The organism is Pseudomonas sp. GM50, assembly GCF_000282375.1.
Lineage (GTDB): Bacteria > Pseudomonadota > Gammaproteobacteria > Pseudomonadales > Pseudomonadaceae > Aquipseudomonas.
Genome location: NZ_AKJK01000075.1, coordinates 1 through 54,248 on the forward strand (window position 1 = coordinate 1; position 54,248 = coordinate 54,248).

The 54,248-nt window shown below is 58.6% G+C and carries 49 protein-coding genes; 30 read left to right on the forward strand and 19 right to left on the reverse strand.

Going from position 1 to position 54,248, the window contains the following annotated elements; all coding sequences use genetic code 11:
• Window positions 1–233 precede the first annotated feature (233 nt).
• From PMI30_RS11520 to PMI30_RS30700, 3 genes are all read left to right on the forward strand, one after another.
• Window positions 234–773: a hypothetical protein gene (locus PMI30_RS11520; protein ID WP_008011056.1), complete on the forward strand. Its 540-nt coding sequence runs from the start codon at window positions 234–236 to the stop codon at window positions 771–773.
• Window positions 774–835: 62 nt separating this feature from the next.
• Window positions 836–1,408 carry a hypothetical protein gene (locus tag PMI30_RS11515; RefSeq protein WP_008011058.1) on the forward strand — a complete coding sequence of 191 codons (573 nt, stop codon included), beginning with the start codon at window positions 836–838 and terminating at the stop codon, window positions 1,406–1,408.
• 124 nt (window positions 1,409–1,532) lie between these two features.
• A complete protein-coding gene (locus tag PMI30_RS30700) occupies window positions 1,533–1,925 on the forward strand; it encodes a GFA family protein (protein WP_008011059.1) in 393 nt (130 codons plus the stop codon).
• Between the two features lie 104 nt (window positions 1,926–2,029).
• Here PMI30_RS30700 and PMI30_RS11510 read toward each other — a convergent pair whose 3' ends face one another.
• On the reverse strand, window positions 2,030–3,043 hold the full coding sequence (locus PMI30_RS11510) for a zinc-dependent alcohol dehydrogenase family protein (protein ID WP_008011061.1): 1,014 nt from the start codon (window positions 3,041–3,043) through the stop codon (window positions 2,030–2,032).
• A 180-nt stretch (window positions 3,044–3,223) separates the two neighbouring features.
• Between PMI30_RS11510 and PMI30_RS11505 the strand changes: the two genes are divergently transcribed.
• Window positions 3,224–4,138: a LysR family transcriptional regulator gene (locus PMI30_RS11505; RefSeq protein WP_008011063.1), complete on the forward strand. Its 915-nt coding sequence runs from the start codon at window positions 3,224–3,226 to the stop codon at window positions 4,136–4,138.
• A gap of 116 nt (window positions 4,139–4,254) precedes the next feature.
• Here PMI30_RS11505 and PMI30_RS11500 read toward each other — a convergent pair whose 3' ends face one another.
• From PMI30_RS11500 to PMI30_RS11490, 3 genes are all read right to left on the reverse strand, one after another.
• Window positions 4,255–5,181 (reverse strand): sugar ABC transporter substrate-binding protein, encoded by a 927-nt coding sequence (locus PMI30_RS11500; protein ID WP_008011064.1) that lies wholly within the window; start codon window positions 5,179–5,181, stop codon window positions 4,255–4,257.
• Window positions 5,182–5,278: 97 nt separating this feature from the next.
• Window positions 5,279–6,067: a TIM barrel protein gene (locus PMI30_RS11495; RefSeq protein ID WP_008011066.1), complete on the reverse strand. Its 789-nt coding sequence runs from the start codon at window positions 6,065–6,067 to the stop codon at window positions 5,279–5,281.
• On the reverse strand, window positions 6,064–7,086 hold the full coding sequence (locus tag PMI30_RS11490) for a Gfo/Idh/MocA family oxidoreductase (protein ID WP_008011068.1): 1,023 nt from the start codon (window positions 7,084–7,086) through the stop codon (window positions 6,064–6,066). Before PMI30_RS11490 ends, PMI30_RS11495 begins: the two co-directional genes overlap by 4 nt.
• A 200-nt stretch (window positions 7,087–7,286) precedes the next feature.
• Between PMI30_RS11490 and PMI30_RS11485 the strand changes: the two genes are divergently transcribed.
• Window positions 7,287–9,332, forward strand: coding sequence for a sigma-54 interaction domain-containing protein (locus PMI30_RS11485; RefSeq protein ID WP_032835678.1), 2,046 nt, complete (start codon window positions 7,287–7,289; stop codon window positions 9,330–9,332).
• On the opposite strand, the gene PMI30_RS11480 is transcribed toward PMI30_RS11485, so the two are convergent.
• On the reverse strand, window positions 9,312–10,361 hold the full coding sequence (locus PMI30_RS11480) for a LacI family DNA-binding transcriptional regulator (protein ID WP_008011072.1): 1,050 nt from the start codon (window positions 10,359–10,361) through the stop codon (window positions 9,312–9,314). The genes PMI30_RS11485 and PMI30_RS11480 overlap by 21 nt on opposite strands.
• Before the next feature lie 180 nt (window positions 10,362–10,541).
• Here PMI30_RS11480 and PMI30_RS11475 point away from each other — a divergent pair, with 180 nt between their 5' ends.
• From PMI30_RS11475 to PMI30_RS11460, 4 genes are all read left to right on the forward strand, one after another.
• Entirely contained in the window at window positions 10,542–11,654 is a 1,113-nt protein-coding gene (locus tag PMI30_RS11475; RefSeq protein WP_008011074.1) for a fatty acid desaturase family protein, read from the forward strand.
• Window positions 11,655–11,803: 149 nt separating this feature from the next.
• Window positions 11,804–12,124 carry a MocE family 2Fe-2S type ferredoxin gene (locus tag PMI30_RS11470; RefSeq protein ID WP_007904516.1) on the forward strand — a complete coding sequence of 107 codons (321 nt, stop codon included), beginning with the start codon at window positions 11,804–11,806 and terminating at the stop codon, window positions 12,122–12,124.
• Window positions 12,125–12,142: 18 nt separating this feature from the next.
• Window positions 12,143–13,384 carry an NAD(P)/FAD-dependent oxidoreductase gene (locus PMI30_RS11465; RefSeq protein WP_008011076.1) on the forward strand — a complete coding sequence of 414 codons (1,242 nt, stop codon included), beginning with the start codon at window positions 12,143–12,145 and terminating at the stop codon, window positions 13,382–13,384.
• 1 nt (window position 13,385) lies between these two features.
• A complete protein-coding gene (locus PMI30_RS11460; RefSeq protein ID WP_008011078.1) occupies window positions 13,386–14,234 on the forward strand; it encodes a sugar phosphate isomerase/epimerase family protein in 849 nt (282 codons plus the stop codon).
• Window positions 14,235–14,364: 130 nt separating this feature from the next.
• Here PMI30_RS11460 and PMI30_RS11455 read toward each other — a convergent pair whose 3' ends face one another.
• The 5 genes from PMI30_RS11455 to PMI30_RS11435 form a co-directional block, all read right to left on the reverse strand.
• The gene (locus PMI30_RS11455; RefSeq protein ID WP_008011080.1) at window positions 14,365–15,798 is read right to left on the reverse strand and encodes a hypothetical protein; all 1,434 of its coding nucleotides are present in this window, start codon (window positions 15,796–15,798) and stop codon (window positions 14,365–14,367) included.
• Between the two features lie 308 nt (window positions 15,799–16,106).
• On the reverse strand, window positions 16,107–16,937 hold the full coding sequence (locus tag PMI30_RS11450) for an alpha/beta fold hydrolase (RefSeq protein WP_008011081.1): 831 nt from the start codon (window positions 16,935–16,937) through the stop codon (window positions 16,107–16,109).
• Window positions 16,938–17,185: 248 nt separating this feature from the next.
• On the reverse strand, window positions 17,186–18,154 hold the full coding sequence (locus PMI30_RS11445; RefSeq protein WP_008011083.1) for an MBL fold metallo-hydrolase: 969 nt from the start codon (window positions 18,152–18,154) through the stop codon (window positions 17,186–17,188).
• A gap of 51 nt (window positions 18,155–18,205) precedes the next feature.
• Window positions 18,206–19,408 carry an NAD(P)/FAD-dependent oxidoreductase gene (locus PMI30_RS11440; RefSeq protein ID WP_008011084.1) on the reverse strand — a complete coding sequence of 401 codons (1,203 nt, stop codon included), beginning with the start codon at window positions 19,406–19,408 and terminating at the stop codon, window positions 18,206–18,208.
• Between the two features lie 245 nt (window positions 19,409–19,653).
• Entirely contained in the window at window positions 19,654–20,046 is a 393-nt protein-coding gene (locus tag PMI30_RS11435; RefSeq protein ID WP_008011086.1) for a response regulator transcription factor, read from the reverse strand.
• Window positions 20,047–20,341: 295 nt separating this feature from the next.
• Between PMI30_RS11435 and PMI30_RS11430 the strand changes: the two genes are divergently transcribed.
• From PMI30_RS11430 to PMI30_RS11420, 4 genes are all read left to right on the forward strand, one after another.
• The gene (locus PMI30_RS11430; protein ID WP_032835682.1) at window positions 20,342–21,277 is read left to right on the forward strand and encodes a LysR family transcriptional regulator; all 936 of its coding nucleotides are present in this window, start codon (window positions 20,342–20,344) and stop codon (window positions 21,275–21,277) included.
• A 217-nt stretch (window positions 21,278–21,494) separates the two neighbouring features.
• Window positions 21,495–26,966 (forward strand): trifunctional serine/threonine-protein kinase/ATP-binding protein/sensor histidine kinase, encoded by a 5,472-nt coding sequence (locus tag PMI30_RS11425; RefSeq protein ID WP_008011090.1) that lies wholly within the window; start codon window positions 21,495–21,497, stop codon window positions 26,964–26,966.
• Between the two features lie 156 nt (window positions 26,967–27,122).
• Window positions 27,123–27,731 carry a lecithin retinol acyltransferase family protein gene (locus tag PMI30_RS30705; protein WP_008011093.1) on the forward strand — a complete coding sequence of 203 codons (609 nt, stop codon included), beginning with the start codon at window positions 27,123–27,125 and terminating at the stop codon, window positions 27,729–27,731.
• A 106-nt stretch (window positions 27,732–27,837) separates the two neighbouring features.
• Window positions 27,838–28,488, forward strand: coding sequence for a response regulator transcription factor (locus PMI30_RS11420; RefSeq protein ID WP_008011095.1), 651 nt, complete (start codon window positions 27,838–27,840; stop codon window positions 28,486–28,488).
• Window positions 28,489–28,586: 98 nt separating this feature from the next.
• Here PMI30_RS11420 and PMI30_RS11415 read toward each other — a convergent pair whose 3' ends face one another.
• A complete protein-coding gene (locus PMI30_RS11415) occupies window positions 28,587–29,639 on the reverse strand; it encodes a YopT-type cysteine protease domain-containing protein (RefSeq protein WP_008011097.1) in 1,053 nt (350 codons plus the stop codon).
• Between the two features lie 9 nt (window positions 29,640–29,648).
• A complete protein-coding gene (locus tag PMI30_RS11410; RefSeq protein ID WP_008011099.1) occupies window positions 29,649–30,140 on the reverse strand; it encodes a CesT family type III secretion system chaperone in 492 nt (163 codons plus the stop codon).
• A gap of 198 nt (window positions 30,141–30,338) precedes the next feature.
• Here PMI30_RS11410 and PMI30_RS11405 point away from each other — a divergent pair, with 198 nt between their 5' ends.
• The 3 genes from PMI30_RS11405 to PMI30_RS30710 all read left to right on the forward strand — a co-directional run bounded on the left by PMI30_RS11405 (window position 30,339) and on the right by PMI30_RS30710 (window position 32,610).
• Window positions 30,339–30,737 (forward strand): DUF1801 domain-containing protein, encoded by a 399-nt coding sequence (locus PMI30_RS11405; protein ID WP_008011101.1) that lies wholly within the window; start codon window positions 30,339–30,341, stop codon window positions 30,735–30,737.
• A 162-nt stretch (window positions 30,738–30,899) separates the two neighbouring features.
• On the forward strand, window positions 30,900–31,811 hold the full coding sequence (locus PMI30_RS11400) for a bifunctional helix-turn-helix transcriptional regulator/GNAT family N-acetyltransferase (protein WP_050562563.1): 912 nt from the start codon (window positions 30,900–30,902) through the stop codon (window positions 31,809–31,811).
• Window positions 31,812–32,097: 286 nt separating this feature from the next.
• Window positions 32,098–32,610 carry a hypothetical protein gene (locus tag PMI30_RS30710; protein ID WP_080772173.1) on the forward strand — a complete coding sequence of 171 codons (513 nt, stop codon included), beginning with the start codon at window positions 32,098–32,100 and terminating at the stop codon, window positions 32,608–32,610.
• A 329-nt stretch (window positions 32,611–32,939) separates the two neighbouring features.
• Here the strand turns inward: PMI30_RS30710 and PMI30_RS11390 are convergent, their stop codons facing one another.
• Both PMI30_RS11390 and PMI30_RS31535 read right to left on the reverse strand, forming a co-directional pair.
• A complete protein-coding gene (locus PMI30_RS11390) occupies window positions 32,940–33,587 on the reverse strand; it encodes a helix-turn-helix domain-containing protein (RefSeq protein WP_008011106.1) in 648 nt (215 codons plus the stop codon).
• Entirely contained in the window at window positions 33,584–33,745 is a 162-nt protein-coding gene (locus tag PMI30_RS31535; RefSeq protein ID WP_008011108.1) for a hypothetical protein, read from the reverse strand. The genes PMI30_RS11390 and PMI30_RS31535 overlap by 4 nt, the downstream gene beginning before the upstream one ends.
• 232 nt (window positions 33,746–33,977) lie before the next feature.
• Between PMI30_RS31535 and PMI30_RS11385 the strand changes: the two genes are divergently transcribed.
• A complete protein-coding gene (locus PMI30_RS11385) occupies window positions 33,978–34,193 on the forward strand; it encodes a TOBE domain-containing protein (protein WP_007904463.1) in 216 nt (71 codons plus the stop codon).
• A 153-nt stretch (window positions 34,194–34,346) separates the two neighbouring features.
• A complete protein-coding gene (locus PMI30_RS11380) occupies window positions 34,347–35,366 on the forward strand; it encodes an ABC transporter substrate-binding protein (RefSeq protein WP_008011111.1) in 1,020 nt (339 codons plus the stop codon).
• A gap of 5 nt (window positions 35,367–35,371) precedes the next feature.
• Here PMI30_RS11380 and PMI30_RS11375 read toward each other — a convergent pair whose 3' ends face one another.
• Complete coding sequence (locus PMI30_RS11375) at window positions 35,372–36,232, reverse strand: LysR substrate-binding domain-containing protein (protein ID WP_008011114.1); 861 nt, start codon at window positions 36,230–36,232, stop codon at window positions 35,372–35,374.
• A 253-nt stretch (window positions 36,233–36,485) separates the two neighbouring features.
• On the opposite strand from PMI30_RS11375, the gene PMI30_RS11370 reads away from it, so the two are divergent.
• From PMI30_RS11370 to metC, 9 genes are all read left to right on the forward strand, one after another.
• Window positions 36,486–37,328 carry a transporter substrate-binding domain-containing protein gene (locus PMI30_RS11370; RefSeq protein WP_008011115.1) on the forward strand — a complete coding sequence of 281 codons (843 nt, stop codon included), beginning with the start codon at window positions 36,486–36,488 and terminating at the stop codon, window positions 37,326–37,328.
• 64 nt (window positions 37,329–37,392) lie between these two features.
• Entirely contained in the window at window positions 37,393–38,244 is an 852-nt protein-coding gene (locus PMI30_RS11365; RefSeq protein WP_008011117.1) for a transporter substrate-binding domain-containing protein, read from the forward strand.
• Window positions 38,241–39,665, forward strand: coding sequence for an FAD-binding oxidoreductase (locus PMI30_RS11360; RefSeq protein ID WP_008011120.1), 1,425 nt, complete (start codon window positions 38,241–38,243; stop codon window positions 39,663–39,665). The genes PMI30_RS11365 and PMI30_RS11360 overlap by 4 nt, the downstream gene beginning before the upstream one ends.
• Window positions 39,662–40,873, forward strand: a complete 1,212-nt coding sequence (locus tag PMI30_RS11355) for an aminotransferase class I/II-fold pyridoxal phosphate-dependent enzyme (protein ID WP_008011122.1) — start codon at window positions 39,662–39,664, stop codon at window positions 40,871–40,873. The genes PMI30_RS11360 and PMI30_RS11355 overlap by 4 nt, the downstream gene beginning before the upstream one ends.
• Window positions 40,870–41,604: an amino acid ABC transporter permease gene (locus PMI30_RS11350; protein WP_008011123.1), complete on the forward strand. Its 735-nt coding sequence runs from the start codon at window positions 40,870–40,872 to the stop codon at window positions 41,602–41,604. Before PMI30_RS11355 ends, PMI30_RS11350 begins: the two co-directional genes overlap by 4 nt.
• On the forward strand, window positions 41,594–42,382 hold the full coding sequence (locus tag PMI30_RS11345; RefSeq protein ID WP_008011126.1) for an amino acid ABC transporter permease: 789 nt from the start codon (window positions 41,594–41,596) through the stop codon (window positions 42,380–42,382). The genes PMI30_RS11350 and PMI30_RS11345 overlap by 11 nt, the downstream gene beginning before the upstream one ends.
• Window positions 42,369–43,205, forward strand: coding sequence for an amino acid ABC transporter ATP-binding protein (locus tag PMI30_RS11340; RefSeq protein ID WP_008011128.1), 837 nt, complete (start codon window positions 42,369–42,371; stop codon window positions 43,203–43,205). Before PMI30_RS11345 ends, PMI30_RS11340 begins: the two co-directional genes overlap by 14 nt.
• A gap of 17 nt (window positions 43,206–43,222) precedes the next feature.
• On the forward strand, window positions 43,223–43,819 hold the full coding sequence (locus PMI30_RS11335) for a hypothetical protein (RefSeq protein ID WP_008011131.1): 597 nt from the start codon (window positions 43,223–43,225) through the stop codon (window positions 43,817–43,819).
• Between the two features lie 279 nt (window positions 43,820–44,098).
• Window positions 44,099–46,858, forward strand: a complete 2,760-nt coding sequence (metC, locus tag PMI30_RS11330; protein WP_008011133.1) for a cystathionine beta-lyase — start codon at window positions 44,099–44,101, stop codon at window positions 46,856–46,858.
• Here the strand turns inward: metC and PMI30_RS11325 are convergent.
• The 4 genes from PMI30_RS11325 to PMI30_RS11310 all read right to left on the reverse strand — a co-directional run bounded on the left by PMI30_RS11325 (window position 46,855) and on the right by PMI30_RS11310 (window position 50,222).
• The gene (locus PMI30_RS11325; protein ID WP_008011135.1) at window positions 46,855–48,042 is read right to left on the reverse strand and encodes an MFS transporter; all 1,188 of its coding nucleotides are present in this window, start codon (window positions 48,040–48,042) and stop codon (window positions 46,855–46,857) included. The two genes, metC and PMI30_RS11325, sit on opposite strands and share 4 nt — an antisense overlap.
• A gap of 61 nt (window positions 48,043–48,103) precedes the next feature.
• On the reverse strand, window positions 48,104–48,802 hold the full coding sequence (locus PMI30_RS11320; RefSeq protein ID WP_008011136.1) for a dienelactone hydrolase family protein: 699 nt from the start codon (window positions 48,800–48,802) through the stop codon (window positions 48,104–48,106).
• Between the two features lie 50 nt (window positions 48,803–48,852).
• Entirely contained in the window at window positions 48,853–49,368 is a 516-nt protein-coding gene (locus tag PMI30_RS11315; protein ID WP_008011138.1) for an HvfX family Cu-binding RiPP maturation protein, read from the reverse strand.
• A 224-nt stretch (window positions 49,369–49,592) separates the two neighbouring features.
• Entirely contained in the window at window positions 49,593–50,222 is a 630-nt protein-coding gene (locus tag PMI30_RS11310) for a ferric reductase-like transmembrane domain-containing protein (RefSeq protein ID WP_008011141.1), read from the reverse strand.
• Window positions 50,223–50,453: 231 nt separating this feature from the next.
• On the opposite strand from PMI30_RS11310, the gene glsB reads away from it, so the two are divergent.
• The 3 genes from glsB to PMI30_RS11295 all read left to right on the forward strand — a co-directional run bounded on the left by glsB (window position 50,454) and on the right by PMI30_RS11295 (window position 54,142).
• On the forward strand, window positions 50,454–51,362 hold the full coding sequence (gene glsB, locus PMI30_RS11305; RefSeq protein ID WP_008011142.1) for a glutaminase B: 909 nt from the start codon (window positions 50,454–50,456) through the stop codon (window positions 51,360–51,362).
• 75 nt (window positions 51,363–51,437) lie between these two features.
• Window positions 51,438–52,556, forward strand: coding sequence for a DUF3616 domain-containing protein (locus tag PMI30_RS11300; RefSeq protein ID WP_008011144.1), 1,119 nt, complete (start codon window positions 51,438–51,440; stop codon window positions 52,554–52,556).
• Window positions 52,557–52,639: 83 nt separating this feature from the next.
• The gene (locus PMI30_RS11295; RefSeq protein ID WP_008011146.1) at window positions 52,640–54,142 is read left to right on the forward strand and encodes an aldehyde dehydrogenase family protein; all 1,503 of its coding nucleotides are present in this window, start codon (window positions 52,640–52,642) and stop codon (window positions 54,140–54,142) included.
• Window positions 54,143–54,248 lie beyond the last annotated feature (106 nt).

Sequence of the window (54,248 nt, forward strand, 5' to 3'; positions counted from 1 at the left end):
AGGCAGGCCGATAGCTGCCTGTCGTGAGGGGGCGCTATCGACGGTGGATTCAACCCATGGCGGTCAGTTCAGACAGGCAGAAAACGGCCATGGTTGCTGTCGTAAGATGCGATGGCAAATTCATGGCTATGCTTGGTCTGGAGGGAGCACTGTCCAGCAGGCTCGTGAAAGTGTGATCACCTCGCTTCAGACCTCATCACAATGTGCTCTTGTGCCATGGAGTCCTCACTAATATGAACAAAAAAGAAGCTAAAGCCAAAATAAAAGACCTGCTCTCGTCCGGAGTACCCAAGTCGGAAGTATTCACTCAGCTCTCAGGTCAAGGGGTCAAGGACAGTCTGCTTGCTAATTTAATTGCTTCAACGGCTGACCCCTATCTCTGCCTTGCGCATGACCGTAAGGTTAATGTCATTATCACACTAATGTTTATCCAGGCCGCATTCGCTCTTCTAATAGGCTTTAGTATGGGCTCAGCTATTGGGCCTAACGCCAGATGGGTAGTTGGCGGTCTGGGAGCACTTATCCCGCTCTTGTTTGCCTGGGGGTTCTACAATCATCTGGCAGGCGCTTACAACGCATACATTGTTCTATCTATAGTTCCTGCAGTGAGGCAGTTGGAAGGGTTGACTTCAGGCTCTATTTCAACGCTTATCGGCTCGGCTATCGGTATTGGTATGCTTGTTTTTGTATGCTACGTTCGCCAGAAGTTGTTTCCAGACTTGGTTTTATTTACACCCAAAAAGATCAAGGGCCGATATGTGTTTTCTAGCTGAAGAAGCGGTTAAGTTAGATCGGCGGCTGTGGCGTTGATTGTTAAAGATCGACGGAGGACGCAATGAGCCAATTGTCCTGGGTGTCCATAATACAATGGACAAGTATGGCTCTTCTGATCCCGATTACTCTTCGGTGGCTCGCGAAAGGGCGGATGAGGGAGCGGACTGCTGAGGAATCCAAACTCTTGAGGTTACCGAAAGCAGTCCTTGTTGTTGGTCTTGTTTGCTTTTTGGGGTTTACCGCTCTGGCAGTTGTCTCAAACATTTTCAGTAATCAAACGACTACTTGGCGGACTACGGTCGGTTTTCTCAGTTTTGCGCTACTGGGGCTCTATCTGGTTGCCGGTTATTTTCTCGAACGGCACGAAATGTCGGAACATGGACTTACATTCCGTCGTGTGTTTCGAAAGCAAGGGCATTTAAATTGGGTCGAGGTTTGTAGTGTTCGGTATTCCAGGAACATGAATTACTTTCGGTTGGAAACGCACATGGGCAGTGTCGCGCGGATATCGATTCTCTTCATGGGACTTCCCGAATTTGCGAAGTTGGTTCTCGCTAGCGTACCCCATGAAATGATAGAACCCGGCACCGTGCCGGTTTTGGAAGCAGTCGCAAACTGCAGCCCTGCTCAGTAGGGGACGCTAAACTATGCCATTCAATGCCCTCTATGCATTTATGCAGGCAGACAAAAATGGGCATTATGGCCAGGGCGTCACGCAATGACGCCGTCGTACCGCTTGATTTTAAAGGAGGCGCAGCATGGATCGATTCACTGGCGGTTGCCTGTGCGGCAACGTCCGAATTGAGGCGTCGGGACTCCCATACCGGGTCGGCCTTTGTCATTGTCTTGACTGTCGCAAGCATCATGGGGCTCTTTTTCACGCCTCTGCGGTGTTCCCTCGGGATGCGGTGACGATCGATGGCGAAACACGCGATTACGCCGGGCGGTTTTTCTGTCCCCGCTGCGGCTCGTCCGTTTTCGCCCGCACCTTTGATGAAATCGAAGTGAACCTGGGATCCCTGGATGCCCCGGACCAACTGAAGCCAACCTACGAAAGCTGGATCATCCGTCGCGAATCCTGGTTGCCACCGTTTCCGCTCACGCGACGATACGAGCGCGATCGTGACGCCACGGGTCGCTTTGAGGAGTAGGTCGCTAAGCGCAAATCGGACCTGTAGGAGCCAGGCTTGCCGGCGAAGGCGTCCATAAGAGCGCTTTCGCCGGCAAGCCTGGCTCCTACGAAAAGCTCGCCAAATTATCGAGCGATCTTGATAACCACTTTACCCAATGCACCCCTGGCGAGATGTTCGTAGGCTTCACGTGCCTGTTCAAACGGATAGACCTGATCGATGACAGGTCGGATCTTGTGTTCGTTCAAGAATGAATTCATTCGGTCAAACGACGAGCGCGGCGCTACGGCGATACCGCGAATGGTTGTCTGTCGAAAGATGAGTGGCATCAATTCAAGCTGTACGGTTTGACCCGTCAAAAAACCAATCTGCGCAATACGACCGGCTGCCTTGGTGGCCGCCACTGACTGGTTGATGCCGCTGCCGCCTGCCACATCGAGCAGCAGGTCGACGCCTTTGCCACCGGTGAGTTTGAGCACTTCATCCTCCCATTTCGGCGTGCTTCGGTAGTTGATACCCGCTACCGCTCCCAGACTCATCACAGTTTGCAGATTCTGGTCGTTACTGGAGGTTGCGATGACCTTCGCGCCAAGCGCCGTAGCGATCTGCACCGCGAAAATGGACACGCCGCCAGTTCCCTGGACCAGCACGGTTTGTCCTGGCTGAATCTGCCCGAAATCGACGAGCGAATACCAGGCTGTGAGTGCAGCAATGGGCAATGTAGCCGCCTCCTCGTCGCTCATGTTGTCAGGCGCACGCACTGCGCTGTCCTCGTGGATGATCATGTATTCAGCCAATCCGCCGGGCAGCGGAGACCCGAAGCAGTAATCGGGTTCATGCGGCCCTGGCTCACCGTCCAGCCATCGGGAATACAAGTGCGAATTGACCCGATCACCCACTTTGAAGCGCGTAACGCCATCGCCCACCGCAACCACAGTGCCGGCTGCGTCGCTGACAGGGATCAGGGATTTCGGAACCTTGTGAGGCTCATAAATGCCATCGACGATCGCCTTGTCGCGAAAGTTGAGCGAGACGGCGCCGACTTTTACCAGCAGCTCGCCTGCCTTTGGATCAGGGGTCGACACTTCTCCCTGCTCCAGATTGTCGAGCCCGAAATCTTTCAGTAACCAAGCCTTCATTGCGATCTCCAAAAACGTAGTGAGTGGCGGCACGACTTGAACCCCGTTGTGCCCTGTGCTCATGGTTCGCTTTTACCGGAACGCAATAAATGCGCAAAAAATGACATATTTGTTGTATCTACAGGCAGCAATCTTATTGTTCGGATGAGATAAAACAGCGAAGGGTTCAGAGGAAACGTCATGGAACTGCTTCAGTCGATGCAACTGTTCGCCCGGCTCGCCGAACTCGGAAGCTTCACCAAAGCCGCTGAGTCGCTGGACATCGGGCGTCCGCAAGTCACCCGGTACATCCAGGAGCTGGAGACGTCATTGGGTGTGCGCTTGTTCCAGCGCACCACACGAAAGGTGACGCTCACAGAGGAAGGCGAGCGTTTTTACGAGCGAGTGCAGGACATTCTCGGAAGCGTCTCTGCCGCGACCTCAATGTTTGACCGATCCAGAGCCACCCTTGGGGGGCGGCTTCGTATCGATATCCCGACCGCTTTTGCCCAGGTTGAATTCATGGACAGCTTGAAAGCGTTCACCACAGCCTTCCCGGGAATTAACGTGGTACTTGGCGTGACTGACAGGACAGTCGACCTGGTGGGTGAAGGTATTGATTGCGCACTGCGCATCGGCGAGCTGCCGGACTCAACCTTGATCGCACGCCCTATTGGAATGGCGACCATGGTGACGTGCGCCGCCCCCAAGTATCTGGATGAGCACGGCGAACCCGAAACACTGGACGATCTGAAGTCACATCAAGGCGTCAACTTCCTGTCTGGACAAAGTAACAGGACACTGCCGTGGCACTTCTCGGTTGTGGGCGAGGACAGGGCTTACATCAGCAACGCAGGAATCACCGTTACGGAGTCAAATGCGTATGTCCAATGTGGTGTGGCAGGCTTCGGAATCATCCAGGCACCGGGCATCGCGGTAGGCCAATACCTGAGCAGCGGCGCCCTGGTGGAGATTCTAAGGTCCCATCGTCCTGCCCCTCGGCCTGTGACGGTGTTGTACCCAAGCCGGACGCACCTGGCGCCGCAGGTGCAGGTTTTTATTGAATGGTTGCAGGAGCGTTTTCCGCAGCTCCACTCGAACTGGCTGGAACAATAGGCGATTAAAAAATCGGTGCAGGCGATGGCTGCAATGGGGCGGTTCCTGCTGTGGTGACAGACAGGAACCGACATCACTCAATGAACAAACCCGACTAACCACGCAGCCGTTTGACCCTATTTATAATGCTGCTCAAACATCGCTACCTGCTCCGGTGTGATCAGCTGAAAGGGCACCCAGACATCCGTCTCGACCGGCTCCCCTTTGATCATCTTGATGGCCGCTTGCAGCGCGCTGGTCGCTTGCGCTTTGGGGTCTTGAAATACCGAGGCTACGAGCATTCCGCGCTTGATGGCCGCCAGGCCGTCAGGCAGGCCGTCGATGCCGACAATTGCAATCTCGCCCTTGGCTTTGCCGGCTTGCTGCAGTGCCATGGCGGCGCCGATGGCCATCTCGTCGTTGTTGGCCACGATGGCATCGAAACCGGTGCCGGCCAGGAGCCAGTTGCTGGTCAAGTCCATCCCTTTGTTGCGCTGCCACTCGGCACTTTGTTGTTCGACGATCTTGATCCCGGGATAGTCCTTGAGCACTTGTTTGACGCCTTCGGTGCGGTCGTGCGTGGAGTTTTGCGCGAGGTCGCCCATGATGATCGCGATGTTGCCTTTGCCTGCCATCTTGTCAGCCAGGTAGCGCATTTGCAGTTGCCCGGCCTCAACGTCGTTGGAGGCCACTGTGACCACGCCTTTGGGCAGGACGCGTTCGTCTGGATGGCGGTTGACGTAGACCAGCGGTATTTTCGCTTCGACGGCGGCGCGAGTCATGTTGGCGGTGGCGGCGGTGTCCACGGGCAGGACGATGACGGCATCCACTTTCTGGCCGAGAAAGCCCTGGATCTGATTGAGCTGGCGAACCACATCGCCCTGGGCATCCTCGAACTGGATCTGGATGTTCTCCTTCCTGGCGGCATCTTCCAGGCCGCTGCGCACATAGGTCATGAAGTTGTCGTCAACCCTGGCAATGCTGACGCCGATGCGATAGCTGGCGGCGGCCCATTGGCTGAAGAGGAATAACAGCGTGGCAAAAAGAAGTGTGCAGCGACGCATGATGGTTTTTCCTTTTTTGTTATGAGTTGAAATTCATCAAGATCAAACGTGAGGGATGGCGCTCTCTGAATCAAACCCGTCGAGAGCGCCAGCGTCCTCAATCCAGCGTGAAGGCTTGCCGAAAGCGTTCAAGTGCCGCTTCGCTGTCGCCGCTGGCCCAGCCCTCGAGCCCGACGACACCGGTGTATCCCATACGGAACAAGGCTTTGGCAATGGCCGGATAATGGATTTCGCCGGTGCCGGGCTCCATGCGGCCGGGGACATCGGCGACCTGGATTTCCCCGATGGCGCTGCCGGCGCGCTGGATCAGTTCGATCAGGTTTCCTTCGCCGATCTGGGCATGGTAAAGGTCCAGGTTCATCTTAAGATGAGGGCTGCCCACGGCCTCGATCAGCACCAGGGTATCGTCGGCGCGAGCGAAGGGAGTACCGGGGTGGTCCACCTCGGTATTGAGGTTTTCCAGCAAGAATACCCGGCCTGCGTCTTCGCCCAGGCGAGCGATTTTTTCCAGGGTCTTGCAGGCGCTCAACCACATGCGTCCGGTGGTGTGGGCCACGGGTTTGACCGGCAAGCCTTTGTCACCCAAACCGGTGCCATGCAGGTTGAGACTCGGGCAATTCAGTTGTGCGGCGACGGCCAGCGATTCTCGTGCGCTGTCGAGCAGGTGCTGGATGTCTTCGGGGTCGGTCAGGTTGCCCGAGATGTAGCCGGTCATCGAGGTGAAATCAGCGCCCGTGGCGACAAGGGCCGCAATGTCTTTCTTCGTCCAGTCCCAGAGTTCCGCGCTGAAACCCAGCGCGTGAATGCGTTTGACGCGCTCTGTGAATGGCAGATCGAGGAAAACCATCTCGGCACTGATCGCCAGTTTGAACGGTGTGAAACTCATGAATGGGCTCCTTGCACACGCACAGGTTTGCCCTGCTGGAAGGACTCGATGCACGCGCGGGCAATGGCCAGTGCAGCTCGGGCGTCTTCGCCGCTGGCGAGCGGTTTTTCACCGGTGCGCAGGCAGTCGACAAAGTGGTTGAGCTCGGCCACATACGCATCACGCAGCAGGTCGGTGTCCAGGCGCTGGGTATCGGCCTGGATGCCATTGGCCAGATAGCGAACCAAGTCAGATTCATTGACGCTGCCCATGGTCAGCATGCCAGCGCTGCCGAACACTTCCCCTCGAACATCGTAGCCATACACGGCCTGGAAATTGGCCTCGGCCGTCGCGATGGCACCGTTGTCGAAACGGATCGTGACCACGGCGGTGTCGAGGAAGCCCTTGGCTTTGTAGTCCGGTGCGATCAGGGCATCGGCCATGACAAAAACTTCGACCGCTTCGGCGCCGGGATTGAGGTAGCGCAGGGTATCGAAGTCATGGATCAGGGTTTCGAGGAAAATCACCCACTGCGGCGAGGCAGCCGGATTGTTCAGCGCCGGGTCGCGAGTCAGTGAGCGCAGCAGTTGCGGCGTACCGATGCGGTCGGCGACCACGTCCAGGTGAGCCGCGCGGAAGCTTTTGGCAAAGCGGCGGTTGAAGCCGACCTGTAGCGGCACGCGCGCATCGGCGGCTGCGGCGATGGCGCGGTCGGCCTCGTCGAGGGTGATGGCCATGGGTTTTTCACAAAACACACCTTTGCCGGCCCGAGCCGCGCTGATCACCAGTTCGGCATGGCTGCGGGCGGGGGCGGCAATCAAGACAGCGTCGATTTCCGGGTCATCGAGCAGTTGCTGTGGATCGGTGTAGACCCGTTGCACACCCAACTCTGCGGCCAGGCGGGCGGCTTGACCGGGGGTAGGGTCGGCGATGGCGGCCAGACAGGCGCCGGGAATGTGTCTGGCGGCAGTCAGGCCGTGAAAGCTGCCCATGCGGCCAGCACCGATGAGACCCAGGCGGATGATCTTGGACGTACTCATGAAATGACTCCCTTTTATTGTTGTTCAATGACTCGCAGCAGGAATGTCCTCGCTGGCGTTAATCAAAGGAGCAAGGGATGTGCCAATATTTAAGTCATTGATATTTAACAAGTAAATTTATTTTTATTGAAAAGTGTGTTCATTCGAATGACATGTCTACACTGACATGTCTAAAACGTGAACATGGAAGCGGATCGATGATGGTGAACCCACAGCTAACAGCCTTCAGCGCGCAAGACCTCGATTACATCACCGCGCTCGGGCCTGCGTCGTTGAACGAAGGACCGATCGCCGAGCTGGATCAGGCTTGGCTGGCTTGCCTGAAAGGGCGCATCGATCGACCTGCGGGGGTCAGGCAGGTTATCTGGGATTCCTGGCTGCGCAGCGTCAGTGCCGGCCTCGATCCTGAGGATGGCGAATACCGGTTCGTCGCCCCGGCCGTTCTGGCCGCAACACTTGCGGCCAATCGGGCCTTGATCGCCGCAGCGGCGGAGGTCATGAAGGGATTGCTGGCTTACAACCCCAGGGGCCATATCAATCTGACCGATGCCGCAGGCACGACCCTGTATTTCTGTGGCCTGGACCTCACGCCTGTGGGCAGTCGGCTGCTGGAGTCGGTGCAGGGCACCAACTGCACCGGGCTGGCGCTTGCCGAGGATCGCTTGGTGTATGTACTGGCCGAGGAGAACTTCGGGATCGGCCTGCGTCGGCGGCGCATGCATTGTGCTGCCGCGCCGATCAGGGATGCGCAGGGCAGGACGCTGGCCATGCTGACCTTGACCGCCGAGCCGGGCTGGTTTCATTTCCATACACTGGGCACCGTCCAGGCAGCGGCCGAAGCGGTCTCGCGGCAGATGGCGCTGCAGATACTGCTGGAAGAACAGCAAACCGTCCTCGAAGTGCTCAACGAGGGGCTTGTGGTGCTGGATGAGCGGGGCTGCATCAAGGCGCTCAACCGTTATGCCCGCCAATTGTTTCGTGTGGGCCGGGATCTGTTGGGCAGCCCGTTCCAGCGTCTGGGCCAGAGTGAGCTGACCGATGAGATTCTGCTGCGCGGCGGGGAAGGGCAGCAGTATGAAGGGATAAGGGACCTGGATTGCACGTTTGAGTTGCATGATCGCAGCCACTTGGCGTGTCTGGTCTCGGTGTGCCCACTGGAGCAGGGCGGGCGCATTGTTTCGTTGCGCGAGAACCGGCGCATCCGGGAAATTACCCGGCGGATCATCGGCACCCAAGCCAGCTACACCTTCGAGACCATTCAAGGCAGTTCGCGAGCCATACAGGACGCGTTGCACCTGGGGCGGATTGCCAGTCGCAGTGACTCGACCACGCTGATCCTGGGGGAAAGCGGCACCGGCAAGGAGCTGTTCGCCCAGGCGATCCATAACGCCAGCGAGCGTCGCAACGGTCCGTTTGTGGCGGTCAATTGCGGGGCCATTCCGCGCGATCTGGTGCAGAGCGAACTGTTTGGTCATGTCGAGGGCGCCTTCACCGGATCGGCCCGTGGCGGCTCTGCCGGGAAGTTCGAATTGGCCGATGGCGGAACGATCTTCCTCGACGAAATCGGTGACATGTCTTTTGATGCCCAAGTCAGCCTGTTGCGCGTCTTGCAAGAAGGTGAGGTGACTCGCGTGGGCGCGAAAAAATCGCAGCAAGTGGATGTGCGTATCATCGCCGCCACCCACCGCAATCTGAGCCAGGCGGTTGCCGATGGCGCCTTCCGTGAGGATCTTTACTACCGGCTCAATGTGCTGAACCTGACGGTTCCGCCGCTGCGGATGCGTCGGGAAGATGTTCCATTGCTGGCGCGGCATTTTCTCAATCGTTGCACCCGGTCGTTGCGCAAATCGGTGCAGGGCATCTCGCCAGAGGCGTTGGATATTCTTTCGGCCTACAGCTGGCCGGGTAATGTTCGCGAGTTGGAAAACACCATTGAACGCGCGACCAATCTGGCGGTGACCGAACTGATCCAGCCAGCTGATCTACCGCTTGAAATCAAACAAAGGCTACGTCAGCCGACGCCAGGAAGTGTGCCCGAACCCCGGGCAGCCCTGGACCTTGGCACCCATGAAATGAATGCGATCATCGCGGCCCTCAGGGATACCCGCGGCAACATCCGACTGGCCGCGAGGCAGCTGAATGTTTCTCGCGGCGGGTTGTACAACAAGATGAATCGATTCGGGCTGAGTGCTGATGCTTTTCGTGAAGGAGCCAATGGGGAGAGTTCAGCCTCGAGTGTTCTCTGAGGTCACGATCTGCAACGGGATATGGATTCGATGCCGTATCGGATCGAAGTCCGGTGCGGTCTGCAATTCCACCAACAAATCGACCAGCGCTGCCGCCAGTAATCGCGGCTGGGAATCGATGACCAAACTGATCAAACCCTGCGACAAAGCCTGGCGCGACAGCTCGGTCGACTCCTGCAGAATGCAGCACAGCGACGGCTGCTTCGGTAGCTGCGACAGGGCATTGATGACCCCGTCGCCGCCACCGCCGACCACGCACAAACCGCGCAAGTCGTCATGCCGCGCCAGCAGGTCCAGCGTCGCCTCTTCGGTGATGTCGCAATTGTCCAGATTGATCACCGCTTCCAGCAGCCGCAACCCTGGGGCGCGCTCCGCCAGGTAGCTGCGTAGCCCCTCGACCCGCGCCTGATGGCCAAGAAAACGGTGGCCGCCGAGCAACACCCCGACGCTGCCTTTGCGGGCGCCACACGTGTGCGCCATCAGCCAACCCATGGTACGTCCGACCTCGTGATTGTCCTGGCCGACATAAGGCTCATCCGCCGCCTCATGAATGTCCGACAGCATCGCGATCACCGGCACGCCGGCCTCTCTGATCTGTGCGATGGCGGCATTGATCAGCGGATGCGCGAAGCTGACCACCGCCAGACCGTCGCACTGCACTGCCAGTTGTTCGATCTGAGCAATGATCGCGCTGGGCGTGCGATCGAAAACGTACTCGAATTGAATGCTCAGGTTGGCGCCAGCCTGACGCTGCGCCGCCTCGGTGATGGCGGCGGCCACATTGCCATAGAACGCCTGGGCGGTACCGAGCAGCAGGATGCCGAAACGATAGGTGGGACGCCGTTCGCGGATCCGCTGGCCGATCAGCCTGGCGGCGAAATAACCGACGGCTTCGGCGGCCTGGAAAACCTGCTCGGCGGTGTCCGGGTTGACCGGAGCCCTGGCGTTGAGCACCCGGTCCACGGTGGCGACACTCAAGCCAGCGTGTTCGGCAACGGTGGCGATGGTTGGGCGTTTAGTGTTGTTCATGGCGGGCCCCGCAAGCGCCTTGATAGAAAACTATCAAGCTTCAATGGGCCTGGATGATAGCTTGATAGGGAATGTATTCAAGGGCTTGAGGGTGATTTCTGCGCTCTCTATATTTTCCCCAGCGATGTGATCCCGCGTCGAAAAGTGCCTAAAACAATCAAGCTTGCGGAGAACAATAAAATGCCTGAACAAAACGCAGCCTTTGAAAACCCCGGTAAACCCAAGCCTCGGGATTATCGATTGACCGGCCCCGAAGCCGCCCGAGCGGTGCAAAAAGGCCTGGTATCGGCAAGCTGGTACCAATCCCCCATTTCTCGTAAACGCATGAAGGAATTGATGCAGCGCCGCGATGGCCCGGCCTTGCTTGATACCGCGATCTGGCTGTCGGCGATGATCGTGACCGGCTTCGGCGGTTACTGGTTCTGGGGCTCCTGGGCCTGTGTTCCGTTCTTCTTCGTCTACGGGCTGCTCTACGGCACGGCGTCCAATGCCCGTTGGCACGAAGCGGGTCACGGTACGGCGTTCAAGACCCGCTGGATGAATGATGCGGTCTATCAGCTGTCGAGCTTTATGTTCATGTTCGAACCCCAAGTCTGGCGCTGGAGCCATGCACGGCACCACACCGACACCGTGATCGTCGGCCGCGATCCGGAGATCGTCGAACCACGTCCGCCAAGCCTGATCAATATGGTGCTGAGCCTGTTCAGAATGCCTTACGCGTTGAACACGATGTGGTCAGTCTGCAAGCACGCGGCAGGGCGGATGGGTGAAGAAGAACAGACGTTCATCCCCGAATCCGAGTGGCCCAAGGTGGTGAGGGACGCACGCGTCTGGCTAGCGATTTATGCGCTCACCGTGGGCACTGCGGTTTATCTGCAGAGCTGGTTGCCGCTGATGTTTATCGGCCTGCCGACCCTCTATGGCGGTTGGCTGTCCTACCTGTTCGGCCTGTCGCAGCATGTCGGCCTGGCTGAGGACGTACTCGATCACCGCAGCAACTGCCGCACGATTTATATGGGCCCGGTGCTGCGCTTCATGTACCTCAACATGAACTATCACCTTGAGCATCACATGTATCCGATGGTGCCGTTTCACGCGCTGGCGCAGCTTCACGAGGAGATCCGCCGTGACTGCCCGCCGCCTTACACCAGTCTGTTCGAGGCCTTCAAGGAAATCCTCCCGACCATCTGGAAGCAGCGCAAAGACCCGACGTATTTCGTCAGTCGTCCTTTGCCACAACGCGCAGCGCCGACCGCCAACGTCCAGGCAGAACCTGAAGTAACGCCGGCCTGACATCCAATAGGCACAACCCCTGTGGGAGCGGGCTTGCTCGCGAAGACGGCGTCACAGTCAACATCGATGGCGCCTGATACACCGCTTTCGCGAGCAAGCCCGCTCCCACATGACACCTTCCTGTGTGTACCACTACAAGAGAAAACGCCATGACCGATCAATGGATCGATGTATGTGCCGTGGACGATATCGACGATGAAGATGTCATTCGTTTCGACCATGGCCAGCACACCTATGCCGTCTACCGCTCCGCCAACAGCGAGTTTTTCGCCACCGCGGGCCTGTGCACCCATGAGTCCATCCACTTGGCTGATGGTTTGGTGATGGACCATGTCGTCGAGTGCCCCAAGCACAACGGGCGTTTCGACTACCGCTCCGGCAAAGCCCTTGGCGCACCGGTGTGCGTCAATCTCAAGACCTATGAAGTCCGGGTCGAGGCGGGGCGTGTACTGCTCGCCATCACGGTTTAACTGCACGGAGTCTGTGCCATGAATCCTGCCAATGCTCCACTGGTCATCGTTGGCGCCGGGCATGCGGGTGGCCGTGCGGCCCTGACCCTGCGCGGCGAAGGTTATAGCGGTCGCCTGATCCTGATAGGCGACGAGTCTCACCCGCCCTATGAACGTCCGCCGCTGTCCAAGGGGCTGTTGCAGGGCACGGTCGAGCTGGCGGGTTACAGCCTGTGCGATACCGCTCAGCTCGCCGAACTGGACATCGAACACCTGGCCGGCAACCCGGTGAAATGCCTGGATCCGCAGCAGCATCGTTTGCAACTGGCCGACGGCAACTGGCTGCATTACGCGCGGCTGTTATTGGCGACGGGAGGGCGGTCGCGCAGACTCGCCTCGGTACCCGAGCACCTGCTCAATGTGCTTTATCTGCGTACCCATGACGAGGCGCTGGCACTGCGCGCTTCGTTGCAACCTGACGCGCGGGTGGTGATCATCGGTGGCGGCTTCATCGGGCTCGAAGTCGCCGCCACCGCCCGAGCCTTGGGTTGCACGGTGACTTTGCTCGAGGCCGGACCGCGTTTGGCGGGACGGGTGTTGCCGGAGCAACTGTCCAGTGTCCTGCTGGACCTGCATCGCAGTCAGGGCGTGGATGTTCGGCTGAATGTGGCGATTGAGGCGGTGCAGGGCGCTACTCACGTTGAGTCCGTGCAATTGGTCGACGGCGAGTTGCTGCCCTGTGACTTGGTGGTGGTGGGCATCGGCATGCAACCCAACACTGAGCTGGCCGCGGCCGCAGGACTTGAGGTCGGCCAGGGCATTCGCGTCGATGCCCAACTGCGCACCAGCGCGCCGGACATCTTTGCGGCGGGCGATGTCTGTGAGTTTCGACTGCACCCGCAAGGCGTTTTCCAACGTCAGGAAACCTGGCGCAACGCCGAGACCCAAGGTCGTCACGCCGCCCTGAATCTGTTGGGCGGCGAGCTGCCCTTCGAGGTCATTCCCGGTTTTTGGTCCGATCAATACGACTGGGGATTGCAGACCGTGGGCGTGATCGCAAACACACAACCCACGGCGAGCCGGACAACTCCGGGTGGCGGATTCCTGTTGTTCTACCTCGATGCCGAGCAACGTTTGCAAGGTGCTTGCGGCTGGGGGCAGGGGAATAGCATCGCCAAGGACATCAAGCTGTGCGAACGGCTGATCGCTCACCGTAACCTCCTTTCGGTAGACGCTCTGGCCGACGCCGATGTACCGCTCAAACAACTGCTGAGGAACTGACATGCGTGAATTCCTGGTCTTTCAGTCCCAGTGGGCCATGCAAGATCACCGCGGCCAATGCGACCTTTCCCTGGAAGCGCAAGTGGAGAAAATCGCCGCCGCCGGCTTCGACGGCATCACCGACCATTTCTGGGTCGCGCCACATGCCGCTCGCCTGCATGCCGCCGCCAAGGCGCAAGGCTTGCAAATCGAAGGGCAGGTGTTCCCCCGCACCGTGGATGATCTGGCGGCAGCAATCGATGTCGCGGCCCGCTACGGCTGCCACCACCTCACGCTGCAAGCAGACGTGCGGCCGCGCACGTTGAAGCAAGCTATTGAACTGATCGAAGGCTGGCAGCGTCTGGCCGAGCAGGTGGACTTTCCCGTTCTGCTGGAAACCCACCGTTATCGCCTCACCAATGACCTGTTATTCACCCTCGACATACTCGCTGAAATGCCCGATCTCAAACTGTTGGCCGACCTGTCCCACTATGTCGTGGGCCGCGAACTGCCAGAGCCAGCCACTGCCGAAGACGACGAACAGATTCACACCATCCTGCGCCACAGTTGGGGGTTTCATGGTCGTGTCGCCAACGGCGAACAGGTCCAGGTGCCCCTGAGCTTCGCCCAGCATCGACCCTGGCTGGAACGTTTCCTGGGCTGGTGGCGCTATGGGATAGAGGATTGGCTGGCCCGACCGAACACGCCCGACAGCCTGTCCTTCACCTGTGAACTCGGCCCGCCACCCTATGCCATCACGGGTGCTGATGGACGCGACATCACCGATCGCTGGGCCGAGGCGCTGATGCTTAAGAAGGTGATACGTGAGGTTTGGAATGACTGCCGGGCACGGTCAAACGATGGGGGCTGATTTAATGCGGTTGTGTTGCGTCGACCGGTTGAATCCACAACCCAAGCGCTCAATGCTGGACCCATAGCCGACGCTCGCAAACGTCTACGCAACCATGGGCGATTCACACTGTCGCGCTGCGGAGTTTGTTTTATTGCCCTTTCGTCCTTTCATCCATTGCTTTTTCTTGCTCTGGCGACACCTTGTTTTGAGGTTGATAGAGTCCCGGCGCGGCTGTCTGTTCGGTACTTGAAGCGGCATTGCCAGTCGCTCCCTGTAACATTGCTTTTTCCGCTTTCAATAATTCGTCCATTGCTCTTTCTTGCTCTGCCGATACCTTGTTTTGGGGTTGGTAGAGTCCCGGTGTGGCTGTATACCCGGTACGTGAAGCGGCATTGCCAGTCGCTCCCTGTAACCTTGCTTTTTCCGCTTTCAACCATTCGTCCATTGCTTTTTCTTGCTCTGTCGATACCTTGTTTTGGGGTTGGTAGAGTCCCGGTGCGGCTGTATACCCGGTACGTGCAGCGGCATTGCCAGTCGCTCCCTGTAACCTTGCATTTTCCGCTTTCAACCATTCGTCCATTGCTCTTTCTTGCTCTGCCGATACCTCATGTTGAGGTTGATAGTGCCCCGGAGTGGCTATATATCCACTGCCGTCATAACTGGGCTCGTCGTTTTTAACGGTGCCATCCTTCAGGTGCTCCGGGTTTTCACTCGATTTAACAGTGTTTGCGGTGGGTGCATCACTAGCTGTGTTAGACCCCACGGTGGGGGTAGTGGGGGCAGAGACGTTGTCTACTCTAACTTTTGATTTGTTTTTATTAGCCAATTTATTGTTGTTTTTTTGCATTTTCTTAGCCGTTGAAGACGCAGAGTTTAGTTCTTTTTTATTTTTGTTAACAAGACTATCAACTGGAACGTAGCTAATAATTTGGTTGGGTTTTCTTTTTATTTTAGAATTATAAAATTTGACTTGCCTCTGGGTTAGCTGAATATCAGCCATAGGCGGCAACCGAATGAGACCAATAATCGCTTCGCGAGCAATAGCATATGTCAGTTGATCAAAGCTATAAAAAAAATTATTACTGGATTTTGGTATGGCAGGGGTTAGCGTCATTACTTCAATGGCGCTGTCATGCTTGGAGAGTATTTTTCCTGCCGCTAAATCTTTATATGTGTAAACAACATTGCACGTCGAGCGAATTCCACCCCGCGCGTTGCTGATAGACACTGAAGATACTTCTGCGCTTATTTCAATGCGGCCACTGTAATGTCCAAATTCGATAAAGCGACCGCTGTTATTAATTTCTTTCTGGGTCGCATTCTTGATGGTGTTTCCCCAGTTTGAAATTTGTAATTCGGCTGAAAAATCATTGTCTATATCTACATTTCCCTTGGTTTTTATTTCTACGGGAAGCACAATAATGTCTACATTGTATGCATAGTCATAATAGTCAATATCAGAAACAATGCTCTTGTTTCTTTCGCTTGAGATTTCAGAGTAATTTCTTATGTCGGCACAACTCGTCATTCCAAAAAAGCTAAAAGCCAGGACGAGTAAGGCAGTTCTTTTTTTTATCGACATGTTACTCTCCTATAATCATTGATTAAGGGCGTGCTTTGTCGCTGACTGTATAGTGGTGATTAGAACGAATTCGGCGATAACGAAATAATAGAGGTCTCTGGATAACTCTGCGCTACCCATTCCGACTTTTTTTTAAAGTCCATATAAATCATGGGCCTATATTTCGCACCCAATACCACTAGCTGATGACAGACCGCGATCAATAGGTGGTCGAAGAAACTGGGTGTAACCCTTGGCTTTGGGGGGATCCAACGGCAACCATTTCAGACGCCGCGACGGCGATCGGATCGCCGTCACGACGTTAGTGCTCAACCGCGAATGAACGCCAACAGATCGGCGTTGATCTGATCCGCGTTGGTCGTCGGCATACCGTGAGGAAAGCCCGGGTACGTCTTGAGGGTGGAATGTTTCAATAGTTTGGCCGAAAGCGGCGCAGAGTCGGCAATCGGCACAATCTGATCATCCTCTCCATGCATGACCAGTGTGGGCACCTGAATCGCCTTCAGGTCTTCGGTGAAGTCGGTCTCGGAAAACGCTTTGATGCAGTCGTAATGAGCTTTTGCACCGCCCATCATGCCTTGACGCCACCAGTTGTCGATTACGCCTTGTGAAACCTTCGCCCCGGGTCGATTGAAACCGTAGAACGGCCCCGACGGCACGTCCAGGTAAAACTGCGCGCGGCTGGCGGCCAGTGCCGAACGGAATCCGTCGAACACTTCCAGAGGTAAACCGCCGGGGTTCTTCTCTGACTTAACCATGATGGGGGGAACCGCGCTGATCAGTACGGCCTTGGCAACGCGTCCCGGTTTGGCTCGAGCGGCGTAGCGCGCTACTTCACCACCACCGGTCGAATGGCCGACATGGATCGCACCTTTAAGGTCGAGCGCATCGGTCAGCTCGATGACATCGGCGGTGTAGGTGTCCATTTCGTTACCCACCCAGGTTTGGGTCGAGCGGCCGTGACCGCGGCGATCGTGCGCGATCACCCGATAGCCTTTGAGCAAGAAAAACATCATCTGGTTGTCCCAGTCGTCCGCGCTCAATGGCCAGCCGTGGTGAAACACGATGGGCGTCGCGTCTTTCGGACCCCAATCCTTGAAGAAAATCTCGGTGCCGTCTTTGGTCGTAATAGAGTTCATAGCGTGCATCTCCTTGTGATCTGGTTTGTGTTGGGTTGCAGAGGGCTTGTCAGCGGCCTGCGTCAACCCGGAAAAACTGGAAAGCGGAACCAACAAACTGGCGGCCACTACTGCTGAACTTGCCAATATGGCCCGACGCTGGAGATCTATCTCCCGATTGGAGTCTTTCATTGAAGGTCTCTCGATCATGTGTTGTTGCTCAGGGAGATTCGTGCCTCCGTGAACGCAGGCGCAAACCCGACAAGCGATCAGTAGTCCCAGAAACCCGCGACCCAGCGAAAGGCGTCGCCGTCCACTGCCACCCGGCCAACGGAGGGGAACGGCAGGTGAGTCGCCACGAACAGCTCACCGCTAGCCGCCGCCTCTTGCAACAGACGGACACGAACGCGAACCGACTCCTCAGGGTCATGTTCAAAGCCGTTATGCCAGTCGGGGTGTTCGAAGGCGACCGGGAACAGGGCGTCGCCCGCGAAGGTCAACCGCTCGCCGCCGGATGTCACGTAGACCACGCTGTGCCCTGGGGTGTGGCCGCCGGTGAGCTTGACGACCACGCCTGGCGCCACCTCATATTCATCCTCGAACGTGCGCACCTTGCTGCGGTATTCGCTAATGAACTGATTGGCCGTTGCCCGCAGGACGTCCGGCACCGGCGACGGCATGGCGGTGAGGGAGAAATCGGGCGACTCCCAGAACGCGACCTCGGTAGCTGAAACGTGGATACGCAGATCCGGACGCAGTTGGCTCTTCACCTCATCGACCAGCAGCCCGCCGATATGGTCCATGTGCATATGGGTAATCACCACGTCGGTCACGGACGAAAGATCGATACCGGCGGCCTTCAGTCGTTTGGGGAACTGCCCGGCCCGCGGAAAGCCGGGGAACTGCCCGCCCAGTCCAGCGTCGACGAGGATGAGCTTGTCGCCGCTGCGCACCACCAGTACGTTCAGCGCCCAATCGAACGCGTCCGGCCCCAGGAACATGTCCTTGAACCAGGCCGCGCGGGTGGCTGGGTCGGCATTGGTGGACATCGTCTCGGTCGGCAGGGGCAGCACTCCATCACTGACCACCAGCACGTCAATCTCGCCGATCCGCAGCGCATAGCGCGAAGGAACCAGCTCCTCGGACACCGTGTTGTGCAAGCTCATGTTTGACTCCTGCTGAGCGTTCCTTTTCTGTGCTCCATCCTTTTGGGTGGGGTGGTTCAACTGCATTGTCATGGTCCTTCTCCTATTGCTTGGGTCACGTCGGGTTCAGGTGGAGGGGGGGCTTCAAGCCACAGGAATCATCGGGTCGGCTGCTGCCAGGGCGGCGGCCCGATCAGCTGCCGGCGGGTAGATCCACTGGGTGTTGATCTGCGTCTTGAGCTCCTTGGCCGTTTCCTTGACCAACTTGAGCTGACGATCCCAGCCTTCAGTAAACACCGCGCCCCAGGCGCCCAGATCGAGGCAGGTCACGTACTTGGGCTGACGGTAGGCGGTGGGCGCGACACCGAGCAGGTCCGCAGCGACGTTATTGCCGGCATGACGGCCTAGAGAAATCGCGTGCTGGCAAGACATCGCGGCGAAGTTGCCGAGGTCGTCGGTGGCGGCATAGGCGACGTCTCCAGCGGCGTAGACATGCTCCTGGCCGAGCACCTTCAGGTTCTCATCGACGTGCAGGCGTCCCTGGACATCGCGCACGCTGGAAATCTGTTCGGTCAGCGGACTGGCGCGGAAGCCGACGGTCCAGATCACTGTTTGGCTCTCGATGCGGCGACCATCGGCGAGGGTAACGCCGTTGGCGTCCACTGCTGTCACGCTGGCGTTGACCACCCATTCAATGCCCAGGTATTCGGACGCCTCGATGATTGACGGACGAATTCCCTCACCCATGGTCGCGCCAATCTGGGGCGCACGGTCGATGATGATCACGCGGATGTCCTGATCGTTACCGAGCAAGGACCGCAGGCGCGCCGGCATCTCGGTGCCGGTCTCGATCCCGGTGAAACCGCCACCGGCGACCACCACCGTGTTGCGGGCAACGCTGGAGGGACGGTTCTTGAGGGATTTGAGGTGGTTCTCCAGACGCACCGCGGCTTCGATCTGATCAACGTCGAAGGCGTGGGCGTCAAGGCCTGGCACCGTCGGACGGGCTAACTGGCTGCCAGCGGCAAGTACCAGGCGATCGTAGGTCAATGTGCTCCACCGGCCAGCCTCATCGCGATAGCCAACGGTCCTTCCAAGGTCATCAATGTGCTCGGCGGTGCCTTTGATGAAACGCACACCTACCGAGTCGAACAACCCATCCAGGGGGGCGAACATTTTGTGCACGTCGCTTTCGTAGAAACGGGGACGAATGCGCAATTGCGCCTGGGGAGCCAGCAGCGTGATTTCCACGTCGCTACGACTGTGCTTATCCAGTAGGCGGGCGGCGCTCAATGCACTCCACACTCCACCGAACCCCGCACCAATAACCAGAATATGCTGTTTCATTAGTTGTTCCTCAAAAAAGGTTTTCAATGTTCTTGAAGTTATTCTTCAAGTTTGGTGGAGCGATAAACAGGCGCCGAAGTTTCAGGCGTCTATGTTGAAAGCAGCAGGTCGCCCGCTGTGGATTCAGGTTATGACTGGATTGTTTTCGGCGCACTTCTACATCGGTTCAGAAAAACTATACGTCAGGGGGGGTGGGTATATACGAAGGTTTGTATTGGATGCAAAAGAGAGCGTTCAGAGCGCACTCAGTTCTGCTGGAGGAGGGCTGTTTCGATGTAGTTCAGAAGCTTGTTGGCGTCACAAGGTTTAGGCAGACAGGCAGTCAGCGCAGGTGTATTGGTGCCAAGGGGGGAGAGGGCTTCAGGGTAAGCAGTAATGAATACAGTGGGAATGTGAAAGCCCATCGCGACGAGCTGCTTGTGAAGCTCCAAACCGCTCATTCCCGGCATCTGGATATCGGAAATGAGGCAATGTGTTTGAGCGGGGCCGTTCGTGTTGAGAAAGTCCAGAGCGCTGCAATAAGTTTTAACTTTGTATCCGCTGGATCGCAGCAAGCTTTCAAGCGCTGTCCGGACCGAGTCATCATCATCGACGATGGCGATAATCATTGAGTTGCGTATGGGTGTGCCTTGCTTCATTTGGGACCCTCGTGACAGCTTTGGCCGTTATTACAACATACGCCGACTTATAAAGTGTTGAAGTATACCAATGTATAATCTGCTAAGACCAAAGTGTGGGGGAACTTGGAAGTTCGATGAAATCACCCAGGTTGGTCTTGTACTACTGGGTCGCGATTGCGGGCATACCCACGTACAAGGCTGCGCAACCAAGGGATACATCGGTTGAACCTAGATACAAGTGACGGCTTGCTATTGGGCTGCATAAGCTTGAACTCCCTTACTCATGCGGCCTTGTGCCTGGGCGGTGAACGTGATGAACAGAAATGATCTGCGGCGTGCCGACATCAATCTGTTGATTGTCTTTGAAACAGTGATGTGCGAACGCAACGTTACCCGGGCCGCAGAGAAACTTTTCCTGTGCCAGGCCACTATCAGCAGCGCCCTCGGGCGACTGCGTTCGATGTTCAATGATCCGCTGTTCATCCGCACTGGCAGGGTGATGGAGCCGACTGCGCGCGCAGAAGAAATTCATGCGCGGCTGACACCGGCGCTGGATGGCATCGCTGTCGCCTTGAGCTGTGCCCAGGCGTTCGACCCACTCACCAGTGACGAGACCTTTCATATCGGACTCTCTGACGATGTCGAGTACGCGCTGCTTCCACGTTTGATCAAGCACCTGCGGGATGAGGCGCCAAACATCACGCTGGTGGTGCGCAGAGTGGACCATCGGCAACTACCCCAATTGCTGACCTCGGGAGAGATTTCCGTGGGTATCAGCTTTGCCCAGGAGCTGCCGGCCAGTGCCCATTGCAAAAGCCTGCGAGCGATGCAGCCAATGCTATTGCGCGCCGATTCGGACCCCGGCGTCCTCGAGCTGGATGACTTTTGCAGACGGCCTCATGTGGTTGTCTCGTCGATGGGAAATGTCATCGACGATGCCGACCATGCCCTGAGCCTGGTCGGTCGGCAGCGCAGGGTAGTCCTGGCTGTTCCGCAGTTCAGTGCCTTGCCCGCTTTGCTCGCCGGCAGCGACATGATTGCGATCGTACCGGACTACGTCGCCCGGGCCATGGCGCGAATGGAAGGGATGCGCGCCGACTTTGCGCCGTTGGTGCTACCGGCGCCGGACTTGTCCATGGCCTGGCGCGGCGCGGCCCACAACGACCCTCGGGAACGCTGGTTGCGTTCGTGCTTCTGTCGCTATCTCGGTCAACATCAAGAGCAGCCCGTGCCTCTGGCCGTAGCGTGACTTGAGGCTATGTTGTTCCGTGAAGCGTCCCCCCGTTAGCTTTATCACTGGCATTGATCTTTGTGCTGACGGTGGGCTGGGTCAAATCCAGGTTCTAATGGTGCTGGAAGCTGTTGTAGGCTATTGCGGCGGCATCGGCATGTGCCTGGATACAGCGTGACGGCAATGTGCGGCAGTCAAGAACCTACTTATTGTTCCCGCTCCGACGGATAACAGCATGCAGATACTATGGAACGATGGCGAGCGTACCTTCTGTCGAGAGTTACGCTCGGGTGTGGAAGGCAGCCGCAATGTTCTGGTTGCACGACCTGCTGCTGAACAACCGCTTCCGGCTTGTCTTGGCCGTTTCGCCCACGAGTTTGGCCTGAAGGACGAACTGGATGGCTCTTGGGCTGTGCGTCCGCTTGAGATGGTGCGAGAAAATGGGCAGGTGTATCTGCTGCTGGAGGATACGGGTGGCACGCCGCTTGTGCAGCTGCTGGTTGCCCCCATGGAAACGCCAACTTTTCTGCGTCTTGCTATCAGCATCGCGCAGGCATTGGGAAAGCTCCACCAGCGCGGACTCGTCCATAAAGATATCAAGCCCTCTCATATTTTGGTGAACTGCTCCGACGGTCAGGCCCGGCTTACAGGGTTCGGCCTCGCCTCGTGGCTACCGCGTGAGCGACAGGCGCCTGAGACCATCGCCGGCACGCTCGCCTACATGGCACCTGAGCAGACCGGCAGGATGAATCGCTCGATCGATTTGCGCAGCGACCTCTATTCCTTCGGCGTCACGCTTTACCAGATGCTCACGGGTTCGCTGCCGTTTACGGCATCTGACCCGATAGAGTGGGTGCACTGCCATATCGCCAAACAACCGCAGCCACCGAGCGTGCGGGTCGAAACCGTCCCCGATGTGCTTTCCCGGATTGTCATGAAGCTGCTCGCCAAGACTGCTGAGGAACGCTACCAGACGGCTGCGAGTGTTGAACACGATCTGCGGCAATGCCTGGCAGACTGGGAGTCCTTGCGCCACATCAATGCCTTTGCGTTGGGTGAGCAAGGGACATCCGATCGGCTGATGATTCCCGAGAAACTCTACGGGCGCGAGCATGAGGTGAGTACCTTGATCGCCGCGTTCGATCGGATCATCGCCAGCAGCGCGCCGGAGCTCATGTTGGTCACCGGCTATTCCGGTATTGGCAAATCCTCTGTGGTCAATGAGCTGCACAAAGCGCTGGTCCCGCCGCGAGGACTTTTCGCAGCTGGCAAGTTCGATCAATACCGGCGCGATATTCCCTATTCGACGCTGGTGCAGGCCTTTCAAAGCCTGGTGCGCACGCTGCTTGGCAAGAACGACACCGAACTGGCGCAATGGCGTGACGCATTACAGAACGCACTGGATGCCAACGCGGGGCTCATGACCGACCTCATTCCCGAACTGAAGCTCATCATTGGTGAGCCGCCTCCTGTGCAGACACTTGAGCCTCAACAGGCGCAACGCCGTTTCCTCCTGGTGTTCCGGCGCTTTATCGGTGTATTTGCCCGGGCGGAGCATCCGCTTGCCCTTTTCCTGGACGATCTGCAGTGGATCGACGCGGCAACGCTCGACCTGCTGGAGGATCTGTTGACCAGCTCGGATGTGCGGCATCTGATGCTGGTGGGGGCCTACCGCAGCAATGAAGTGAGTGGCGCGCACCCACTCACGGGAAAACTTCAGGCTATTCGGAGCGCGGGGGGCAGGGTAGATGAAATCACGCTGGCACCGCTCGCGAAGGGACACATTGAGCAGTTGATTGCGGATGCGCTGCATGACGAGCTTGCGCACATTGAGCCCCTGGCGCAGTTGGTGCTGGACAAAACCGCCGGCAACCCGTTCTTCGTGATCCAGTTTCTGCAAACGCTCGCTGACGAACAGCTGCTGACCTTCGATCATCAAACAAGGCAGTGGTGCTGGAGTCCGGATCGCATCCATGCCAAGGGTTACACCGACAACATCGTGGACCTGATGGTCGGCAAGCTGACCCGCTTGCCGGCTGAAACGCAACTGGCATTACAGCAGCTTGCCTGTCTGGGGAACGTTGCCGGGACCACGGCGCTTTCCACCGTTCTGGGCATCCCCCAGGCACAGATCCGCACGGTATTGTGGGAAGCCATACGCCAGGAGTTGGTCCAGCGGCTGGAAGGCGCTTATGGTTTTGTTCATGACCGTATTCATGAAGCGGCCTATTCGCTGATCCCCAAGGGCGCTCGCGCCGAGGCTCATCTGCGAATCGGCCGGCTGCTCGCGGCGCAGACGTCCCTGCAAGGGCGGGAGGAGGCGATCTTTGACATCGTCGGCCAGCTCAATAGCGGCGCTGTGCTGCTCACCGATCAGGCCGAGCGGGAGCAATTGGCAGAGCTCAACCTGATAGCCGGCCAGCGCGCCAAGGCGTCAACGGCCTATGCTTCGGCGCTCAACTATCTCACCACGGGCGCGCAGCTGTTGGACGACAACTGTTGGACGCGTCTCCATGGGTTGATCTTCGCGCTGGAGTTGAACCGGGCCGAATGCGAGCTGCTGACCGGGCAATTATCGGTCGCGGACAAGCGCCTGGCGGCGCTGTCGGATCGCGCCACGACTACGATCGAACGAGCCAATGTCGTGTGTCTGCAAATGGATGTCTACCTGCTCATGGATCGCAGCGATGGCGCGGTCGCTGTCTGTCTCGCCTATCTGCGGCATGTGGGCATCGAGTGGTCGGCCCATCCGAGCGACGATGAAGTGCGCCAGGAGTACGACCATATCTGGTCGTTACTGGGCGATCGGCAAATCGAGGAACTCATCGATTTGCCGCTGATGGAGGATGCGGGCTCCCTCATGACCGTCAGCGCTCTGAGCAAGCTCTTCCCGCCTGCCTTGCAGACGGATGCGAACCTGACGGACCTGTTGATCTGCAAGGCGATCAGCCTGAGCCTCGAAGGGGGCAACTGCGATGCTTCATGTGTGCATTACGCCAATGCATTCAGAGTCGCCGGACGGCGTTTCGGCGACTACCAGGCGGGATTTCGATTCGGCCAACTCGGCTGCGAACTCGTTGAACAACGAGGCCTGAAGCGATTCGAAGCCAGTACCTATCTTTGCTTCTCGAATTTTGCCGTGCGCTGGATGAAGCCCGTAGGGCAATGCCGCGACCTGCTGCACCGCTCATTTGTTGCGGCGAACCGGATCGGTGACCTGCCGTATGGTGCTTATGCGGGCAACAGCCTCACCTCCGACTCTCTCTTCGCCGGTGAGCCATTGTCCGAGGTACAAGACGAAGCCGAACGTGGCCTGGATTACGCCAGGAAAGTGCGTTTCGGGCTGGTCACCGATTTCATTGGCACACAACTGGCGCTGATCCGGATGCTCCGGGGTTCGACGCCAATATTCGGTTGTTTTGATGATGGACAGTTTGACGAGCCAGGCACCGAAGCCCACCTGTCCAGCAATCCGGACCTGGCATTGGCCGAGTGCTGGTACTGGGTTCGCAAATTACAGGCCTGCTACATGGCCGACGACCCCAAGGCGGCCATGCAAGCCGCCGCAAAGGCACAGCAGTTGCTATGGACGTCATATTTGTTCTTCGAGGAGGCTGAGTTTTACTTCTATGACGCACTGGCTCGTGCCCGATGGTGCGACAGTGTCCCGGTGGACGAGCGTGCGCAGCACTTGATCGCCATGGCGACGGATCACCGGCAACTCCAGATCTGGGCTGAACAGTGCCCAGAGAATTTCGCGAGCCGGGCCGCGCTGGTCGACGCCGAGATCGCCCGCGTCGAAGGACGCTTGATCGAGGCCGAGTTGCTTTACGAACAAGCCGTGCACTCGGCGCAGAAGAGCGGCTTTGTCCATATCGAGGCGCTTGCCAATGAACTGGCGTCTCGCTTCTACGCGGCCCGTGGTCTTGGGAAAGTAGCCCGCGTTTACTTGCAAGACGCCCGCTACGGCTACCTGCGTTGGGGCGCTGATGGCAAGGTGCGGCAGCTTGAGGCGCGGTATCCGTTGCTGAGGACCGAAGAGCAAACGCTCGGCCCGACAACGACGATGGTCGCACCGGTCGAACACCTCGATCTGGCCACCGTGATAAAGGTCTCGCAGGCCGTGTCGGGAGAAATCGTCCTGGAAAAGCTCATCGACATGATCATGCGCACGGCCATCGAACAGGCCGGTGCCGAACGAGGTGTGTTGATTCTGTCGGACACGGGTGAGCACCGCATAGCCGCGCAAGTGACCACTGGCAGCCATTCGATGCAGTTGCGCGATGAGCCGATGACTTCGGCGCTGCTGCCGGAGTCACTGCTCTACCATGTCCTGCGCACGGGTGAGAGTGTTTTTCTTGATGATGCCCTGACCGAGGCCCCGTTTGCCGAAGACCCCTATATACGTCGGCACCACGTCCGATCGGTTCTCTGCCTGCCGTTGATGAACCAGGCCAAACTGACCGGTGCGCTCTACCTCGAAAACAATCTGACCGCCCGAGTGTTCAGCCCATCCCGGATTGCCGTGTTGAAACTGGTGGCCTCACAGGCTGCTATTTCGCTGGAAAATGCCCGTTTGTACCGCGAGGTCGCGGAGCGCGAAGGGAAGATTAGGCGTCTGGTAGACGCCAACATCATCGGGATCCTCGTCTGGAACGCCGACGGCGACATCGTCGAGGCCAATGATGCATTTCTTCGCATGGTGGGATACGAGCGAGAGGATCTTGTCTCGGGCTGTCTGCGCTGGAGAGATCTGACAACACCGAAATTTCGTGAAGTCAGCGAGCACTTTTTGGCACAAGCGGTGCGGACCGGCTATGCCCAACCCCACGAGAAGGAATATTTCAGAAAGGATGGCAGCCGCTTGCCGGTGATTGTCGGTTTGGCGATGTTCGAAGCCAGCAGCAAGGAAGGGGTCGCTTTCGTGCTGGATCTGACCGAGCGCAAACAGGCGGAAGAAAAAATCCGCGAAAGCGAACGACGCTATCGCGAAGTGCAAACGGAGTTGGCCCACGCGAACCGCGTCGCGACCATGGGGCAGCTTGTTGCCTCGATTGCTCACGAAGTCAATCAACCGATTGCAGCGGCCATCCTCAATGCCAACGCCGCGCTGCGCTGGCTGAACAGCCAGCCGCCGGAGATCGATGAGGTCCACAAAGTACTTGGCAGCCTCATCATGGATGCCAATCGGGCAGCCGATGTATTGGGTCGAATTCGTCGGCATATCCGCAAGGCACCGCCGCAAAAGGGGGCGGTGGACATCAACGCGGCGATTCGCGAGATGATCGAGTTCACCCGTGGCCAGATCATGAAGAGTGGGGCCTTGATTCGGACCCAACTCGAAGACGGTTTGCCATTTATCGAAGGCGACCGCGTTGAACTGCAACAGGTGCTGCTCAACTTGATCATGAATGCGCTCGAGGCCATGAATGGTGTGAGCGAGGGTGAACGCCAATTGCACATCAGCGCTCTGTTAAATGACGCCGGTTGTGTGCTCGTCAGTGTGAGCGATTCGGGGCCAGGGTTTGCCTCGGAAAACACCGAGCAGATTTTCGCTTCTTTCTACACCACCAAGCCCACCGGATTGGGGATGGGGTTATCAATCTGCCGCTCGATCATCGAGGCACATGGCGGCCACTTGTGGGCAAGCTTAAACCGACCCCGCGGCGCTACCGTTCAATTCACCCTTCCTGTCGAGCATGGTTGAATCGACTGCACTCTGGTCGCCTGCAACCAGGTGTTCTGTTTAATACTTAGGTTTAGCGGAGGTATATTAATGGTCACTTAAATTAATCCTGTGTACAAATGAAGCTTCGCAGCCCTGGCGATATATTACATATCAAGGGTCTGTGGAGAATGTGTCGTGAATACTCTGGCTATTAAGTTGATAAATGGGGTTTCATCGCTTCGAACGGCAATTATTTTATGCCTGGCGATAATAGCAATGGACTTTGCCGGGTATATGAAGGTGCTGATGTTTGAAAGTTGTCTGTTTGTCGAGCGCTGCAATAGCAGTAAGTCGTCAAGAAAATCCTCCATGTTTGCATTGGCGTTAGTGCCTGTCGAAAAGGATGCAGGTGATTTGCCAATCGGTTCGCACTTGATTAGCCCGCGCAAATTTTATGCGCATCATGGCATATACCTTGGGCGTGGAGACGTAGCTCATTACTCTGGATTTAGCAGTTCACTCAAGCCAGGTCCCATCGAAGTGACTGACCTTGAAAGCTTCGCAAACGGCAAGCCAGTCTGGTTGATACGGGAATCGTGTGAATATTCAAGCGATGAAATTGTCCGTCGTGCGCGTTCTAGAATGGGTGAAAGTCAATACAGGATTCTGTCCAATAACTGCGAGCATTTTTGCAACTGGTGCATTAGTGGGGAAAGTTGTAGTGTCCAGGTCAGGGCGTTTCTCCATTGCCCACGTTATCTGCTTTCTTTTATTTCAGCGTTGGAAGTGTATTTTATTGCATGATTTTTCCAGTGTTTTCGGGTGGTTATAACCATGTTTGTGCGCGCGCTTACGCAACGTAAAGTGTTGTGCTAGAATTTTTCCCTCAACCAATCAAAGAGGGCTGTGCATGAACGGAAATCCACCATCCAATGAGCAAGGCAGTAAAGGTTCTATGGTGTTCGTGGTGGATGACGACGCTTCCATGCGCAATGCATTAAGCAATCTTTTACGCTCTGCCGGTATACAAGTCGAGACGTTCGCATCCACTGCGGAGTTTCTTCAACAGCCAAAAACAGAGGGTGCAAGCTGTTTGATCCTTGATGTACGACTTCAAGGTAACAGTGGTCTTGAGTTCCAAAGCCAGTTAGCTAAGTCCAATGCCAGTATTCCGATTATTTTCATCACCGGGCATGGGGACATCGAAATGTCTGTCAAGGCGATGAAAGCCGGCGCGGTGGATTTTTTGGCAAAACCGTTCCGTGAACAGGACCTTCTGGATGCGGTGTCTGCCGCACTGCAGGCAGATGTCAAACGCCGGCAATTTGAGCAGCAGTTTTCAGATCTGCATGCCCACTATCAGACGCTGACAGCTCGTGAAAAAGAGGTGATGGCCCTCGCAGTCAAAGGTCTGATGAATAAACAGATTGCAGGGCAGATGAATCTGAGCGAGATCACCGTGAAAATTCACCGCGGACATGCAATGAAAAAAATGCACGCAAAGTCGTTTGCTGATTTGGTTCGAATGGCAGAGTCATTAGGAGAGCGTCTTGATCGTTGATCAGAACCAGCCGCGTTAAGCCGCGACGCAATCTATGTAGCGGCTGAAATTGCTTAACTGAATGTATCAGGGTAACGACCTCCATTCGTCCTCAGAGATCAACGCAGGTGAAATGCCGGCCCTGGCACCACTTCGCTGAGCTGCAGGCTGCGATTTTCCCCCCGCCAATGGTTGCCGGCGTCGCGTTTGAAGACGTCGCAGAGGAAGCTGCTCATGTTTTCTCGGTTGTCCGACTGGACCACGCCGAAGAGCGGGTCGAAGAAGTGCAGGCGGTTCTGGCTGTCCTGGTGCAGGGCCATGGCGTGGCTTTCGCTCAATAGCAGGAAGGTCTGGTTCGTACCGGGTTTCAATACCGATTTCAGTTCGTGATCGATGGCATCCATCCTCATTCCATAGTGGGCAGGACGTACACCATCTGGAGCTTTGCCCAGCGTCATACCCAGCTTTGGCAGCGTGTCCAGGAGCATGGGGCCGGCGTTCCGGATCTTGTCTCTGTAGGGCTGCTGTTCAATGTGCTGGAAGCCCAGCACGCGAGGCAGCAATGCGTCTTCGCGGTAATTCGCCAACTTGTCGAAGAAAACCTCGTCCGATTGACCCTTGGCGCGACTCTGGCACCAGTTGACAGACAGGCCGAAGCAGCCGTGCCCGCCGCCTCCCGCCCGACTGTAGTCGGCGGCGAACTCGCTGTCGTCGACGGTCTTTTCGAAAAGAAACTTGCTCTGGTGGAACGGGGAGGCAAGGTGGCAGCCGTGCTCCTCGGCGATCTGCCGTTTGGCCTCGATGTTCGCCGTTCCCCCCATGCTGTTATCCGCCATTTCCTTGGTTTTGGTCTTGATGTAGTGCGTGGCGCCGTCACGTAGCGAGGCGAGAGACGTCATCAAGTCCGGCAGCAGGGTGCGCAACGAGCGATGCTGCGCGTCCGCTTCTTCATGGCTGGGTAGATCGGCGGCGTCAACCGACGAGAACGAGGAATGTGCGTCGAAAAACACATCCTCACCGCCACCCAGCGGGACCAGGGCGCCCGCCGTGTGAGGGTGGAAATGGGCGAATGCCTCGGGCGACCCCGGTTGGACCCCGGCTGACGATGAGGTTTGGCCCTGTTCCGCCGCAACGGTGATACCTGCCGAGTCTCCCAAGTGGTGAATCTGCATGCCGTGTCCTCATTCCATCCTGAATAGTCGGGCGCTCAAATGCAGCGCCGGTGAACGCAGAGGCCCTTTTTGCGCGCGTCGATTGGTTGTTTTCTGACGTCGATAGCTTTCGATGTAGCGCTTCAGCGAACCGCCCAAGGAGCCCATCTGCGTCATGATGCGGTCCAGGCCGGGCTCGTCCAGATCGTTCATTGAATGCAGGCTGCGTAGCATGAGTTGCCTGGAGCCTGGGTTGTAACCGAGGGAGCCGCCGTGGGTTCGGGTCGGTTCGAGGTTCAGCGCCATGGCCAGGGCCAGAATGTCGTTGTCCTGGGGCATCGTCAGTTCGGTGATCAGGACGAAGATAAACAGCGTTGTGTCCTGTTCGGGCAGCCAGAGCAGGCACTCCTCGCCGTCGACGGTGCGTACGGCATGACGCTCACGCTGACCTTCCGGCGTGTCCACGATACCCCGCGTGCGCAGCCACTGACGCAGTTGCTCTTTCGCCTCGATTGGCCGCATGAACACTCCCTGGGTTTTGTTTTCGACGGTTCCTCTATCTGTGGCACCGGGCGTGAAACGGTTCCATTGGTCGTGAGCATTCCTCACCAACGTTCAGGTGTCGATTGCATTGATCATGGTGGGCTCCTGCTATGGTTTATGTCGCTGGATTCATCTAGTGATGCAACTTGATGACCACCCCGAGGAGTGACAACCATCATGAAGAAGATCGACACAAAGGCAGGCGAGGAGGGAGGTTCTGCCTCTGAGCTGATAGAGGCAAAAATCCAGGCGCTGAGTGACTGGCGGGGCGAGACGCTCGCTCGGGTTCGGGCCCTTATCAAGCAGGCCGATCCCGACGTGGTCGAGGAGTTGAAGTGGCGAGGGGTTCCGGTGTGGTCGCACGCCGGCATCATCTGCACCGGCGAGACGTACAAGAATGCCGTGAAGATGACCTTCGCCAAAGGTGCCTCGCTGGAGGACCCTTCCGGTCTGTTCAACGCCAGCCTCGACGGCAACACCCGGCGTGCCATCGATATCCATGAGGGCGAAAGGATTAATGAAGACGCGTTGAAGACGCTGATTCGCGCCGCGGTGGCGCTCAATACATCGACGTAAACAAGCCCGTCGGTGAGGCCGGTTTCGATCAGTGGCAGCAAGCGTTCAATTGACGATTATTTGGTTGTGCTATACAACTAAACGAACATTTCGTTCGAGGTGCTTGCCGTGACCCATTACCCATCAGGTCTGATTAACCAAGTCCGTTCGGCCTCACGTCTCATGGTGCGAGAGTTGGGATTCATGCAAGCCACCCTGGCCGCGACGGACTATCCGCCTTCGTCGGTTCACACGATCGTGGAGATTGGGGAGCGGGATTCGCTGACGGCAGGGGAGCTTGTGGAGCTTCTCGGCCTGGAGAAATCCAGCGTCAGCCGTATGGTGCGCAAACTCATCGAGGCCGGCGAGATCGAAGAAATTCCACACGAAGATGACGCGCGCTCCAAGAAGCTGCGACTCACGGCGCAGGGCAAGAAGACCCTGCGAGCCATTGATTCGTTCGCCAGGGAACAGGTCAGCGCCGCCATGACTCACTTGACCAATGAGCAGCAGCGGGTGGTGGGTGAGGGCATCGCCAACTATGCCGTTGCTCTGCAAACTCATCGACTCGGTACAGAGCCGCAGCCCCCGGCGCAGCTGGACATTGCGCGGGGCTACCGACCCGGAATAATCGGTCGAATTGTGCAAATGCATGCTGATTACTACGCAAGGCATGCGAACTTCGGCCAGCCGTTCGAAAGTCTGGTTGCGTCAGACATGGCGGAGTTGATGGGGCGTTTGCACAATCCGCGCAACGAGGTTTGGGTGGCTCTGGACGGTCAGCGAATTGTCGGCTCCATCGCTATAGACGGTGAAGGAGAGGGCGGCGAAGCGATCCTGCGCTGTTTCATTCTTGATGACTCGGCGCGAGGCAAGGGCGCAGGTAAACGCTTGTTGGCTGAAGCGATGAAGTTCTGCGATGAATGGGGCTTTTGTGCAACACGGCTCTGGACGTTCAAGGGGCTTGATGCTGCTCGTAAGCTGTATGAAGACGTTGGTTTCACGTTAGAGCAGGAGCAAGAGGGGCAGCAATGGGGTGAACGGGTCACCGAGCAATGTTTTGTGCGGCCTGGCCCGACCGCTGTGCGAACTTGAGCAGGATAAAAAAACGGCACTGTTTAGATCGATTATTTCTTTCGGTTATTTATATAGCGCTCAGTCGAATATCCATAACCGATAAAACCACGTCTTCGGTTTGATTTTGTATGCGATGAAATCCATAGGGGCGCTATAGCAGACGGCTGCGTCCCGGCCGCGCCACTAAAGCGGTTTCAACATCAAAACCTGCTGCTCGGCCATCATCTTGTGGTCCCTTCGCCAGTCCTTAGAATCCGCCTCCATCAGCTTCGTCCAACTATCGAATCGCTTAGGGAGTTACACCATGATGAACGCCATGCAGATGCCAATGCCGATGATGAACGCCAACATGCCGATGATGCCAATGATGGGCATGCCGATGATGATGGCGACCATGAGCTGCGAAATGATGGACGACGGCATGATGTGCAAGATGATGCCGGCCGCTGGCATGGACATGGCCATGTTCAAGAACAGCGCTGAAATGATGCAGATGATGATGAACTGCGGCATGCCGATGATGATGCACTGCGGCAACATGAGCATGATGTGCATGTCCCAGGCGAGCATGGCCATGCCGATGATGAACATGATGATGCCAATGCCGATGATGGGCATGCCGATGCCGTCGATGAAGTGCGTGATGGAATGCACGATGATGGCCGACGGCATGATGTGCAAAATCATGCCGATGGCCGGCATGAACATGGACATGATGAAAAGCTGCTGCGACTTGATGATGAAAATGATGAACGATTGCAGCATGCCGATGATGATGAGCTGCAATGGCATGCCGCTGATGTGCTGCACCTGCTGATCCCTGACAACACAAAAAAAGCCCCCGCGACCTTACGGTTACGGGGGCTTTTTCATTCCGGCGGGCACCACATCCCCCCGTAGGAGCGAGGCTTGCCCGCGAAGGCAGCGTGTCAGGCGACATCAATATTGACTGACAATCCCCATCGCGAGCAGGCTCGCTCCCACAGTTTGATTACCGCCACCCACAAATACCGCGCCGAACCCAAATCACCTGTGGGAGCGAGCCTGCTCGCGATGAGGCCCTCGCATTCAACATCGATGTCGCCTGACACGCTGCCTTCGCGGGCAAGCCTCGCTCCTACAGGGGGATGTGGTGCTTTCAGGTGTTTAATCCAGCCGTTCCGGGTAAGTCACCACCAGATAAGCCACGGCCTCACTGTCGGCGGGGTTGCGGTAGCGGTGGGGCTGGTCGGCGTAGAACAGGATCGAGTCGCCGGTAGACAGCAGGTAACGTTCTTCGTTGACGCTGATTTCCAGCACGCCCTGCGACACCACCAGGTTCTCCTGGACACCGGGGCCATGCCCCTCGCTGTGGTCTTCGCCCAACGGGCTCAGTCGCAGTTCGTAAAACTCCGATTGGCGTGCCACGTCGAACGGGAACAGGGCGCGGCTGACGAAGGCTCCGCTGGCGCTGACCAAGCGTTTGCTCTCACGCGCCGACAGCACGGCCACACCTTCGAAGGCCCGATGCTCCAGAAAGGCGGCCACCGAGACCTTCAGGCCTTTGGCAATTTTGCACAGCACTTTGATGGACGGCACGCTGCGTCCGGACTCGATCTGCGCCAGCATTGCCCGACTCACACCGCATTGCCGGGCCAGCGCGTCGAGGGACAAGTGACGCTTGCCCCGCAGCCGTTGCAGGTTCTGTGCGACCCGCTCACAGATCGGGTCTTCTTCCAGTGGTTCCAGATTGTTCAAGTCCGTCACGGGTTCGTCTGCACTCGCCAGAAAACGCGAGGGTTGCTGCGCGTTCATGCGTGACGGGTCTCGGTCGAATGAGCGGCCTGGACCCATTGATAGGCCTGTAGACCGGCGTTACGTGCATACATTTCCCACATGGCCCGTGCCCGTTGCTGAGCCTGTTTGCGTTTGCGGTAACTGGCGAAGTCGATGAGGTTGTCAGTCGGATTCATGGGGCACTTCACTGTGGTGATGAATGACGGGATGAGCTGAGAGTACGTGGATATTTTTATAACGATAAATACTGATTTTGTATTTGTTAATTCGTTTTGGTTATTTGAATTTATATTCCATTAAAGAATAAGCAGATAATTATCTATTCCTTTTGTTGTTAGTTCAGGTGGTGCACTTTGAGGGCCTGCACATCCATGTGGATGCGCCCGACACCAGACAGGAAGCCTCATCATGACCATCAAAGCGATCAACGTCCGCAACCAGTTCAAGGGTGTCATCAAGGAAATACTAGAGGGCGAAGTGGTATCCGAAATCGACGTGCAAACCGCTTCCGGGATCGTCACCTCGGTGATTACCACCCGTTCGGTGCGCGACCTTGAATTGAAGGTGGGGAGCGAGGTGATTGCCTTCGTCAAATCCACCGAGGTGTCGATCGCCAAGCTCTGAAATTGAATTTTGAGCGACGAAAATCCTGTAGGAGCGAGGCTTGCCCGCGAAGAACGCTGACGCGTAATACCTGAAAAACTGCGGTGCATTCTTCGCGGGCAAGCCTCGCTCCTACAGGGTCTACGTCTCGACTTCCATAACGTTGAGGTTTTCATGGCGACTCCTTTCAAGCGCACCGCATTGACACTGTTGGCAGTCTCCGTGGCTGCGGTGAGTGCGTTACTCAGCCCCGGCGCTCAGGCCGAAGGCAAAATCAGCATTGCCCAGCAATTTGGTATCGGTTACCTGATCCTGGATGTGGTGCGCGATCAGCAGCTCATCGAGAAACATGGCAAGGAGCAGGGCCTCGACATCAAAGTCGACTGGAGCAGCATCTCGGGTGCCACGGCGATGAACGAGGCGTTATTGGCCGGTGCGCTGGATGTGGTGTCGGCCGGCGTGCCGCCGATGCTGACGATCTGGGACCGGACCAAGGGCAAGCAAAACGTCAAGGCCATCGCCTCGCTGGGGTCGATGCCCAATTACCTGCTGACCAATAATCCGAACGTAAAAAGCCTCAAGGACTTCACCGAAAAGGACCGCATCGCGGTACCGGCAGCAGGGGTAGGTTTCCAGTCGCGCACTTTACAAATCGAAACGGCGAAACAGTTTGGCGCGCAAAACTTCAAGAAGTTTGACGACATCTCGATCAGCCTCGCCCACCCGGATGCGACGTCGGCGCTGATTGCCGGCGGTTCGGAGATCAACTCACATTTCTCCAGTCCGCCGTTCCAGTACCAGGAGCTGCAGAGTCCCAACGTACACAAGGTGCTGAGTTCCTACGACGTATTGGGTGGCCAGGCCACGTTTAACGTGCTGTACACCACCGAGAAATTCCATGACGAAAACCCGAAAACCTACAAGGCGTTTTACGCGGCACTCGCCGAGGCCGAGAAAATAATCAAGGCCGATAAGCCTGCAGCCGCCCAGACCTACATCCGGGTGGAACAATCGAAGCTGGCGCTGCCACTGGTTGAGAAAATCGTCGCCGACCCTGAAATCGACTTCACCGTTGTGCCCCAGCGCACCTTCATCTACGCCGAGAAACTCCAGGAACTCGGTGTGCTGAAAAACAAGGCTGCCAGCTGGAAGGATTACTTCTTTGAAGAAGCACACAGCAGCGAGGGAAGCTGAGCGGGTCAGAGCCCCCGGCTGCTTCTGATCAACTCATAGGCCCGACGTACCAGCGGATTCACGGTGTTGGGCCGAATCCACAAGTGGTAGGTCACGTCCGGCAGCCGTGGCAGGCCATCGGTCTCGCCGAGTACGCGCATGTCCGGGCCGAGCATTTCCATGCTTCTGGGTGTGACGCCCAGCCCGGCACGCGTCGCGGCTTTGATGCCGATCAGGTTCGACGCCAGGTACGCCTGGCGCCATGGAATATTGGCGCGCTCCAGTGCCTCAAGGGCGTACCGACGATAAATACTCGGCTCATCCACCAGGATCAGCGGCAAGGGCTCACCGGGTGTATGGATGTACTGCGCCGAGCAGATCCACCACACCGGCGAGGTGCGCAAGGCAAAGCCTTCGAGCGTCGGGTCTTGGCGAGTGGAAATCACCATGTCGACCTTGCCCCGGTGCAGGTCATCCATCAAAAACGGACTGCGGCCGACATCGATCTCCAGGCGCAAGCGCGGTGCCGAGCGAGCGATGTGGCTGAGGATCGGCGGCAGGATGGTGTCGGCAATGTCATGGGGCGAGCCGATGCGCAATACACCGCTCAAGTTGCTTTCGCGCAGCGAGTTCAATGCATCGTCGTTGAGCGAAAGCATCTGCCGTGCATGGCGCAGCAACTGCAAACCGGGTTCGGTGAGTTGCTTCTGTCGCCCGCGCTTCTCGAACAGGCTCACCCCGACTTGTTGTTCCAGCCGTTGCATGTGTTGGGTGACCGACGATTGCGTGCGAGCCAGTTGCGCGCCGGCCTCGGCAAAACTGTGGTGATCGACCACGGCAATGAAGGTGCGCAGTAATTCGAGATCGAGGGTAGATGAGGTCGACATGGCCATTCCCGAGGCTGTTTTTATATCAAGGCTGCAAACATAAACATTACATTTATTTATGTGTTTTTGGCGATATTTTATTGTGTAAGCCATAAATGTCAGTAATTACTGGGGTTTCGAAGATTGTCGTTTAGAGGAAGCACGGCAAGTTATAACGATATTAGATATTTGAATTTCCGTTACACCAACGCTGTACCTAGGATGCCCTCACATCAGGTCGGGGGGACGCCGATCATTCCATGAGGGGAAATCCATGTTGCTTGAGCACTCACCTGTAAAACGATTGTTGCCAGCCTTGCTGGGCGCCTTGATCTCATTGGCCGCCAGTGCCGGTGCTCAGGCGGATGCAACGCTGGACAAGATCCAGCAACGCCATGTGCTGACAGTGGGGGTTGTACTGTCCGGCGGTCCTTTCGGCAGTATCGATCCGGGCACCCAGAAGCCACGGGGTTTGAACGTCGACCTCGCTCAGGAGCTGGGCCGGCAATTGGGCGCCGAGGTGCAACTGGTGCCGGTATTGCCCGCCAACCGCGTGCAATTTTTGCAGCAGGGCAAAGTTGATCTGCTGATCGCCAACATGGAATGGACGGCCGAACGCGGCGAGATTCTCGGTTTTGTGCCGACACCGTTCTACCGCGTCGGCGGTTCCGCGGCGCTGCTCAAGGACAGCAAAATCACCCGTTGGGAAGACCTCAAAGGCCAACCCGTTTGCACCTCCCAGGGCAGCAGTTACATCAAGCCGCTCACCGAATTGGGCGTTGAGATCAAGGCCTTCAAGAGCTCGTCGGAATCCTTGCTCGCGCTGCGTGGCAACAACTGCGTCGCGGCGGTGCATGACGCCACGCTGATCAACCCGTTGATCGCCGACAACGCCGAATGGCAGGGCTATCGCGCGCTCAGCCCGGAACTCAACCCGGCCCCTTCAGTGATCTGGACCCGACCAGGCGAGCGCGATACCCAGGCTCGACTCGACCCGATCGTCAAGGAACTGCATCGCAGTGGTTGGCTGATCGAAGCCCAGACCCGCAACCGCATCACCCCCGCGTCACCGGCCTTGGTGGATTTACAGAAACAGTTCCAGGCCAACGGTGCCTGACCGGTTCACCTCATCGTTTCAATAAGCCGCCGACTGGCTCGGCGGTCGTTCAAGGAAGTTGTGCATGAACCGATATTTTTCCGCCAGAGGCCTGGCCACGTTGTGCCTGGCAGGATATGCCGTGCTGGGCGTCAGCCTCGCTCAGGCTGACGCCACACTGGACAAGATCGAGCAACGCCACGCCATCAGCGTCGGGGTGATTCTCAGTGGCCCGCCATTCGGCACTCTCGACCCCAAGACCGGCGAGCACCTGGGGTACAACGTCGAACTGGCCAAGGGCATCGCCAAGGCGCTGGGTGTCGAGGCGCAAACGGTTTCGGTGTTGGCGCCCAACCGGGTGCAGTTCCTGCAACAGGGCAAGGTCGACATCCTGATCGCCAATATGCAGTTCACCGAAGAGCGTGCCGAGATTCTCGATTACGTGCCCACGCCTTATGAAGAGGTCGGCGGTGCCGCGTTGATTCGCAGAGGTGCGGGCATCACCCAGTGGGCCGACCTCAAGGACAAACCGGTGTGCGTGTCCCAGGGCAGCAACTTCATCAAGCCGTTGCAGGAAACCTACGGCGCGCAGATCAAGGCGTTCCGCAGCCAGTCCGAATCGTTGTTGTCGTTGCGCGGCAATGGCTGCGTGGCGGCGGTGCATGTCAGCCCGACGATGCATACCTTGTTGAGCGATGCCGAGTGGGCCGGGTATGAAATCCCGCTGCCGGGTGATTTGATCCCGTCGAACTCGGTGATCTGGATCCGCAAGGGCGAACACGATACCCAGGCGAAACTGGATGCCATCGTGCGTGACTGGCACCGCAGCGGCTGGTTGATCGAATTGGGCGAGCGCACCGGCATGGCGCCGTCGCAGGCCTTGCGTGACCTGCACGAGCAATACCGCAATGCGGCACCGCTGGCTGTGCGGCCATGAGTCGGCCGTTGTTCGTCGCCTTGCAGCAACTGCTCGGCGCCCGTCATGTGCAGGGCAACGAAGAGGCCGCCGCGTACCTGACCGACAAACAGGGCCGTTATGTGGGGCAGGTGCTGGCCGCGGTGCACCCGGCAAACACCGAAGAAGTCGCGGCGGTGGTTCGTGCCTGTGTGGCTTGTGATACGCCGGTGGTGGTGCAGGGCGGCAACACCGGGTTGATGGGCGGCGCGACCCCGGACACCAGTGGGCGCGCGGTGTTGCTGCTGCTCGACCGGATGAATCGCGTAAGGGCGGTGGACACCGACAACGACACCCTGACCGTCGAGGCGGGCTGCATTCTACAGACCATTCAGGATGTCGCCCATGACGCCGGGCGTCTGTTCCCGCTGAGCCTGGGCGCCGAAGGCAGCTGCACCATCGGCGGTAATCTGGGCACCAATGCCGGCGGCACCGCGGTGCTGCGTTATGGCAATTCCCGCGAATTGACCCTCGGCCTGGAAGTGGTCACCGCTCAGGGTGCAATCTGGAATGGCCTGCGCGGTTTGCGCAAGGACAACACCGGCTACGACTTGCGCGACCTGTTTATCGGCAGCGAAGGCACCCTCGGCATTATCACCGCCGCGACCCTGAAACTGTTCCCGCTACCCAAGGCCCAAGCCACGGCGCTGTTAGCCTTCGATTCGTTGGCCCAAGCGGTGACGTTCCTGTCCCATGCCCGCGCCGGTTTCGGTGCCAGCCTCACGGCGTTCGAACTGCTCAGCGCCGAGTGCCTCGCGCTGCTGCGTGAGCAATTTCCCGAAGGCCCGCAACCCTTTCTTGGCGCTCGTCAGCCCTGGTTCGCGCTGTTGGAACTGTCCGATAACCACAGCGAAAGCCATGCCCGCGAAGCGTTTGAACAGGTACTGGGCGAAGCCTTCGAACAGCGCTTGCTGGCCGATGCGCTGATCGCCGAAAGCCTCGCCCAGAGCCAGGCGTTGTGGCTGTTGCGCGAAAACATGAGCGAGGCGCAGAAGCGTGCCGGTCGCAACATGAAGCACGACATCTCGGTGCCGATTTCCCAAGTGGTTGCGTTTGTCGCCAATACCGATGCTTTGTTGCAGCGTCATTTTCCCGGTGTGCGGCATTACACCTTCGGCCATCTGGGCGACGGTAACCTGCACTACAACGTCGCCCATCCGCAGGATTCAACGGTCGAGGTGCACATGGTCCATTACGCGGCACTCAGCCAACTGGTGCACGACAGCGCCCATGCCCATGGCGGTTCAATCAGCGCCGAACACGGTATCGGCCAGCACAAACGGGACATGCTCGGGCGCTATAAAAGTCCGGTAGAACTCAACCTGATGCGCCGGATCAAGCAGGCGCTGGACCCGAAAAACCTGCTCAATCCGGGCAAGGTACTGGAGGCGATCGAGTCATGAATGTTCGCCTGTCCAAACGCGTGCAGCGCGTCTCGCTGTCGGCCAATGCCGCCGCCAAATCCCAAGCCACGGCCCTGCGCGAGGCCGGTCGCGACATCCTCGACCTGACCATCGGCGAGCCGGATTTCGACACCCCTGACCACATCAAGCAGGCCGCTTATGCCGCCATCGCTGGCGGTGCCACCAAGTACACGGCGACACCGGGCGTGAAGGCCTTGCGAATTGCGGTGCAACGCAAGCTCCGGCAGGAAAATCATCTGGACTACCCGCTGGAATCGATCGTGATTGCCAACGGTGCCAAACAGATCATCTTCAATGCCTTCGCCGCCACCCTCGATGACGGCGATCAAGTGCTGGTGCCGACGCCGTATTGGCCGTCGTTTCCGGACAGCGTGCGCTTCAACGGTGGCGAGCCGGTGTTCATCGAATGCGGGTTGGCGCAAGGCTGCAAGCTGACGGCCGAGCAGTTGGAGCAATACATCGGCGAGCGAACTCGCTGGCTGATCCTCAATGGCCCCGGCAACCCCAGCGGCGCAGTGTACAGCGCGGCCGAGTTGCAAGCCTTGGCCGAGGTGCTGCGGCGCCATCCCCAGGTGCTGATTCTGCTGGATGAGCTCTACGAACATATCCGCTTCGACGGTCGGCCGGCCCAGAGCCTGCTCAACGTCGCGCCGGATTTGCAGTCGCGCTGCCTGCTGGTGGGCGGCGTGTCCAAGACCTACGCCATGACCGGTTGGCGAATCGGTTTCGGTGCCGGACCGCAAGTGCTGACCCATGCGATGACCGTCGTGCAATCGCAATCCACCTCGGGCGCTTCTTCGGTAGGGCAAGCCGCCGCGTTGGCAGCTTTCGAGGGCGGACTGGATTTCTTGCGGTCGCAGGTCGCGGCCTATCAGCAACGCCGGGATTTACTGGTGAGTGCTTTACGCAAAGTCGACGGCCTCGAAGTGCTCGAACCTCAAGGTGGTTTCTTCGTATTTATCCGCTGCGCCGGATTATTGGGCCGCTATCGCCCGGACGGTCAGCGCTTGCAAACCGATGCCGACGTCGTCGCGTATTTGTTGGAGGAAGGCGTGGCCGGCGTAGCGGGCAGCGCTTATGGCCTGTCGCCGTGGTTTCGCCTGTCCATTGCCACTGCGACTGAAACCGTCGCCGAGGCCGGACGACGCATCGCTCAAGCCTGCGGGCAATTGCGGGGCGAACCATGAGTCATTTTCTGGAACTGTTCGTCCGCTGGGCCGCCGGGTTCGGCCTGAACTACGGCTTTCTGCTGGACGCCTATCAGCGCGGAACCCTGGAGCAGGGCGCGCTGACCACGGTGTTGCTGTGCCTGTTCACCATCGTCGGCAGCCTGCTGGCGGGGCTCGGGTTGGCGGCGATGTTGACCTCGGGCAAACCCTGGCTGGCGAAACCTGCGCGGGTGTTTGTCGAAGTTACCCGCAACACGCCGACGCTGGTGCAGCTGTATTGCGCGTTCCTGGTGCTGAACATGCTGCTGACCCAGGCCGTCGGCGCGGCCAACCCGCTGACGCCGTTCGCCTGGGTGGTGATCGTGATCTCGCTGCACAAGGGCGCGTTCCATGCCGAAGCCTTGCGCGCCGGCATCGAAGCCGTGCCAGCGGTGACGATGGAGGCAGCCAGTTCGCTGGCGTTCAGCCGCCGCCAGTTGTTGTGGAATGTGCAACTGCCGCTGGCCCTGCGCTTCGCCTTGCCGTCGCTGATCAACAACCTGATCGACCTGGTGAAGATGACCGCCGTCGCCTCGGCGATTGCCGTCGGCGACATCACCTACGCGGCGATCATGATCTGGACCCAGAGCGATAACGTGCTGGAGTTGATGATTCTGATCCTGACGTTTTTCGGTCTGCTGAGTTTTACCGTCAATTGTGTGGGGCGCCTGCTCGAAGCGCGCCTGAGGATGCCCGGCTATGGCCATTGAATCGTCCGTCACCGCGCCAGTGGCTTGGCCCCGGCGGCATGTCGGCAAGTTGCTGTTGTTGGCGGTTGCCGTGCTCTGGCTGATGTATTTCGCCCCGCACAGCCCAGTGCTCAAGGCCTTGCTGCAATGGTCGCCAGCGCTGGTCGTGGGCTTTGGCCAGAACATTCTGATCAGCCTGCTGGCGATCGGGCTGGGGTCGTTGCTGGGGTTGCTGGTGGGTGCCCTGGGGTTGTCGCCGTTGTGGTTGCTGCGCTTGCCGGCGCGGATCTGGGTGCAGGTTTTTCGCAACGCGCCGTGGCTGGTGCTGATCTATTTCACCACCTATGTGTTCCCGTTCGAGATCCACATCGGCAGCACCTATGTATCGTTTCCAGACTGGGTCAAGGTCACCCTTGGCCTGGCGTTACCGGCCAGTGCCAACGTCGCGGAAATCTTCCGTGGCGCGGTCGCCTCGATCCCCAGTACCCAATGGGAAGCCGCACGTTCCCTGGCGTTCACCCGTGGGCAGATTTTCCGCTCGATCATCCTGCCGCAGTGCTTCAAACGCATGTTGCCGCCGTGGATGAACCTCTACGCGGTGATCACCATGGGCACCGCGCTGGCGTCTTTGGTGGGCGTGCATGACGTGATCGACACCGCGCAAATCGCCAGCAACACAGTGAACCTGACCGGTTTTACCGTGGTGATTTACCTGAGCCTGCTGGTGCTGTTCTTTGCTTACTGCTACCCGATTTCCCGACTCACCCAACACCTGGAGCGACGTTATGCCTTCTACTGAAACCGTCGCCGAGCCCCTGGTCAGCCTGCGTGACCTGCACTTGTCATTTGGCAGCAACCCGGTGCTCAAGGGCATCGACCTCGACGTGCACCGTGGGCAGGCCGTGTCGATCATCGGCCCGTCCGGTTCCGGCAAGTCGACGATCCTGCGTTGCATCACCGGCCTGTTGCAGCCTCAGCGCGGCAGTATTCGCGTCGGCACCACCGAGGTTCACACCCTGGCCCAGGAATCCCAGCGCATCGAGTTGCGCAAGCGCGTGGGGTTTGTGTTCCAGCAGTACAACCTGTTCCCGCATTTGTCGGTGCTGGAGAACCTGGTGATCGCACCGCGCAAAGTGCTGGGGCGCAACCGCGCCGAGGCGGAGAAAGACGCCCGCGCCTTGCTGGCCAAAGTGCGCATGGAGCACAAGGCTGATGCTTATCCGGGACAACTTTCCGGCGGTCAGCAGCAGCGAGTGGCGATTGCTCGCGCATTGGCCATGCGCCCGGAATTGATTCTGTTCGATGAGGTGACCTCGGCCCTCGACCCGGAAACCGTCGGCGAGGTGCTGACGGTGATTCGCGAGCTGACCGAAGAGGGCATGACCTGTGTGCTGGTGACCCACGAAATGCGTTTCGCCGAAGAGATCAGCGACATCGTCTACTTCACCGAAAACGGCGTGATCGTCGAGCACGGCAGCGCCGCGCAGATTTTCCAGCACCCCACCAGCGAACGCACTCAAGAGTTTCTGCGTCATGCCCTGGGCGATCCGGGACGCCGTCCCCGCGTCGCCAACGATCCGTATCTGTTGACCAACCTGAGCCGCTACAGCCTGTCTGTCTAATACCGAGGAGCCTGTTCATGAGTACCGATAACCGTGCCGCCGTCATCGAGGATTTCCTCAAGAAGATCCGCATCATCAATCAACGCGGCGTCGACCGCGCTGCGTTGACGCAAATCGTCGCCTTGCTCGAAACCCTGGCTGAGCGTCGCGATCTGTTCAATTTCGACGCGTTCCCGGCGCCAGTGCCGGGGCAGGGCAGCACCGCGTTCCGCTACCGTCTCAATGACGATGGCGACACGCCGACGCTGTACCTCAACTCGCTGTTGCCGGGCAAAAGCACCATTGCTCACAACCACGAAACCTGGGCGATCATCAGCGCCGTCGAAGGCCAGGAAATCAACTACGTCTACGCCCGTGATGACGAGGGTCGCGAGCCTGGGTTCACCACCCTGCACCTGGAAAAAGAAGTGATCGTGCAGCCTGGCACATCGATCTCGTTCCTCGGTGAAGACTTGCACGGCATCCGTGTCGAAGGCGAGCAGCCGACCCTGCATTTCCACCTGTACGGCTTGCCCCTGGAATCACTCAATGGCCGTTATGGGGTCGAGGCCGACGGGCGCATTCTCAACTACAACGCCTCGCAAATGGCGCCGTCGATCAAGGCCTATGCATGATCGATCTGGCCCACTGGCAACGGCTTGAAGATCGGCATCTTGCGTAAGGAGCTGAGGTGAACACAAAACCTGTGGCGAGGGGGCTTGCCCCCGTTGGGTCGCGAAGCGGCCCTGATTCCTGTGATCGCGGTGTGTCAGATACGACGCATGCACTGGTTTTACGACTGCTGCGCAGCCGAACGGGGGCAAGCCCCCTCGCCACAGGTTTTGTGTTCGCCACAGGTTTGGTCGTTAGCCCTTCAATAATTTGGTTTTTTTATCTTTCAAAGCGGGACTCTCATGAGCCAGACCGTAACCCCAGGGCAACTGCAGCAATGGCTGTTCGACGGGCAGGAAATTGCCCTGTTTGACGTGCGTGAGCACGGCCAATATGGTGAAGCCCATCTGTTTCACGGGGTGAACCTGCCCTACAGTCGCCTGGAATTGGAGGTCCGACGCCTGGCGCCGAATCCACAGGTGCGGTTGGTGATTTATGACCAGAACGGTGGGGACGTCGCGGCCCGCGCCGCTCAGCGTCTGCAGGCGTTGGGGTATGGCCGCGTGCATATTCTCGACGGCGGTTCCGATGGCTGGCAGGCGGCCGGCCTGCAACTGTTTGCCGGCGTGCACGTGCCGTCCAAGGCCTTTGGCGAGTTGGTGGAAGAGGCCACTCATACGCCGCATGTCACCGCCAAACAGCTGGCCGAATGGCAAGCCCGGGGCGAACCGCTGGTGGTGCTGGACGGTCGGCCGCTCGACGAATACCGCAAGATGACCATACCCGGCTCTGTCTGCTGCCCGAATGGCGAACTGGGCTATCGCGTACACGATCTGGTGCCGGACGACAGCACGCCGATCGTGGTCAATTGCGCCGGTCGTACCCGCAGCATTATTGGCGCCCAGACCCTGATTAATCTGGGTCTGAAGAACCCGGTCTACGCCCTCGAAAATGGGACCCAGGGCTGGTACCTGGAAGACCTTCAGCTGGAGCATGGCAGCACCCGCCGCTATGCCGATGAGGTGTCATCGAAGACCTTGCCGCAACAGCGCCTCGCGGCGGCACAACTGGCCGAACGAGCCGGGGTAAAAACCGTTACGACCGCGCAGGCCGAGCAGTGGGCCGGGGAGGCCGCACGTAGCCTGTTTCTGTGTGACGTGCGCACCGCCGAGGAGTTTGCCGCTGGCAGCCTGTCGGGCGCGCAACACACGCCGGGTGGTCAGCTGATTCAATCCACCGATCTGTACATCGGCGTGCGCCAGGCGCGGGTGGTGCTGATTGACAGCGATGGCGTGCGGGCACCGATTATTGCCAGTTGGCTTCGGCAGTTGGGGCATGAGGCTTATGTCCTGGCGGATGGGGTGAACAGCGATCTGGCGTTGCCTGCGGTTGAGCCCCTCGCTCACGAAGCGTTGCCAGTGATCACGGCACAAGCCCTGAACGATGCGCTGAAGGATAACGCCGTGGCACTGATTGACCTGCGCCCGAGCATGAACCATCGCAAAGCCCGTATCGCGGGCTCGCGCTGGTCAATCCGCTCGTTGCTGGCGAGTGACGTGGCCGGTGAACAGCGACCTCTGGTGTTGCTGGCCGACGATCCGCTGCTGGCCGCTTTCGCGGTACTGGAATTACCCGACGTTCAGCGGGAGCAGGTCCGGCTGCTGGACGGCGGTCTCGACGCCTGGCGTGCGGCGGGGTTTGTGTTGCAAGAGGATGCCAACACACCGCCCGATCACCAGTGCATCGATTTCCTGTTCTTTACCCATGATCGTCACTCCGGCAACAAGGACGCGGCGCGTCAGTACCTGGCCTGGGAAATAGGCTTGTTGGCGCAAATGAGCGCAGACGAAATCGCCAGCCTCAAACCGCTGCGCGCGCAGTCTCAAGCCACCCGTGATGCACGGGTTCGTACCCGTCTGGTGCATGCGGCGCGTACCGAAAAGGGCCGTGGCGGTCGGGCGGTCAACGTGCCGGTCACTCGTTTGAGCACGGTGCTGTTCGACAACCTGGCGCAAATGCGCGACGCCCGTGCTCGCCGTGATAGTGAACGGGTTCTGAGCTATGGCGCCCGGGGCAATCCCACGGCGTTCGCCCTGGAAGATTTGGTGACGGAACTGGAGGGCGGTTACCGCACCCGCTTGTACGGCACCGGGCTGGCGGCCGTGGCGCAGACGTTCCTGGCCTACTTGCGGCCCGGCGATCATGTGCTGATCACCGACGCGGTGTATGCGCCCGTGCGGCGTCTGGCCCGGGAGCTGCTTGAGCCGTTCGGCATCCAGGTCAGCTACTTCGCGCCTGACGGCAGCGGGCTGCAATCTCAACTGCAAGCCAATACCAAAATGCTCTACACCGAAGTGCCCGGCTCACTGTTGTATGAACTCTGCGACCTGCCGGCCATCGCCGCCTTGTGCAAACCGCGCGGCATTCTGCTCGCCGTGGACAACACCTGGGGCTCGGGCTACCTGTACCGGCCGCTGACCCTGGGCGCGGACATCTCGATCATGGCGTTGACCAAGTACCTGTGCGGTCACAGCGATGTGGTCATGGGCAGCGTCTGTACCCGGCAAGAGGTCTGGCGGCCGCTGGCGTCCATGAGTGACACCTTTGGCATCACCGTCAGCCCCGACGATGCCTATCTGGTGCTGCGAGGTGCACGAACCCTGGCGCCGCGCCTCGACGTACACGAACGCCAGGCCCTGGAAATCGCTCAATGGCTACAGGCGCAACCGCAGGTGAAGCGGGTGTTCCATCCAGCGCTGCCCGATCATCCCCATCACGCACTGTGGCGGCGGGACTTCAATGGCAGCAACGGTTTACTCTCCTTCGAACTGCGCGAGGCCGACGCCACGTACGTCGAACGGTTTATCGATGCGCTGCAGGTGTTTGGTCTGGGCGCGTCCTGGGGCGGCTATGAAAGCCTGGTCACCGTCGCTGATACCAAGGATCGCAACAGCGCGGTAGATCGTGCATTGAACCCGGTGCTGCGGCTGCACATCGGCCTGGAAGATGTCGACGCGTTGATCGAGGATTTGCAACGCGGGTTCGCGGCGGCGCTGGACTAGGGCTTGCGCAGCACAAGCAACAACAGCGCCGCAGCCGCCAGCACCGCCCCGACGATGAAGGTGCTGGCTGAGCCGGAGGTCTCCCACAGCGCGCCGGCGAGCACGCTGGCGATCAACAGGCACACGCCGCTGATCAGATTGAACAGGCCGAACGCCGTGCCCCTGAGGTGTTCGGGTGCTGTGTCGGCGATCAGCGTCGCGAGAATGCCCTGGCTGAAGCCCATGTGCAGACCCCACAGGGCCACGCCCGCCAGCATGGTCATGATCGAATCCGCTTGCGCCAGCAACAGGTCCGCCAGGATCAGCAGGACGATGCCGACACACAGCACTTTGGTGCGGCTGATCCGGTCGGACAACCAGCCGGCAGGGTAGGCGGACACGGCATAGAGCAGCGACATGACCACCATCACCATTGGCACCCAAGTAGCCGTCAGGCCTGTTTGTTGCGCCTTCAAAACCAGAAAGGCTTCGCTGAAACGAGCCAGCGTGAACAGCCCACCGACGATCACGACCCACCAATAATCGCGCGAAAAATCCCGCAGAACCTTCCAGTGGATAGGCGAGCGAAAGGCGCGTTCGCCAGCGACAGTGCTCGGCTCTTTGACCCCACCGACAATCAGCGCCACCGATATCACCGCCGGGATCACCGCAAACCACAACACCAGATGGATCTGGCCGAGCCAAAGCATCAGCACGATCGCCAGGACCGGACCCAGAATGGCGCCAACGGTGTCCATCGATTGGCGCATGCCAAAACAGGCGCCACGGATTTCGGCGGGTGCCACATCGGCGACCAGCGCATCTCGCGGCGCACCACGAATGCCTTTGCCAATGCGATCCAGAAAACGCGCGGTGAACACCACCTCCACCGAGTGTGCGAGGGGAAAGAGCGGTTTCGACAAGGCTGCCAGACCGTAGCCCATCAACAGCAGGCCTTTGCGCCGGCCGAGAAAATCGCTGATGGCGCCGGAGAAAATCTTGGTCAGCATCGCAGTCGCCTCGGCGATGCCCTCGATCACCCCGACGGTCAACGCGCTCGCGCCCAATGTTGTGACCAGAAATACCGGCAGCAGGCTGTGCACCAGTTCTGAAGACAGGTCCATGAACAGGCTGACAAAACCCAGGGCCCAGACTGTGGAGGGGATACGCAGTGAAGCCGGTCTGAGTTTTGAGAGGTTGTCCATGCTGGTTTCCGGGATTGAATGCTCACCGATTGTCTATGTCGCCAACCCCGGCGATCAGGCCTTAAAGGTTCTGACTCAAAAAGAGCAACGTATTGCCATGTGCCTCAACCGCCGCCCGCTGGTTGTAACTGCTACGGTGTGAGCAGTTGAAGCCGTGTTCGGCCCCCGGATACACCTCGATATCGACGTCATCGTTGAACTCGAAACGCTCGGCGATTTGCTTCACGGCGTCGATGGGGATGTGGCTGTCCTGTTCGCCGAAGTGCATCAGCATCGGCACCTTGAGTTCACCGGCCCGATCCAGTTGGTTCTGAATGCCGCCGCCATAGTAGGCGATCGCCACGTCGACGAAACCGTTGGCCGCGGTGTTGTACGACAGCATGCCGCCGAAGCAGAAACCGATAGAAGCGATTCTGCCGTCCAGCCCCGGATGCGCCTTCAGGGCGTCGATGGCCAGTTTGATGTCGGCCTGCGCTTTTTGGGTGTCGGTGGCGTTCATCAACTCGACGGCGCGTTTCCAGCCGGCTTCGTCGTAGCCCAGTTCGATCCGGTGGCCGTTGCGCCAGAACAGATCCGGCGCGATGACCAGGTAGCCGTCGGCGGCGTATTGCTCGGCGACCGAGCGGATGTGCTCGTTGACGCCGAAGATTTCCTGAATCAGCACAATCCCCGGACCTTTACGGGGGTGGGGAATGGCCAGGTAAGCGCCGAACGTGCCCTCGGCGCTGGTGATCTCGATCCATTGGGTGGTTACGCTCATTACGGCTCCTTTTTACACAAGTTGGGTGGGGTTACCGAGACGCTGGCGTATCAGCGGTGACTGCGCCGCCAGAAGTATCGAGCCAACAGCGCGTCCACGCTGAGTTTGCCGGCCCCCGAGAGCAGCAACGGCATGAGGGCTGCGAGGTAGATCAGCGGCAGTTTGAAGTTGCCATGGCCTTTATTGCTGATGGCATAACCCTGGGCAAGTTCACTCAATGTAGACCAATCGGCCGGCCAGTGAACGGCAGCGGTCGCGACGATCGTGACCACGGTCAGAATAACCGCCGAAACCCGCGTTCCCAGGCCCACCAGCAGGGCGAGGGCGCAGATCAATTCGGCCCACATCGCCAGTTCCCAGTTCAGCGTGGCCGGAATGTGATTGAAGGGAAACGGGAAGCGGTTCTGGATGTCGGCGAACCAGTTCTGGCCGTTCCATTTTTCCAGGCCGGACTCGAAAAACTCCCAGGCCAGAAACACCCGCAAGGTCAGGGGGGCGATCCAGCTGCCGGTACGGTCGAGGTTCAGGTGCAGGCCTTTGAGGGCTGATGAGAGAGAGGTATTCATGGGTTTGAGCTCCGGGATTTGATCGACAGGTGCATTCATTGTGGAAGTGGACTGTGGCGAGGGGGCTTTTGTGGCGAGGGGGCTTGCCCCCGTTCGGCTGCGAAGCAGTCGTAAACCCGTTGTATGCGACTTTGAAATGCCGGGGCCGCTTCGCGACCCAACGGGGGCAAGCCCCCTCGCCACAAAGGCTCGCTCCCACAGGGGATTGTGGTGTTCCAGGGGTTTCATTCGGTCAATAGCGTGTTTCTGACCGACCGTTTGTACTTCAGCGCAATCTTGCCCAGCAGCCGAACGACGATCGCCGAAAACATCAAACCGAACGGCAATACGTACCAGGCGCTCATGGGAATGCGTTTGAAGTTGGAGTAGGTGAACACCGCCGCGAGCACCCACATGCCGCTGACGTGCAGGGCTTTCCAGGGTTTGGGGCCGATCAGCCGCGCCGTGGTTTTGAATGAGGTCAGCGCCATCAGCAGAATGAACAGGTAACCGACCGAGCCCGGGATGTTGCCGACCGTGGTGCGACTGGGCCAAAACTCGGGGTTCAGTTGGCCATAGCTGTAGATCAGGATGGCGTGCACCAGGTGGGAAAACGCGAAGGCCAGGCCGATGAAGCGTCGTTCGCGCACCAACGAACGGGTGAAAGGCGAGGGCACCAGCACCGCGAAAGCGGAGGCGGTGAACGCGGCGAGAAACAGTGCAAACGAAGTGCGCGCGGTAGCGCGAATGGCGCTGCGGGTGGCTTCCACCAGATCCGGATTCAGCAACAGAATCAGGCCGGTCATCACCAGCACCAACAAGGACAGCAGGCCAAACAACGACCAGCCGTGGTAACGGGGAATTTGGGTCATCATGACAACACTCCTGAGCAAAGGGCCGACCCGGTTTTTGCCGGTGGTCAGCGGACAGCAGGAGTTTTTCAACCAGGTGTGTGGGCGGTATGTCCGGAAGATCGCCGGGCGCAAGTTCATGTATCCCGGGGCGCATCAGATACATTCCCATACAAAACTGTGATTCAGCCCCGACCAGCAGCGTCTAGCGACAGTGTCCCCGCAATCCCATGGGGCGAGACTTCGGAACCCGGCATGCAAGCGCTGTTGAACGAGATCCTTGACGCAGTCCGACCGTTGATCGGTCAGGGCAAAGTGGCTGACTACATTCCCGCCCTCGGCACCGTGCCGGGCAATCAGTTGGGCATTGCCGTGTATGGCAATGACGGCGAGTTGTTTTGTGCCGGAGACGCCGACACGCCGTTCTCGGTGCAGAGTATTTCCAAGGTGTTCAGCCTGGTGCAGGCCATCGACCATTCCGGCGAAGCGATCTGGGAGCGTCTGGGCCATGAGCCTTCCGGCCAGCCGTTCAACTCGCTGGTGCAGCTGGAGTTCGAGCGCGGGCGCCCGCGCAATCCCTTCATCAACGCTGGTGCGCTGGTGATCTGCGACATCAACCAATCACGCTTTGCCGCGCCGGCATTGTCGATGCGCGATTTTGTCCGGCGTTTGTCCGGCAACCCGAATGTCATGGTGGACGGCAAGGTCGCCGAGTCGGAATACCAGCACCGCGCGCGCAACGCGGCCATGGCTTATCTGATGCAATCGTTCGGCAACTTTCATAACGACGTCGAAGCCGTGCTGCGCAGCTACTTCAGCCATTGCGCGCTGCGCATGAGTTGCGTGGATCTGGCCCGCACGTTCTGCTTTCTGGCCAATGACGGTTTCTGCAAACACAGCGGCGCGCAGATCCTCAGCGCCCGCCAGACCCAGCAAGTCAACTCGATCATGGCCACCAGCGGGCTGTACGACGAAGCGGGCAATTTTGCCTATCGCGTCGGTCTGCCGGGCAAGAGCGGCGTGGGCGGGGGCATTGTCGCGGTGGTACCGGGGCAATTCACGGTGTGCGTCTGGTCTCCGGAATTGAACGCTGCCGGCAACTCCCTCGCTGGCATGGCCGCGCTGGAGTTGATGAGTCAGCGGATCGGCTGGTCGGTGTTCTGATGACCTGTCTTGACTAGCGCCCGATGACCGCTACCGTGAAGCAGGCATTCTTTGACTCAAGGGGCGGGTGACTTCATGGTGAATTTCGGTTCCGCGCTTCTAGTCTTCAATGACCCGGACACTGATTTGCGCAAAGGGTTGTCTGCCGTGGTCCAGATAGGCGACACCCTGTGGGTCGCCAATGATGAATCCTTGAGCCTGGAGCGCTTCACCTTGCGTGAGCGCGTCGGTGCGGGCGAGTTTCTGTTTGACCAGCACAAACAATTCCCGTTGGCGTCCCTGTTGGCGCTGCCGGTCATCCCGACGATTGGCGAAGAATTCGTTGAGGCAGACCTGGAAGGCATGAGTTACGACCGCGACACTGGGTATCTCTGGATTGTGGGGTCTCACAGCCTGAAACGGAAAAAACCCGATAGCACCAAGTCCTGGAAGAAAAACGCCGAGCGTTTGGCAACGGTCAGTCGCGATGGCAATCGTTTTCTCCTGGCCCGGATTCCGGTGGTCGAAGAAAACGGGACGTTCACTTTGGTGAAGAGCACCGTTAGCGATGGTCGAGCCGCCGCTCAATTGGCCGGTAATCAACTGGGTAACGAATTGCTCGATGAACTCAAGGACGACGAGCATGTGGGGGCATTTCTGCACATTCCCGGCAAGGACAACGGGTTCGATACCGAAGGCCTTGAGGTCAACGGCAATCGTGTGTTTATCGGGCTGCGGGGGCCGGTGTTGCGTGGCTGGACAATCATTCTGGAGGTCGAGCCCGAGGACCATCCCGATGCTGCTCACACACTGACGCTGAAAAAAATCGGGCCCAAGGGGCGCAAATACCGAAAGCATTTTCTCCAGCTGGATGGACTCGGCGTCAGGGACTTATGCATCGATGGTGACGACATGTTGATCCTTGCCGGGCCGACAATGAACCTCGACGGGCCTGTCAGCTTGTTTCGATGGCACGACGGCGCCAGACCAACAGAAGAAAGTTTTGTCTTCAGCGAACAATTGACGCCGGCCCTGGAGGTTCCTTATGGGCAAGGCGAGGATAAAGGCCGCGATCATGCCGAAGGAATGACCTTTGTCAGCACTGCCGGCGTAGAAGAGCCCTTGCTGCTGGTGGTCTATGACGCGAACGCGGCGTGGCGCAAACAGGGGAGCAATCGCCTGGAGCAAGATGTATTCCGACTTACGAAAAAGTAACCGCCACTGCACCCCGGTGAATGACGCTCCACGGATTTTCCTATACATTTTCTGGCCGCTCCCCTGCATGGTGAAACCGTTTCATGTCTCTTGCGCTCGAACGTCTAGTCGCTGGCACGCCAATCCCTTTTGCCGGTAATCGTGTCACTGTCGTCAGCCCCGAACTGGCGGCGCGCTTTCAGCCCGGCGACCATCTGCTGGTGGAGCAGGTCAGCGGCGAGTTGTTGCTGATCCCGGTAGCGGACCAACAAGCGGCGGCGGTCGCCATCGAGCGCGCCGAAGCGGCGTTTACCGCCATGTCCAGCGTCTCGGATCAGGCCATCGGCGAGTTCTTCGATCGCTTTGCGCAACGCCTGGAAACCCCGGAATGCTGGGCCTTGATTGCGGCCGCCAACCTGGCTGACATCGAGCGGGCCAAGGCTCGCGGGCGTTCCACCACGCGGTTGCTCGCCGATGAGCGCATGCGCCGCGACATGATCGCCGGCCTGCGAGCCTGGCGCGATGCACCGGCCACTCGCGGCAAGGTCGTGAGCTGCGTCGAGCATGACGGCTGGAAAGTCGAGCAAGTGGTCTCTCCATTGGGCATCGTCGCCTTCGTGTTTGAAGGCCGGCCGAATGTCTTCGCCGACGCCGCCGGTGTATTGCGCACCGGTAACACCGCAGTGCTGCGCATTGGCAGCGACGCGTTGGGCACCGCCCAGGCCATCGTCAGCCATGCATTGAATCCGGCATTGGCCGACGCCGGGTTACCGGCCGGAGCCGTTTCGCTGGTGGAAAGCGTCAATCACGCCGCCGGTTGGGCGATGTTCGCCGACCGGCGCTTGTCGCTGGCTGTGGCCCGTGGGTCGGGGCGTGCGGTCAGTCAGTTGGGCAGCATCGCGCAACAGGCCGGCACGGCCGTCAGCCTGCACGGCACCGGTGGCGCCTGGCTGATCGCCGACAAGGACGCCGATGCCCAGCGCTTTGCCGCCGTGGTGCGCAACTCGCTGGACCGAAAAGTCTGCAACACCCTGAACGTGTGCCTGATCCACCGCGATCGCGCCGCCGAACTGGTGCCGCTGTTTCTCGACGCACTGCAACAGGCCGGCACCGCTCGGGGCCAGGGCTGCAAGTTGCATATCGTCGAGGGCAGCGAGGCCTGTTTGCCGGCCGATTGGCAGACCGCGAGCGTCGAGGTGTACCGCGCCGAAGGCTTTCAGACCGAAGCGTTGGCCGAACCGCTGCCCGAGGATCAATTGGGTCGCGAGTGGGAATGGGAAGAAACCCCGGAAGTCAGCCTGAAGATCGTCGACGACCTGGATCAGGCCATTGCCTTGTTCAACCGCTACAGCCCGCAGTTCACCGTGTCGCTGATCAGTGAAGATGCCCAGGCCCAGGAGCGTTTCTACAACGCGGTCAACGCGCCTTTTGTCGGCAACGGGATTACCCGCTGGGTCGACGGACAGTACGCGCTGAACAAGCCGGAACTGGGGCTTTCGAACTGGGAGAGCGGGCGCCTGTTTGCGCGCAGCGCGATTCTCTCGGGGGATGGTGTGTTCACGATCCGTAGCCGCATGACCCAGACGAATCTGTCGGTCAAACGCTGAGACGGCATTCCAGAACGGTGAAAATCCTGTAGGAGCGAGGCTTGCCCGCGAAGAATGCACCGCGGTTTTCAGGTATTACGCGTCATCGTTCTTCGCGGGCAAGCCT

What these genes read in the sequence shown, in the direction of transcription:
- PMI30_RS11445 (WP_008011083.1), bottom strand. Translation starts at nt 18,154, where the DNA reads ATGACAATGCAGTTGAACCACCCCACCCAAAAGGATGGAGCACAGAAA.
- PMI30_RS30700 (WP_008011059.1), top strand. Translation starts at nt 1,533, where the DNA reads ATGGATCGATTCACTGGCGGTTGCCTGTGCGGCAACGTCCGAATTGAG.
- PMI30_RS11485 (WP_032835678.1), top strand. Translation starts at nt 7,287, where the DNA reads ATGGTGAACCCACAGCTAACAGCCTTCAGCGCGCAAGACCTCGATTAC.
- PMI30_RS11440 (WP_008011084.1), bottom strand. Translation starts at nt 19,408, where the DNA reads ATGAAACAGCATATTCTGGTTATTGGTGCGGGGTTCGGTGGAGTGTGG.
- PMI30_RS11405 (WP_008011101.1), top strand. Translation starts at nt 30,339, where the DNA reads ATGAAGAAGATCGACACAAAGGCAGGCGAGGAGGGAGGTTCTGCCTCT.
- PMI30_RS11500 (WP_008011064.1), bottom strand. Translation starts at nt 5,181, where the DNA reads ATGCGTCGCTGCACACTTCTTTTTGCCACGCTGTTATTCCTCTTCAGC.
- PMI30_RS11375 (WP_008011114.1), bottom strand. Translation starts at nt 36,232, where the DNA reads ATGTCGACCTCATCTACCCTCGATCTCGAATTACTGCGCACCTTCATT.
- PMI30_RS11355 (WP_008011122.1), top strand. Translation starts at nt 39,662, where the DNA reads ATGAATGTTCGCCTGTCCAAACGCGTGCAGCGCGTCTCGCTGTCGGCC.
- PMI30_RS31535 (WP_008011108.1), bottom strand. Translation starts at nt 33,745, where the DNA reads ATGAATCCGACTGACAACCTCATCGACTTCGCCAGTTACCGCAAACGC.
- PMI30_RS11360 (WP_008011120.1), top strand. Translation starts at nt 38,241, where the DNA reads ATGAGTCGGCCGTTGTTCGTCGCCTTGCAGCAACTGCTCGGCGCCCGT.
- PMI30_RS11320 (WP_008011136.1), bottom strand. Translation starts at nt 48,802, where the DNA reads ATGAGCGTAACCACCCAATGGATCGAGATCACCAGCGCCGAGGGCACG.
- PMI30_RS11295 (WP_008011146.1), top strand. Translation starts at nt 52,640, where the DNA reads ATGTCTCTTGCGCTCGAACGTCTAGTCGCTGGCACGCCAATCCCTTTT.
- PMI30_RS11370 (WP_008011115.1), top strand. Translation starts at nt 36,486, where the DNA reads ATGTTGCTTGAGCACTCACCTGTAAAACGATTGTTGCCAGCCTTGCTG.
- PMI30_RS11415 (WP_008011097.1), bottom strand. Translation starts at nt 29,639, where the DNA reads ATGCAGATTCACCACTTGGGAGACTCGGCAGGTATCACCGTTGCGGCG.
- PMI30_RS11465 (WP_008011076.1), top strand. Translation starts at nt 12,143, where the DNA reads ATGAATCCTGCCAATGCTCCACTGGTCATCGTTGGCGCCGGGCATGCG.
- PMI30_RS11460 (WP_008011078.1), top strand. Translation starts at nt 13,386, where the DNA reads ATGCGTGAATTCCTGGTCTTTCAGTCCCAGTGGGCCATGCAAGATCAC.
- PMI30_RS11495 (WP_008011066.1), bottom strand. Translation starts at nt 6,067, where the DNA reads ATGAGTTTCACACCGTTCAAACTGGCGATCAGTGCCGAGATGGTTTTC.
- PMI30_RS11325 (WP_008011135.1), bottom strand. Translation starts at nt 48,042, where the DNA reads ATGGACAACCTCTCAAAACTCAGACCGGCTTCACTGCGTATCCCCTCC.
- PMI30_RS11410 (WP_008011099.1), bottom strand. Translation starts at nt 30,140, where the DNA reads ATGCGGCCAATCGAGGCGAAAGAGCAACTGCGTCAGTGGCTGCGCACG.
- glsB (WP_008011142.1), top strand. Translation starts at nt 50,454, where the DNA reads ATGCAAGCGCTGTTGAACGAGATCCTTGACGCAGTCCGACCGTTGATC.
- PMI30_RS11390 (WP_008011106.1), bottom strand. Translation starts at nt 33,587, where the DNA reads ATGAACGCGCAGCAACCCTCGCGTTTTCTGGCGAGTGCAGACGAACCC.
- PMI30_RS11425 (WP_008011090.1), top strand. Translation starts at nt 21,495, where the DNA reads ATGCAGATACTATGGAACGATGGCGAGCGTACCTTCTGTCGAGAGTTA.
- PMI30_RS11515 (WP_008011058.1), top strand. Translation starts at nt 836, where the DNA reads ATGAGCCAATTGTCCTGGGTGTCCATAATACAATGGACAAGTATGGCT.
- PMI30_RS30710 (WP_080772173.1), top strand. Translation starts at nt 32,098, where the DNA reads ATGATGAACGCCATGCAGATGCCAATGCCGATGATGAACGCCAACATG.
- PMI30_RS11400 (WP_050562563.1), top strand. Translation starts at nt 30,900, where the DNA reads ATGGTGCGAGAGTTGGGATTCATGCAAGCCACCCTGGCCGCGACGGAC.
- PMI30_RS11505 (WP_008011063.1), top strand. Translation starts at nt 3,224, where the DNA reads ATGGAACTGCTTCAGTCGATGCAACTGTTCGCCCGGCTCGCCGAACTC.
- PMI30_RS11475 (WP_008011074.1), top strand. Translation starts at nt 10,542, where the DNA reads ATGCCTGAACAAAACGCAGCCTTTGAAAACCCCGGTAAACCCAAGCCT.
- PMI30_RS11335 (WP_008011131.1), top strand. Translation starts at nt 43,223, where the DNA reads ATGAGTACCGATAACCGTGCCGCCGTCATCGAGGATTTCCTCAAGAAG.
- PMI30_RS11385 (WP_007904463.1), top strand. Translation starts at nt 33,978, where the DNA reads ATGACCATCAAAGCGATCAACGTCCGCAACCAGTTCAAGGGTGTCATC.
- PMI30_RS11455 (WP_008011080.1), bottom strand. Translation starts at nt 15,798, where the DNA reads ATGTCGATAAAAAAAAGAACTGCCTTACTCGTCCTGGCTTTTAGCTTT.
- PMI30_RS11510 (WP_008011061.1), bottom strand. Translation starts at nt 3,043, where the DNA reads ATGAAGGCTTGGTTACTGAAAGATTTCGGGCTCGACAATCTGGAGCAG.
- PMI30_RS11345 (WP_008011126.1), top strand. Translation starts at nt 41,594, where the DNA reads ATGGCCATTGAATCGTCCGTCACCGCGCCAGTGGCTTGGCCCCGGCGG.
- PMI30_RS11350 (WP_008011123.1), top strand. Translation starts at nt 40,870, where the DNA reads ATGAGTCATTTTCTGGAACTGTTCGTCCGCTGGGCCGCCGGGTTCGGC.
- PMI30_RS11430 (WP_032835682.1), top strand. Translation starts at nt 20,342, where the DNA reads ATGAACAGAAATGATCTGCGGCGTGCCGACATCAATCTGTTGATTGTC.
- PMI30_RS11365 (WP_008011117.1), top strand. Translation starts at nt 37,393, where the DNA reads ATGAACCGATATTTTTCCGCCAGAGGCCTGGCCACGTTGTGCCTGGCA.
- PMI30_RS11480 (WP_008011072.1), bottom strand. Translation starts at nt 10,361, where the DNA reads ATGAACAACACTAAACGCCCAACCATCGCCACCGTTGCCGAACACGCT.
- PMI30_RS11435 (WP_008011086.1), bottom strand. Translation starts at nt 20,046, where the DNA reads ATGAAGCAAGGCACACCCATACGCAACTCAATGATTATCGCCATCGTC.
- PMI30_RS11310 (WP_008011141.1), bottom strand. Translation starts at nt 50,222, where the DNA reads ATGATGACCCAAATTCCCCGTTACCACGGCTGGTCGTTGTTTGGCCTG.
- PMI30_RS11380 (WP_008011111.1), top strand. Translation starts at nt 34,347, where the DNA reads ATGGCGACTCCTTTCAAGCGCACCGCATTGACACTGTTGGCAGTCTCC.
- PMI30_RS11520 (WP_008011056.1), top strand. Translation starts at nt 234, where the DNA reads ATGAACAAAAAAGAAGCTAAAGCCAAAATAAAAGACCTGCTCTCGTCC.
- PMI30_RS11420 (WP_008011095.1), top strand. Translation starts at nt 27,838, where the DNA reads ATGAACGGAAATCCACCATCCAATGAGCAAGGCAGTAAAGGTTCTATG.
- metC (WP_008011133.1), top strand. Translation starts at nt 44,099, where the DNA reads ATGAGCCAGACCGTAACCCCAGGGCAACTGCAGCAATGGCTGTTCGAC.
- PMI30_RS11490 (WP_008011068.1), bottom strand. Translation starts at nt 7,086, where the DNA reads ATGAGTACGTCCAAGATCATCCGCCTGGGTCTCATCGGTGCTGGCCGC.
- PMI30_RS11340 (WP_008011128.1), top strand. Translation starts at nt 42,369, where the DNA reads ATGCCTTCTACTGAAACCGTCGCCGAGCCCCTGGTCAGCCTGCGTGAC.
- PMI30_RS11315 (WP_008011138.1), bottom strand. Translation starts at nt 49,368, where the DNA reads ATGAATACCTCTCTCTCATCAGCCCTCAAAGGCCTGCACCTGAACCTC.
- PMI30_RS11300 (WP_008011144.1), top strand. Translation starts at nt 51,438, where the DNA reads ATGGTGAATTTCGGTTCCGCGCTTCTAGTCTTCAATGACCCGGACACT.
- PMI30_RS11470 (WP_007904516.1), top strand. Translation starts at nt 11,804, where the DNA reads ATGACCGATCAATGGATCGATGTATGTGCCGTGGACGATATCGACGAT.
- PMI30_RS11450 (WP_008011081.1), bottom strand. Translation starts at nt 16,937, where the DNA reads ATGAACTCTATTACGACCAAAGACGGCACCGAGATTTTCTTCAAGGAT.